Genomic DNA, 45,263 nt, shown 5'->3' with positions numbered 1-45,263 from the left:
ATACAATTTTCAGTAAATACAGAAACACGCTTTTGTCAAAATACGTTTTCCCTACACGGGCGTATTGTCAGGGTTGTGGGGTTTGGCCGTTCACAAAGAACTAATTTCAGCGGCCTGGATCTGTTCATATTCCTCAAGTTGAGAAATGGCCTGGTGCACAGCTTCCGGGCTGCACCGGTCCCGAAAGATCAGGTCCCGGAGCGCTTTGACACACAGCTTGGCCGCACGGTCCTCCAATGGCAGCCGGCATAAAGGAGGGTTGCAGCAGCCCCACGACTTATCCAGGCCAAGCGTCCCCGCCACATCCATGTGATCCTTTGCGGGCAGGACCTCAACCCGGCCCCTCGGCTTCCAGGCCAGGAAGGCATTGGTCAGATTGTATTTCACTGCCGCCCCTCATAATACGTTTTTACGGAAATACAATTTTCAAGAAAAACAGAAATGCGCTTTTCTGTGCCTGCGGGCGATCGGTCCGTTTTGTCCAGTTTCTGTAAGCACGACCAGGCCGTTTTCTCCGGGGAGCCTGGGGGTATATGGGCCTTACAGGGGTTTCTATGGGGCATGGTGGCCCTGAGGCCATGCCGTGAGTTCGGCCAATGCCTGTGCCCGTTTTTGCGCCTGGTGGTGCAGCAACCCCACCTGTGCATCCACATAGTCAAATACCCGTGGCCGCTTCCCATCTCCAGGTCTGAGAATCCGACCCACGACCTGGAGCAGCCGTCCTTTGAAGCGAACCGGCGTAGTCAAAAACTAACTGGCAGACCGGAGCAATCAAACCCCTCACCCAAAAGCTGGATGGTCGAACACAACACCGGCACTTTCCCAACCTGGATAGCATTCACAATACGTTCTCGCCCCTCCCTCGGGGTTTTCCCGGTAACAACACTCGGCCTCTTGTTCTGCGTCCCGCACAAGCCCCGCCCGGGCCTCACAATGGACCACCCTGTCATTGATCACCAGGGCGGTCCCGGCCTAAAAAAACTGAAAGCTAAAAAATAGGATAAACTTGTAAAATTGAATTCAAGATATGATATAATATGACACAGGCTGATATAAACAAACCGTGGATAGTATATATCCAGTAAAAAAAGAACCAAAACGCAAAAACAAGTGCCCCATAAATAACTGTTGGAAACTCTAAAAACCAACCAAGATAATAACTTAAAAATTCTACGGCAGGTGGGCCTATGGCGTTTATAAAGTTTGCATGCTCTTCGTAATCAACCTTTAAAAAAAGCGCGAGAAACAAAATGCCATACAATAAACCAAAAAAACGCATTGGAAACCAAATGATATCAACAAAAGCTCGTATGGTTGTTTTTTCATAGTATTGGTTATTCATATATGCCTCCATTTATATGTAATTTTAAAGATTGACTATTTTTTCAGAAATTTCATTCGCTGCTCTGTAATAGTTTCGGGTGAGGCGTACAGAGTTTGTTCTATCAAATAGCAAGGTGTGGTCTCTAAAAGAAGAAATGGCACTGATATTTTCTTGAATTATGCTATCCCAAAAAGGGTATGTCGCAATCCCGTCAAAAAAATCACAAACTTTTTTTCTATACATTTTACAAAATTCTTCTGGTTGCAAAACTCGACTGAAAAGTATACCGGCAAATTGAGACTTGTCGAAAAACATATACCCATCAATTTGAAAATCCTCAATAGTCTCTAGAATAAAAAAATCCATTTCAGGTCTAGCAATTGCAATGTAATAGTCTGTATCTCGCAGAAAAACCTCATTTTGAGGATGTGTTTTTTCAGATGTGTCAAAAAGAATTATATCATAGTTATCTTCGAAATTTGAAACATTAAAATTGTAGCGGCCGCTTTCTCGAATTGTTGAGACCATGTAGCTTCCGGGTAAAACATCCAGGTTCTTATAGTTAGTTTTTGCTATGCACTCATTATGAGAAAAATCACTCATTAAATATCCAAAGATGTTATTCCTAGCGTTGCTATCGTATGTCTTGTCCAAAAATAAAGTGGCATCGCATTTTGGATCACAATCAACAACCAGCGTCTTGTATCCCATTTTGACAGATAAGACATATGCTGTGTGACAAATATTTGTCGTTGTACCGGGGGCATCTCCAAAACCAACTAGCGCAATTTTTTTTGCCATGTCCTTTCCTTTTTTTGATCTAGATTTTCATCGGGTAGTGTTTATATTTATTAGGCTGTATCATATGCAAATATAGTAAAATAGAACAGTCGGCACATAAATTAATAAAAGTTAAAAGTAGAAATTATTAGTAAGCATATCAGCTGTGAAGTACAGCACTTGTTGCCTTCCAAGGCCGATGATTCGTGTACCAAATGGCAATGAAGATTCATAATCTTCATGATGATGTCCATGAATAATGATAGACGATTGACTAAGTCGTGCCGCTTCGTCAATTTTATAACAACCCTCTGGATGGTTACTTGGGGCTTCATGGGTAATTAGTATATCTAAAGACATATTAGAAAACCCAGATAAACATTCACAGCAAAGTGGCTCTTTAGATTTTAAAGTATCAATAGTATATTTTGTTTTGTTGTTATTTGAAAAAAAAATTGATTTTTCTGAATATGTACTTGAAAAGCCACCTATACAGATACCATCTATGTCGATTGTTCGTTTATTTAGGTAGTTTTGCCAAATGCAAAAATGATTCTCGATATATTTTTTTGATTCTAAATCATGATTTCCAAGTATGAAATATGTTTTGGCTATAATACCTGACCCTAGGGCTTTCAATTCTTGATCTAAAGGTTGACCTGGCGATTGGTCTCCTAATAAAAAAATACCCTTTATTTCGGAATGATATTTTCGAGCAACGCTAATCAATTCCTCAAAGTTGCCATGAGCATCTGCATAGAATAGTAACATATGTTGCCCTTAGTTATTTATTATTCATTTACATATTGAAATAAAGTTTTTTATCTTTACTACTTTTATAAACGTGGGAAAAAAGAATATTAGTATACATATAATTTTTTAAATAGAATGTAGTCGAGTGCCATAGCTTTTTTTATTTTGCTTAAGTAACTTCTGTCTATTTGCTGAGCGATTTTAGTAAATTCTTTAACGAATTGTTCTTTTGCAGACTGGGTTGCATGTAAATTAACCTCTGTAAGGTTCATAAGGTCAATGGATTTATTAAGGATTATGTTGTAATTTCTTATCTTAATTCGCATATCTGGTTTTATTTTAAAAACTTCTCTATAGATATTAAATAATTCAAGCGCCAGATCTACTCTGGCGTTAATAACCTTTTCTAATTTCATGTTTTTAAATTTTTGGAAGGTTTCTAATTTCTCAACATTATTTCTAGTCCATTCGATATTATCTTGAGGTGCTTGTTTAGAATAAGTAGGTTGTGGCAATAGAAGTAATAATACAATAGTGATTGATAAATAAAAATTAAATGAGTTCATATAGTAATCCTATTTTCATTTTTGCAAAATTCACTGCTATTCCTTAGTATGTCCTGCAGCTTATCATGGCTTTTTTGAGCAGAATCTATACCAATTTGAATTTTTCGTTCAGGCATCTTTTTCTTAATCAGCAAGGCCTCTGCAGGGCCTAATTCAGTTAAATTATAATTTTTTCTATAACATTGTTCAATCCATGCTATTGTATTTGGGTCGTCATTCTGCATGAAGATTTTTATGCCAAAGTTATTTAGCATTCCATAAACTCTTTCTTTATAATCAAGCTTGTAAAGACTAGACATGCTTTGCGTCGCTGCTATGTTTATGACTTTGAACTCTCTTGACTTGGACACCCACGTGAAGTCATCAAAAAGTGAATTTTCGTCCAGGTTAACTATATCTTGGAATTCATCCATGATATTAAAAACATATTGTATTTTTGTTTCTTTTTGTAGTTCAAATCTGCGGTATATTGTTTTATAAAACTCTTCTTTTGCCATTTTGGAGAATCTTACCCCTGGAGTTCCGCTAATTGCAGAGAATCTTATAATCACTATTTTATTTTGTTTTAGGACTAATTCTTCAAAATTTAATGTTTTGTTTAATTTTGAAGATAGTTTTTTCTTTAAAATTCCATTGCTGAATTCACCAAGGACCTTTCGCGGCACTGAAAGTCGCCAGGTAGTTTGTTTGTACCAATCGGTTGAATTTCTCGAACCTGTATTCTCAGGAGGCATCATAAAATTAAATATGTCGTTTTCAATTTCATCTTTTAATCTTACTTGGTCACGATCTGAGGTGTTTATATTTTCTTTCCAGTGTGTAAAAATTTGAGTTGCCAGTAACTCATTGTTTAGCATATTAACTATTAAATCTAAGTTTGGTAAAATTGATCGTTCATCTGGTTTGTTTTTTTTGAAATAGTATAAAACTTTTGCAATTTGTTTAACATTGTTAATGCCCATTTGTATAAATTCCCAGTTACCGCTAGCTGGTATGCTGCCTGCGATTATGTCTTCTAAGCTTTGCAGCATAGATTCAAGGTCTAAACCTAATAAAAAATTTATTGGAGTTGCTGTGTTATGGCTACCTACTTCTATTATATCAGCTTCTCGACCGCACATATTAGCCATCGATTGAATGTCTTTCGTGAAATTATTCTTAACGTCAAAAATTAGACCACCGTAACCTTTTTTTATTAAGTTATATAATTTTGGAGATACAAAAGAGGACGTTTTGCCAGTTCCAGTAGCTCCTAGAACTAGGCAATTGTGATTTGCCTCTTCAAGGGTTATTTTTTGTCCAGAGTCGAAACTAAATATATCTTTTTGATTATTTCTTGTATTGATCTTTTGTTCAGAACTTTTCTTCACATTTCTTAAGAATCCTATTTCTGACATAGATAATCTCCTAAACAATAAGTTTATTAAATATAGATCCAAAAATTTTCTTCAACTCTTGTCATTAACATTACTGGATATTTTTTTTCATATCTAAATTCTTTTTTATGCGTGCTTTCTATGCTCTGGGTTTCATCTACAACCCAAGCCCCTTTTTGGTTATCAAAAACCATGTCAATAACATCGTTATCATCAGCCCGGAAAAAAGAACCTTCGGTATGTCTGTACATAAATGCCCCCTTTTTACAATTAAATTAATTTCTTACCTTATTAGCTGATTGAATGAACAGTCAACATTTCTTAGCTAAACCATTGTTCCACCAAAGATTGCTTTAGGCTTTTTATGTTTAGCTAATTATGTTTATTGATCCCACTGTTAAAATATAAAAAAGCCTATCTGAAAAAGTAATTCTTCTATTTTTTTGGAATACTGAATCTTATATTCATATCTTGTTTGATCTTTGGAGGATTTTTATGTTTGGTATATTTTCTTTGCATTTTTTGATTTCAACTCAGTTGGTAAAAAATTTTCAAAAAACTCTTGACCCCTTTTTTTAATATGCTATAAATCGGTCTAAGCTTCCGTTTATAAGAGCTTTCACAAGAAAATAATTGGCCATTGGCAAGAAACATATCATACTATCTTTAAAAAGTCAATGATTTTTTTATTTTTAAGATTTTATGTGAAAAAAACACGTTTTTTCAGGGTGTTATGTGCTTGAAGTTTCCGTTTGCCCATAGCGTTTATTCAGGCCTAAGTTTTCATCTTTGACTGCTGGACAATCCAAATTAAGTAACTGGAAAATAAATATTAATAGGGGGCCAGGGCAATTTTGCCCTGGCCCCCTATTTTACGCTTGGCCAGAATTAACTTGGCCTCGTTGAGGTGCTCTTCCGGTGCGTGGAATAAAAAGCAAGTGGGACAGGGGAAAGGAGCTGGGGCAATCCATCCCGGCGGTATGTTGTGGCACTCAATCCCAAAAGATAGTGAGAATCAAACGCACTCATGGGCTCCGTAAACTTTGAGGAGGGGGGGCTTGGTGGCACTTTTTGACCGAAGCTCTTACGGAGGCTGCTGAGGCGTTTTCTAGCGCTCCCACGTTTAATAGGTCGAACTTCTGCCTTCCCGGATTTGATCTGCCCCCTCTCACCCATGGAATGGGAAGCGATGCCTTGATTCGGCGCCGTTTTTTTTTTTCAGTTTGTAGTCTTTAAAGACTGCAAACTGAATCCCCAAAACAATGAAACTCCAGCCGACTTACACCACAGCTGCCAAGGACGACTGTTGATCTCTGAAAACCTCTATCGGTGGCTTTTGTTGCCGGTGTCGGATTTCTGAGGTGAATCCCAACAGTACGGACTTGGCCCTCCGCGCTTCAAAAAGGCCCTGCCCGGGCAGCACCCGCCTTTTGAGTTTCCCTACGGGGATCTCGAAAAAATGCTCCTGGCCGGACCAGAGGGATTCATCAAAAACGACCACACCCAGAGCGTGGTAAAACCGCCGTGCAGCGCTGACAGTCCCCACTCCACGGCTCGGTCTTCCTGCCCCAGTACTTTGCCGCTCAGTCAGAGACGGAAAGCCAAGCTCAAGCTCGAGGGCTGACACCAGGTCATTCCAAGCGTGAGTGTCCTTCAGCTTGATCGGGTCCAAAAGTCCATTTTTATTTGTGTGGTTTCCTATAAGAAATATATTTATAGGAAAGAACACAAATTCAGATGGACTTTCTTCGAGCTTTTCCCGGAAGCGCTTCTGGAGTTCCATCCACTTAGCTATGCTCTGGGTATCCACCCGGCAGAACACCCCGTGTAAACAGGCAAGCTCCCGGGTCACAAAGCCGTAGGTCTGCGCTACGAGCTTGAGCCGTTCCAAGGCCAGGTCAAAGGCGCCATTCTTTTGATAAGCCCGAATCCGGAATTGTGGTGTCCCTAACTGCTCCGGCCAAAAATCGCCCATCACGATCACGGACTTTCTGGAGTAAATTGGCCGGATCCGGTGAATGGACTGCACCACGTCCCGGTGCCCCTGTTGTTCGGTCCAGGCCTTCTGCTGCTCCGTATCGTCGAACAGACTGGAGGCCATGTCTTTGACGCTGTGCGGTGCCACCCGAGGGGAGCCGAAGCAGATAACGGCGTCGCATTCCTGGAAGCAGTTCAGCCCCCGGTTGCCCCAAAAATGTGTCACCTCAAAGGTGCGACCTGGATCGAGGTTCTGCGCTGCCCGCAACACTGTTTCCTTGGCGTCCTTGAACGTCACCAACAGCACACGCTTTTCCTCGGTACGAAGGCATTTGAGCCCCTCTTTGAGCTTGGCTTTGACGTGCTGCGGCGCCATCGGGGTTTTTTTGTACTTCTCTGCCCCACAGACTGTGGTTTTGCTCAGGTTGTATTCAAGGTGGACCCTGCGGCCCGGAAGATCCACATCAGCCGACACCTCGGCAAAGGAACGATTTGGGAAGAGCGCTTCCAGTTCTTGTTTGTTGCCGGTCCCGTCCAGAGCCACGATTCGGGTTTTGGTTTCGCTGCCATCCTGGTTTGCCCGCCTCATGCCTGGGGCTTTGGTTTGGTGCAGGACATAGGAAATGGGGTGCTTCCGGTCTGCCCGGGCCTTGATATAGGCCACCCCTGCCTGTTGTCCTGTGGCGGTCCAGAGCCATTCCAAAGCGGTAAAATTTACCTTTTCGCTGTAGTACAGCCGCTTCTGCCACTGCTTGAGGTTTTCTTCTTCGAGTTGGTCGAAGCAGCTCAAATCTTCGGCAAACGGTGTTTTATGGCTTTCGATTCCTCCGAGCTCCCAGACACTTTCCGTGTTCTTCCATTCGGCTGGCGGCGTAGTGGCATAGATCCGGCCTTCGTGTTGGTTTCCTGCGAGATACTTCAAGAGGCCTTCGCCCTGAGCCTTGATTGTATCCAAAGGCAATTCAGACCTCCGGGGTAGTTTGGCCCTGATTTGTGAAAGAGCCCCGGGCGAAACGGTCTTGGTTTGAAGAAGAGACGCCACAGGGTTTTCATCGATTACCCAGAGATCAAAATGGCGTTTTTTAGGCAGGGAAACAGCGCTTTCATGCGCTGCAATGACAAGTCCGGTTTTCGGGAGGGACTTGAATTGTTCCTGGTAGGGGCAATTTTTTTGGTGCTCGCACCCGGTGCAGCAAATCAACCCTGGAGAGTAGCCCCAATTGGCCACTTCTTCTACATAGTCCATGTTGTAGCAGATCCCCTCCGGTGGAGGGTTGAAATCCAAAGTTCCTGAACCGTTTTCTTCTCGCCTGCGTCCCCTGATCTTGCGGATTTCAACGCCTTCCGGCGCCAGGCTCAATGCCTTTTCGTATATCTCGGCGACGTTCTCCCCTTTGGGAACTGTGAACAAAACGAGTCGATCCCGGCATTGAGGCAGGATCTCTTCCAAGGTGGTGTGTGTCTTGCCCACCCCTGGGGCAGCCCGAATCAATACGTCTTCGTCAGAGCGCAGAGCGTCCCGGATGCGTTCTCTGGCGGTTTTGACGTCCGTCTTCTCCCGTTGGTCTTCTTGCACGGGAGGGCTTACTTCTATCTCCTGGTATCCTTCGACCCACTTTTCCGGCGGCAAGCCTTTTTTGAAGGTCTGCCCCTGCAGGTCGGTGTGTTCTTCTCCAGCCGGGCAGGTGTTTGCGTGGAAGCATTTGAGCCGGCCGGCTTGCGTCATCCAGGGATTACCATCCCTCCGGCCACACATGGGGCATTCGGTTAAGCGATAGAAGATTTCCCCGTTGTCCTGCATGTCCCAGGTACGGATCCCCTTTTGGGTAAGGAAGGTTTCTATTTGCGCCCAGTCCACTCCTCTAGGTTTCGGCTTCTTGGGGAAATTCAGCTTCACGATATGCGATCGTAGCCGCAGAATGTCGTTGTATTTTTTCAGTAACTCCACCCATTCCGGTGGCGGCTCTGTGGTGTGGGGCAAAAGCCTCCGCATCCAAGGGCGAAATGTGGCCGGATCCGGTTTTCCTTGCACTAACTCCAGATACGTTGTCTCTGTGAGATCCAGGAGGTGGGCAGGGTGCTCCAAAAGGTGGATATGGCGATCTTTGGGGTTGGTGTCTTGCTTGCGGTGCCCCCGGTACCCAAGAAAGCGGAACCACCGGTTTGGAGCCATGTGCGGCGAGGGATCGAGTCCTACCCATTGGCCCTTGTCGGTAATCATGGCCCGGTAGGCCTTGGTGTAGTCAGATGGGATTACAAACGGCCAGAGGAAACGGAACCCCTTTCCGGATAAAACGACAGACAGTCCATGCGCCAGGCCGAGTCCATCCAGTTGGATGAAAAGGTCCTGGGCGGTACGGGTATTGGCCTCGATACTGGTGTGGTGTTCGTCGGGGTGTTCCACGTCCCACCACGCCATGTGCCAGGTGTCTCCGGCGCTGTCGTGTGCTCGGGGTGTGAGCCATACTCCGGCTTCCCCCGAGGCCAGCTTATCAATCCCCACGGAACCGAAGATAGATTGTTCGGCTTTATCGAGGGACAACGTCTGCCAACTCTTTTTTTTGGAAGAATAGGCGGTCTTGAATTGGACGACAAGGCCTGAAACCCGCATCACTGAAGCCCCTTCCTCTGATGCTCATTGAAGAGGCGTAAAATATACATGACCTCGTGTTCGACGGATTGCGGCATAATCCGCTTGTCGTTCAGCCAACGGGCGAACAGGCTTCCGTCAGCATAGACAACGGTAGCAATGTCGATTTGTTTGAGGCTACGCTTTGTTACATCCAATGATGATGCTAATGAAAAGTAGTGAAGTTTAGAAAATTTAAATATAAGAAAGAATGTCATAAGCGCAATTTTTTATTTAGATTTTTATTTCGATTACATAACTTATAATAGCATTTAAAATTTATTTGTTTTAATTTAATATTAAAAAAAATAAAAATAAAAAAAATAATAGACCGTAAAATAATTTACTATTGAGATAAACAAAATCTTAACGTGCAAACAGACTAGATTTTTTTAAGATGAAAAAACCAATAATTTTTGCGCTGATCTGAACCCATCAGTCATTTGTGCTGACCCAATTTTTTCTTCTCTTTTTTAATTTTTTTTTGGTAATGTGTAAAATATACAATATTTCCAATTATCCTGTTAACCCCCCTCCGTAGATTTTTTTGGGACCCTAGGCCACGCCTAAATGACTTTGCTTTTAGCAAGAGCAGATTCTGAGAAAATATTACGCGACACTAATGCTCAACTGCAACATACGACCCAGAGATTGAACCAGGTCGAAGCCCAAATCGACAAGCTGACCTATACGCTCGACCAGAAAATCAACGCGAAGATCGACCATGCCATGAGGCAAGCTCAGGAGAAGTTGAAAGGCTCAAAATAGGGTGTGGGCCACTTTTACACACATTTTGTGTGTAAGGGTGGCACAAAACGGGCAGTAACGTAGGCGTTCGAGGGGTCAGAAACTAAAAAATCAATCAACTAGCCCCTCCAAAACCTGTTTTTGAACGTCCAGGTAAGGTTATATGGTATATCTTAAAAAAAGATATGCGATATAAAAATGAGGGGTGGACAAGGGGTGTCCATCAAGAAAAATGAGGCTTAGAAAATCTTTTAATTTTTGGTCAGACAAGGTGGGATAAGGGGTAAGCTAAGACGGTTTCAGGTGATCCGAAACCCTGGGCAAACTGATAAATGAAATGGGAAAACCGAGGGGCAAATTGTCTATCAAGGTATCGTGACCATCCACACAGAAAAAGTTACAGGAATTTGGGACACTATATAAACGCTAGACGTTCCGAGACTTAATGCAAAACACAACAGACCCGATTGCCAAGATAACGTATATTGACAAATAAAAATTTAACCGATAATCTAAAATTGCCTATGAGCCAAACCTTTATCATAAAAGTTTGTCCAATCAGCGTCTTTGCAATCACGCTAAACCAAACACCTGATTGGCTAAAACTTGAAATGAACATCAAAAAAGGTTTGAGGAAAAACGATGGAAATTTTTGCATGGATATATCATAGTATTTTGTCACCACTTTGGTTGTCACTTCCAGGGCATGAACTGGTGAATATTTTTTTGTTAAACATAGTTTATGATTTATCAAATTTTAGCATGTCAGAAACGCTTTGGACATTTGCGATTTGTCAGATAATCGGCAGTTATTTGTTAGGTTGGGTCGTATCACATTTGAAACCCCTATACCAAGGGCCGACCGATATAATCCCTGACACGCATAGGGGCGGCAAACTGACCACTGTGGCCTTTTTCACGCCCCATGCCCTGGTTGCCCTGCCCTTGATCTGGCACATAATCAGGCTGTCGCTGATGGGGCCGAAGGCATGGCGAGGTAAGCTCGGCAAGTGCATAGTGGCCGCTTTGTTCATCTACGGTCACTTCGGCGCAAGCTATATATACTTCAATATTGGGGATACCAACGAGATTTTGCTAGCTTGGCTCCAAGCTGGCCTGTAACCCAAAAAAATGCAATAATTTAAGGGGCATCTGAATTTTTCAGGTGTCCCATTTTTTTTGTTTTTCCATAATTCTGGAACATCAACCACGTCCAGGGACACCGCTGATCTTGCTTGGCTCACCCTTTCGATTGCCCACCTCTCATCAATAGGCCATCAACTAAGCGTCAATAGGCCATCAACACCCTCTCAATTCCCCATCAATGGGTTATCTACTATCTGTCCACAGATCATCAATAACCTATAATGAATTTTCAACGACCTCTCAATTTTTCGTCAATGCTTTGTCAATGATTTGTCAATACCTCATCAACGGGTTGTCAATGCTCTATAACCTTTCATTCTTACCGGCCTCCAACTGGCTGTTGCTTTCAGGCCCAAGCCCCAGGGCGTACCGACATCATCAACTTTTTGTCCCTAAATATCTATTTTTTATCGACAAAACATATCAAAGTATTGAAAAACCATAATTTTTTATTCACACATTTTTAATATTTCGTTGATAGGCCATCAATAAACCATTGACAGGCTATTGATGAGGTATTGACAAACCGTTGATTTCCTATCGCCAAGCCATTCACATTGCGTTGATTAACCTTTCCCAGTTTGCCGCCAATCCCCCTTATTGGCCCTACCCTTCTAGCGAATCAGCCACGCCTTAAATTGCCATTCATACTTATTTTCTGGTCGCCCCTAGCGCAAAAAACACATTAATTCTAGGGGTTTGTTGGCAAAGTATTGACAAAGTATTGACAGACTATTGACAAGCCATTGATGAGGCACTGACAGACCATTGATGCCATATTGACAAACCATCCACATGGCGTTGATTACCCCTTTCCTTGTCTTCTTTGGTTTGGTTTTGTCCTAAAAAAACACAGCAATTCCATAATGTTATTGGCAAGTATTGACAAGCCATTGACGGAGTATTGACAAACCGTTGATGCCCTATCGCCAGACCATTCACATTGCGTTGATTAACCTTTCCTGTTTTGCCATCAGGAGCTTTATGCTGGTTCTACCCACCGGCGAATCGTCATACTTCAAGTCGTCACTCACTTTTTTTTCTGAAACCCCTGATCGAAAAAATACAGTAATCCTAATATATTATTGGCGAGTATTAACAAGCCATCAACAACCCTTAGCGAATCATAGCAAATCGTCAACAAACCATAGCGGATCATCAACGACCTCTTGATTTTCCGTCAACAATCCCTCAATAGGCCATCGATAAACCATAGCAAGCCATTGACGGTGTATTGACAAACCGTTAATACTCTATCGACATACCATTCACATTACGCTGCCTAACCCTTCCACAACAGATTGACCACCACACCCTTTCTGCGCTAGCGACATTCGCAGCCCTTCCCTTTCCTAGCTAGTCCTCCCGTCAAATTTATTTGCTCTCCTGGCAAGGTAAATTGGCGGTAACGATAAGCTACTGCTGTAGTTAATATGGTGCCGCTATTTTTTAGACAAACGACATATCTGAACATGGGCTATCCGCTAACCAGCCTTCAAATGCCGAAAATCACCGCCTGACCTCTTAATGACTCCGTTAAGTATATTCACAGAGAAACCAGGATAGTGCATTGACAAGTAGTGTATGGCCAGTTAGCGAGGTGTTTCTTTTCTGATCCTTAAGAATAATGAGAATTATTGATAGCTGTTTATATAAAATGCTATAAGATAAATAGTTACGTTATTTAATGACTAAAAAATTTTTACCAGGAATATAAATATAACATTAAATTTTAAGGTTTTGTAGGTCTACATTTTTAATTTTAAAAAAAGGTGGTTCTGTTATGTCTGAAACAAATGTGCCAATAATTTCAAACCAGACAACTGCTCAAAATGAGGCTGTTGAAACAATCTTGCGTCGATTTGAGGAAGAAGAGCTTTTTGTACCTCGATACCAAAGAGACTCTGACGAATGGGATGAAAGCAGAAAGAGCTTATTTATTGAGTCTGTGCTTAACAGGTTGACAGTTCCGGCTTTTTACTTGGCTCCCAGTGAAGATGACCCCGAGAGGCTGGAAATAGTGGATGGTCAGCAAAGAATAATGGCTTTATATAACTTTTTTAAGCATGCGTTTGAATTATGCAATGACGATCTATGCCCCTATTTTGGGCCAAGCGTTGAGTATGCAGGACGAAAATATGAAAATATGGATGACGCTTGGAAAAGAGTTTTTAGAAGATACAATTTAACAGTAGTTACTCTTCCACAGGGGATGCCACTAGAACTAAGGTTAGAAATATTCAGGCGAATAAATGAAGGTGGCACTCCACTTAGCCCTCAAGATATACGACTTGGCTACTACAGTGATTCTGAAGAAGTAAATTTCTGTCAATTAGCTGGCATATTTGATATAGAAAAAAATGGTAGCCAGAGAAAGCTTAATAGCTGTGAAAAATTATCGTGGCCTTGGGCTGATTACGATAAAGAAGCAGAAGAATGGAAAAAGTGGTGGGAAAACACGAAAACATCCACCGGCCAGACGGCTTCCGAAATGTTTTTGTGGTTTATTGTGAGTTCATGCAAAAACAGTATAAAAAGCATAATAAACAACAAGAACCATTTAACTAAATCTCTAAATCTGAATTTTAGAAATAGCACAGCAGAAGTTTTAGATATTATATGTGCGCAATGGAGGTTTCAATCTAAAAATAAAAACGTAACAAATATTCTTCCTAAAAGTGATACATTAAAGGAGTCGTACTTTCCAGTTTTCGTTAAATGGTGGTATCGTTTTAGATGCATGTGTCCTGGACAAGCAAACATTAACAGGTATAGGACCATCGCAATGTTTATACCTGCACTTGAAAATGCTTTTGGAGAAAGTGAAATAACTGAAGTCCAATGGAGTTGGATTTGCAACTTTATTGGCAGCTCACGATCGACTGCTAAGAATTTAGGTGTTGATTTTCCTGAATCAAAAGGAAGGTGGTTAGGAAATCGAGGGCAAGAAGTGCAGTTAGATAGCTATTACAAAATAGCAAAAGCAATAAAGGCTAAATAATGTCTACACATAATTTCAGTAAATGTGCGCCAGAGCATCCAATTTTTCCTGTAGACTGGAAGGAGGCTTTATTTAGGCAACTCGGAGGACCCAAAGAAGGATATATATGCCCTATATGTAAACGGAGATTTTCAGGTCCGGAGGGATTCAAGCAACTCGAAGGTGACCACATAATACCTAGGGCCAAAGGAGGTAAAACAACCTGGGATAATTTTCAGTTGCTTTGTATTTCCTGTAATCGCAGAAAAAGCAAAAATTTAATTCAAACAGAGTGATTTGGCACAAGAATATCGCCAGATGAAGCCCACAGGTTCTACCAAGATGCTTTATGCCCCTCTGGTAGAACCTGTGGCTATATTATGATTTTTTTTTCTCTCTTCTTTTCCAGAGCTGCATTTCCTGCATTTTTTTCTTCCGCTCGCGGGCCAGGGATTTTGCAATCAAAGATTGTGTTTTTTTGAATCCCCATTTGGCCTTGTATTCAGCCGGAGTCAAACCGTGAGTAGCCAAGTGCCTTTTGGTTAGCACCTTGAATGTCTTGCCGCACTCCAGGCAAACCACGCTCTTTTCCCGGATCGCCTTTTTGGGATCAACTGCCGGCTCTTGCTTTTGCTCTTCTTGAGGCTCTTGTTCGCCGCCTTCGATTCTCTTGAGCTTACTGGCAATATTGGCGACCATTGAGGTCATTTCTTCCTCGGTCATGGTTCGAACGCCCGCTTGAGCCTTTACGATCTCCAGAGCTTGCTTCATGTGATCTTCCATTTTGTTCCTCCTTCTTTCATGGAAAAATGCCCGCTTGGGCCGTCCTCCTTGCAGCGATAGCGACTTTCAAAGTCTGTTATGGTTTCTCCTTTCGGGATATAACTGTCCAAAACCTTGTTATAGCTGATCGCCGCTTAAAAAGTATCATATACCATACTCCTATGGCTTCCAATAATCTACAATTTTTTTATTTGCAACCCATGACTGTGTACTGCAGAATATATCTTCATGCTCATACCGGTTGTATCTAACTCATTCCAGATTAGTCCGTTTGGCGGAACAAGGAAAATGTTATGCCCTGATTCATCGTCAAAAAGGAACGCCGGGAGGTTATAGTCACTGATGTGAATCGTTTTATGAGAAAGGAATCGTCCAGGACCAGGAGCGGTCACTAACATACAACGAGAAGATACTTTGGCGAGTAAATTACATTGATTTCAAGCATTTAAATGGTACCATTCACCCAATTCTCCTCTTTTTGGTGAATCCTTTGCTAAGACAGAGGCTTAACGGATGTATTCACCCAATTTCCCACTGCTATTCCCCCATTGTTATACTTCAGGGCTAATATTCAATCAATACAGGGCATTAAAAAATCTACCCCCAAATTTGTGCCTTTCCGAAGGATTCAGGAGAGCTGGTAGATGATATTTCATTCCCCATCTGTTATAGTTCAACGACTTTCTATTTAAAGATTTACATTAAATCTAGTATTTTACGTTAAATATAACCGGTACATGATTAAGCGATGTTATATTTCACTCCCCCTGGCACCCTTTGAAGGATTCAAGAAAACCGAATTAAACCACTTTTATGCCAAAAGTTATTCGCGAAAATAAGAATTTATTTCAGCTTCTTAAAGTGCACTGTTCCCCGGTAAATTTCAAGGAAGTTGTCGCTTCTAGGCTGCAGACTTTTCCGCTTTAGAGGTTCTGTGTTTATTTAGGGTGACCGCTGCCGTCGTAGCCCATTGCCTGGTCTGTCCAGACCACCTCTCAGGCTGTTTTTGCCTTGCTCTTTGATATACGGCCCGACGATTGGCCAGAATGTCTTTGTCCTGCCCTGTATGCCGCTCGTTTGGAGTGACATATTCCAGCTTACTGTGCCGGTGTTCAAAGTTATACCACTGCACAAAGCCTTCCACCCATTCTCTGGCCTCGCTCACGCATTGAAACGGCCTGTGGGGATACCAAGGGCGGTATTTCAGGGTCTTGAACAAAGATTCCGAATAGGGGTTGTCATTGCTAACGTGGGGCCTGGAAAACGAGGGCATGACGCCCAGTTGCTGCAAGGTGGCCAACATCGTGGCTCCTTTCATGGGCGAGCCGTTGTCCGAGTGCAGAACAAGCTGTTCCCGGGCCACGCCTTCCTGGTAGCAAGCTTCGCGGATCACTTCGCTAGCAAGTGTCGCATCCTCTCTGTCATGCACCTGCCAAGCTACGACTTTTCTGCTGTAAAGGTCCATGACCATGTAGAGATAGAAAAAGCTGCCCTTGGTTGCACTTGGTAAATACGTGATGTCCCAAGTCCAGATCTGATTAGCATCTGTAGCAACAAGCTCTGTTGGCTTTTGATGCTTCTTGGGGCTTGAGTCTTGCCTATGTGTATTTTGGCCGACTTCTTTTAATATGCGGTACATGGAGGCCTCAGAAGCAAGGTATTTTCCTTGATCCGCCAACTCGGCAACAATCTGGTGAGGTGTTTTATCCCTGAATTCTGCACTGCTCAGAACTTTTAAGATCCTTTGCCGCTCTATTTCGCTGATCTTATTGCTTGGGAATATACTGGAGCCTTTACGCTTGTCCTCGATTGTTTCAGGCTGCCGCCAGCGCTGGAGAGATCTGACTGAAATGCCTAATATTTCACAGGCTTTTTTCATTCTGGCTCCAGCCCTACAAGCCTCGTCTATCAAGGTAATCGCATACTTCTTCATTTCAGGGGGTATCAATCGTCCTCTTTGTCCCCCCAGATTGCATCGGCTTTTTTTTTCAGCACCAACAAGGCGCTGGTTTCAGCAAGGGCCTTATCTTTTCGATTTAATTCGCTTTTGAGTTCTTTGATCTCTTTTTTCAGTTGTTTGGATGTTGTCTTTTCGGCGCTAGGTTGTTCTTGGGCAAGTTCTTTGCGCCATTTTTCCAGATGGTGGGTGTGTAGTCCTTTTTGCCTACACCACGCCCCAAGTTCTTCATCAGAGAGCTTAGCCGCTTCGAGAAGGGCATTGAGTCGCTCTTCCCTGGTCCAATCTTTGGGGCGTTTTTCTTTCTGGGCCATGCCAGGGGCTCCTGAGTTTTTTGCATTTTTGATCCAGCGATTTAGAGAGGAAAGCCCGACTCCGTACTCCTTTGCAATTTGCTTTGTGGTGCTGTGTCCCGTCAACGCTTGATGCACCGCTGCTTCTTTCATTTGCTTGGGAAGATGAGGAGGCATATCAAAAACTCCAAGCCCCTTGTATTTTTTGCAAAATTAAGCACAAAAAGGTGAGGCGCTCCCTCCGGGAGGCCCTAGGGCCTCCCGGAGGGCCGGAAATCCCGATAGCGCCCCGAAGCGACAACTAGCCTGACACATGGGGTCCCCCATTTGTCCACTGCCATTCCCCAATTGTTATATTTCAGCATATCTTGAATTAATACAATGCGTTACTGTAGCTATTAACCCATTTTCCCACTTTTTGAATTAACCCAATTTACCACTTTCTAGCATATTCTCAATTAAGACAGTGTCTTAACGAAGCTATTAACCCATTTTCCCACTGGCGAGGATCCTGTTTCAGGTTTTTTCCGCAGCTTTAGATGTCATTTGCTTTTTATTGGCTATCTTATTTCAACTAATAATTACAGAAACATAAAGATAAAGCTGACTATTGCCCCATTTGTCCACTGCCATTCCCCAATTGTTATATTTCAGCATATCTTGAATTAATATAAGGTGTTAATATAGCTATCCACCCAGGACATCTTCTTGGGTTTGGGGCGGTGGGGCCATTGTCCCAAATCAGTGTCCAACAAAACTGTAACCCGGACCAGATCTAACCAATACCTATTTTGAAGGTGACGTGCCCAACTGCGCCAAAGCTAAGCGGGGCAAATCCAAACAAAAACGAAATGATCGCCCCCAAGTCACTTTGGGATGTGTCCTGGACGAAAACGGATTTCTCAAGCTGAGCCAGACTCTTGACGGTAATGTCAGTGAGCCATCCACCCTCAAGGAGATGGTGCAGAGCATTCATGGGCAGGTACAAGGTTGTAGCCCTGCCTTACCTCTGAGTAAGCCGACTGTGGTCATGGATGCCGGCATCGCCTCCCAGGAAAATCTGGATATGCTCAGTGAGCAGGGATTTTCCTATATTGTTGTTTCCAAGTCGCGCCCCCAAAATGTACCTGAGTGTGAATTTACCCAGATCAAACAAGGGGTTAATGTCCAAACGTTCCAGCAGGGTGACGAAGTGTTTCTCCATTGCTGGAGTGAGGCTAAAACAAAAAAAGAGCGGGCCATGGTCCGCCAGGCGCAGACAAAAATGGAAAAGGAGCTGACTGCCCTTCGTGACGGTCTGGAACTCAAGGGACGGCTCAAAAAGTACGACAAAGTCCTGGAGCGCGTCGGCAGATTACGCAAGCAGTACAGTCGCGTCTCCAAGGGATTTGATATTCAGGTCAAAAACGAAGGTGAATACGCCGTCGATATTACCTGGGCGTTCGATGAGAACCGGCTCGGAAAACCTTATGATGGCTCCTATTTCCTGCGCACAGACCGCAAAGATCTCTCCGCAGAGCAAATCTGGCAGACGTATGTCATGCTGACCACGGTGGAGGACTCCTTTCGCAATTTAAAAAGCGAGCTTGGGCTGCGTCCCAACTTCCACCAGCGTTCAGACAGGATTGAAGGCCACATATTTATCACAATGCTGGCGTACCACCTTTTGCAATGGATTCAACACCATTTGCACAAAGCGGGCATACAGCGCCGGTGGAACACAATCCATACCCAGTTGGATACCCACCGGATTTTGACCTCAAGCTTTCCGCTGGAAGGCAGTGGCGTAGTTCATATCCAGCACTGCACCACAGCCACTCAGCAGCAAAGCCAAATTTATGCCGCAATGGGCATCAGGAGTATCCCCACTGCCCCAAAGAAAACAAAGACCCAATAAATGTAGTGACCATAACTGGTTGTCGATTTAAACTAACATACTGTGATCGCTAGATATTTTCTAAAATAGACCGTAAATCCGGGCTAAGCAAACTACGGCCTTTTCCCTGATGGCTATTTTGGGATCCACTGCCGGTTCCTGGAGCTTTTGCTCTTACGCTCAAGCAACATTAAGTTGATACTGACATCTATATAGGCTTACTACAAGACATACATATATAATCATCATCTTTGTTTTTCCTGCCACAGTGGGGACATACCTTAACCCTTCTACCTCTACTATCAACTATTTTTGGTTTTTGACCATCATTAATAACCCATTCTTGGCAATACGGACATTTTGAAGCATCCTTATTGATCTTTTGCTTACAAAAAGGGCATTCAGCATAAACACCATTATTTGATGAATAATCAAACGCAGAGTTTTTTGCTTTAGTGAATTTATTTGTTGAGGAATAGATAAGGTGCAACGGTATTGTAATTATCAAAAATACAAAACCAAAAAGGACAGCAATGAGGTGTAGCATGATAAAAATAAAATGACCCATAACAATTCCTAATATATTAGAAGATTATTTAGCTTAAACCGGCTGATAATAGCTGTTTTTTTTTGATTGGCTCGTGGATTGAAAACGAATATTTTGGCGATTTCCTGATAGGCCATAGGCCATATTTATGGCTTCTAAAAATCTTTCTTGTATGGGGCGTTCTTCGTCCACCAGCACAGCAAGCGCTTCGCGCAGTGTATCCATGTCATTCGTAGCGCTCAGGTGGTCCGGGTTACAGTTTTGTTGGACACTGATTTGGGACAATGGCATCACCGCCTCAAACTCAAGGAAATGTCCTTATGTCGCAACGGTCTGATCAGGAAACCGATAGCTGTCCGGGGGCCGCGGCCCCCGGCCCCCGGACAGCAGCAAAAAAACCAAAAGCCTCAGCGTATCTCCGCCAAAATGAAGGCCAGGGTCGTACAACGGGTGATGTGCAGTGAAAGCCTGGGAGTGCATTCGCTACTTGCGCCCACACCTTGACAAAGCGATAGATGGGGGCGAGTGGGCCCCAATCCCTGCCGTTAATTTTTTTATAGACGGCAAAAAAGCGATTAAAGGAGTTGTTGTATCTCGAAAGAAACAAAGCAGGATATATTGTTGGCCAGTTTGACTTTCCACCACGCTCCTGAGCGCTTGAGCTGTATGTGGCCTATAAACTTGCTAGCGCTTTCTATGGCCACTCTGGCTAGAGGATAGCCACCACACTAGATCTTGCTGTAATCCATGCGGGTCTGGTTCTTAGACAAATACAAGCAAAGAACATCTGGCTTTTCTCCTACCTCGCCGGCGAACTTCATTCACATGAAGTCACCGATGATACTGCTGATTTTATTTTAAAAGTGTCGATTTTGTGTTTTATCAATACACATATTAGCGTGATAATATGTATTTTCATGTACATAGGGTAGTGCTAGACTCGTATAATTCTTTCTCTTCATGGATATCTACTAACTTGATGTTCGAAAAAAATATCTAACTTAATGCTAACAATGTCGTGTACCAATGTGTCACTAAAATAAATACTTGGACAATTTTCCATGGCTAAATTGTAAATATTCATTATACTTTCAATGTCGCTTAATTTATATTTTTGACCATTAGGAAATGATATGTGTACAAAGTTTCTGTAAGAGCTTTTTATATTTTGTTTTATTTTTGGTTTTAATTTATTTAATAATCGGCCAAGAGAATATATGTCAGAAATGCTTACCGTTGTTTTTTTAAAATATTTTCCCCCAAAAATATTAATTAAATCATGTAAATCTATAGAAATCATATGTTCAAAATATATTGTGTAGATTAAAGTTAACATTGTTTCTATTTCATTTTTTTCTTCTGTTATTATAATTGACTCGTTGTATCGTAGATTTTTTGCCATTTTTTGATTTTCGTTAACTATATAAAAGCAAAAAAGCACTTCTTTTTCTTTTTTTTTATTTTTGCCTGGTATTTTAGTGAATTCTTGCTGATCGGTTTTGGGGTTCATGAAGAATGCTACATCATATCTATTTATGTTTTCTATATTTAATTCGCAAAATCGTATGATATCGACTTTTAAACCATTGATGTTTTCGATCTTTGAATCGTTTAATTTTGAGCTTGGAATATCGGTTCCCAATATCACTAGAGAGCTAATGTTATTATTAGAAAAATCCATATTAATTAGCCTGTTTTATGCATCGATAAAAATATGAACGAAAAATTGAAAATTGGATATTGATTTTTGTTCGATATTGATGCTTATAGGTATATAAGTATTTATACATATATCTCTGAAACATTTTTTCCAGAAATTAAATAAGTTTCAATATGAACGGCTGTGGCTAGTTTGTGCAAGTTATCTCTCCACTCTTCTAATGCAGCAGGGTCCCAGTTGTCAGTTATTAGAATTGCAATATTCGTTTTATTTATGCATGTACCTTGCATGTGTTGCACCATCTTTTCTATAGCTTGCCTAAATGAGAGATGGCCACGCATTCCTTTTACATAAGCAGGAGAGGATAAAGATATGAAAATGGACAAGGTATGACATTTCGCCCCCTTAATACCTGGGTAAATATTTATTCCGTTTTTTCCTGAAACTTCTGTAGCTAATTCACCTAACTCTTCAATGCTTATTTTTTGATTATCTGCTATGTGATTGATATGTCCAGCAATATTTTCAGCGATATGAATAAATTCACCCATGTGTTTTCTCCTTAATTTTTTGTTACGGGCTCTGTTTACAATTTTAATTTAGAAACTTCGGAGATCAGTTTAATATTAGCAATATTAAATCTTTTAAAAGTGTCGCCATATTCAAAAGACCAATTAGTAGGCATTGTTGATTTGTAACCTAAGTAATAATCCAGCTTTCTGGATTCTTTTTTTGTAATTGTAACTATTTTCCAGTGTTTTTTAAGTAGATGAGAAATTTGATCATATGTAAGTTTATTCTCTTTTATCAATCTGAAGCATTCATTTATCAATACAGAGCATGGGACAGCATGCTCTGTATGATTTTTTGTGTGGCTTGTCACAGAAGAAGATTGGCCATAGTGCACATAGTTTATTTCAGGATGGAGGAAGTAGCTAAAGATTCTGGTGTGGACTACTTCCCTACGCTCTTCAACTTGGTTTGCAAAATTTTGAACGAGAATCTTGCATGCCCTTAGCAAGATTTCATCCTTAGTAAATTCTGACATGTTCGGAGCCTTTTTGAAATTGTAGTTAGTGAATGCATATGTTCTGATAAAATTTATTTTTTATTTATAAAATCTTAAATTTATAACTACCATAGCTTATTAGTTTTTTGTATAATACCAACAACATCTTGAGATTAACCAGCCGATATCACGAGTATATTAAGCCTTGATGCAGTAAATATAGATTTTTTGGCACCACTCCGCTGAAGTCTCTTCTCATCCAAATCCTAGTGGTTTCGTCTCAGAGAGGCATTTCTTCCTATCTCATACTGCAGGGGCAAACCTATAAAAATTGTTGTAACATTGTTCTGTTGTATTTTGGAAAAATTGTGTGCAGGATCGTATTTCGCCATATTTTTATGCTGTCGGAAAGGATTGGAAAAACGGTCCCAGAAATTTAAAAACGATGAAGGCGTCAAGCAACCAAAAAACCTTTATCCAGTCTGTATTGAAGTTATCAATAATAGCGATATAAACTTTTTAGAGAAATCCGGTTAACTCATAAAATGATAATCAACGATTTAGGATCGCTAAATAGAGTTTAAACAGGTTTGAAGCCTTATTAAGACTGCCCAACAAAAATATACTAAACAGGCATCTACACAGATTATAGATGGCGCGTAATTTTGCTAGCAAAATTGATTGCTGGGGGCAAGGGTGGTGGATGTCGAAATGTACCCCATTTGCCGGGCACCGGTTATGGTGCGTTAAAATCGGTCAGTATGGACTTACCCATTTTTGAAGGGTAAGGAAGAGCGATCCGGAAGGGGGCATTCGCTATTTGCGACACCCCCCTGACAAAGCGAGAGGTGGGGCTGAGCGGGTGTATTCGCTACTTGCGCCCCACACCTTGACATAGCAAGAGGTGTGGTCGAGCCGGCCCTACGTCCTGCCGTTGGCTTGTTTCATAGGCGGCAACGAAGCGATCAAAGGGTTTGTTGTACTTCGAACAACGCAAAGCCAGCATATTTGTTAGCCAGGTTGACTTTCTGCCCCTTAACGCTTTAGCCGTATGTGGCTTATAAATTTGCTGGCGCTTTCTATAGCTCTGCCACCCACAGGAAAGCCGCCCCGCTTGGATTTCCTCGCAGCTAAATTTTGCACGAAAATAAGCATTTTCGTGCAAAAATAATCAAAAAACTAGCCCATAAGGGCCAATTGGCCTTGGCGAACAGGCCATTTTCGGATAAAAATGCACGAAAACATATAGGTAAACAGGCAAATTTTAAATGGAGCGTTCATGAGCATTGCCCCAGCCGTTCCCCAGTCCTCGCCGGCCATCTTTCAGACCGGGAAACTCAAAATCAAATACCTCATGCCCGACGAGCTGCAACGGCTCACGGACACCTGGCGCAAATGGTTCGATGCCTCCCCGACACCGACCAAACGACGAATCCGGGGCCGGCACTGGCTCATATTTTTGACCTTGCGCCATACCGGGGCCAGGCTCGGTGAAGTGCTACAGATCCGCGACGATTTCGACATCAACACCCGGGAATCCGAGATCAGGGTCACAACCCTTAAACGCGGAACCGGCGAGAAACGCCTGGTACCAGTTGTCCCGGAACTCATCAGCGAGATCGCCAGCTATCTCATGGACTACCCCGAGATCCGGGGGAAACTATTCAGCCTGGATGCGTCGAATTTTCGAAAACGGTTTTATGATTTGGCTGATCAGGCAGGGATGTTGGAGGAGGAGTATATGGATGGGCGACGTGAGCTTTTTCCACACCCACACACCTTGCGCCACACTAGGGCCATGGAGTTATTGAGTGCCGGAGTGCCGGTCACGGCGGTACAGGATTTGTTGGGACATTCCAGTCTGCTTACGACTGCGCAATATCTTCGACTGTCCGGGCAGGACGTGAAGAATACATTGCGCAGCAGGGGGCTATAGCTCAAGCATACGATTCCACGTCCACTTCGATGAGCCAATATCTAACGCTTGAATTCAGCGGACGCGGTGCGCGATCCGCTGGAATGAATGGTTAGAAGTCTTTCAATGTGTTTTGAAAGTATTCCATTGTGCCGTATCCAACTTAATGGCGCAATAAGCTTCAAACATATATATTTCTAAATAATTATGTATTTGAATGAATGCAACTTTTAATGATTTAATATAGTTTTTTGCCTTTTCAAATTCATTTTTAAAATCCGGGTCCGTCATTGCCACATTTCGTTGGTTGCCATGCTGTACTATTTGAGATGCAATTCGATAAGCAAGGCTTGCGTCGTAATGATATGTTCCCTTTACATGTTGCAATAACCTCTGAACTATTGACCTTGAAATACCAACGTAGATTGGCTTGCTCTCTTCGAGAAGCACATAGCATCCGGGGAAATCTGAACTTCTATTCAGACGTTTCAAGATTGTTGTTTTCCCCATACCTTTTTGGCCGAACGTAGCCATTTCGTGAGGAGCAGATATGCTCTTTTGTAGCTCTTCGAAATAGGCAGGAAGGATCTCTTCTGCCAACTCCTCAAATGCATATGGACAATTGTCTATTGCCATTATGTCCCTTCTGATTTCTAACGCGGAGCTAAGCCGCCGTTTGGAGCGGTTTGTTAAGGCACTTGAGTTCTCAGCCAGCACTTTTGACCTGTTCCATAACCCAGTGGCTGTCTTTTTCAACCTCTAACTCAGTGACAAAGTCTCGCTCGAGCATTGCCTTCTGCGCAGTGTGCCATACCCTCAGCATGTCTTTTCCCGTCCCATTGAGAACGCCGCGATAGGTATGGTGCTGTCCGCTACTAAGATGCCTACCGATTACATTGGTTACCAGCAATAGAGCGAGTTCGTCAGGTTTTATTCTGTCGATTCTAACTGAATAAATGGTCTTTTCTGCGTCCTTGGCAATAGAGACAACTTCCGGCTCTAAAATGCTCTTACTCGGCCCAGCTGATTCATCGAGAAAAGCATTTACCGCTTCGATCGTGAGCCTTACCTCATATGGAGGAAAAAGCTTCCAAAATAGTTTGCGCATCAACCCTCCTTTACCTTAACGAGCTGCTCAGGGGCGGCGCGCTTTATCGGCGTTCCCTGGAGCAGGGAAGTTAGAGCGATTACGCACCGATTTACGTATGGCTACCGGCAAATCCGAGCTTTCACCACCAGCTCGAGCGATACACATTCAGATTATCCCCTAAAAAGTTCCACGATCTACTCTGCCACATATTCTCCCAATTAGGCCCGTACTTTGATTTGTCGTTAAGCTTGTTGTAGACACGCGCGGTTATGAATGTTTGATATGGCGTCTCGCGGAGAGAACTGAGCTTTGCGGCCAAATTGGGCGCTCGCTCGATCCATATCAGGTCGTTCTCGCCTCGGATGCCTCCGCGGACTGATAGTACGGTGCCAGTATTTATTCCAATGCCATGATCGATCGAGAAGGATGCGTTCTTGACCGAATCGTATTTCCTTTCGAACTTCTGTGTATTCCACGGAAAATGACCGCCCAGTCCACGGCATGGTGACCAGTCAGTCCACGTGATGCTGGCCACCCATTCCACGGGAAGGTGACCACTCAGTCCACATGATGGTGGCCAAGTGCCAATTAAAGAACGAGGCCTCTTAGTCGGAGCGAAGCGACGCGGGCTGCCTTAGGTTAGTTGGAGAGTTCAGTGCACGTCAATGCCTCCTTGTTTTTGCGCATGGAGTCCCCCCGCAGGGGGATCCGGTGTGCGTTGTGGATCAGGCGGTCCAAAATGGCATCTGCCAGGGTAGGATCACCCAGGTAGTCAAACCACTTGTCCACAGGCAGCTGACTGGTGACCAAGGTAGAGTGCAGGCCGTTTCTGTCCTCCAGGACCTCTAGGAGATCTCTGAGGTGGTCACCCTTGATGGGGCTGAGCCCCCAGTCATCCAGGATGAGCAAGTTGGTCTTGGCCAGTTCCTTCATGAGTCTGGGATAGCGGCCGTCTCCCCTAGCGATGGCCAGGTCCTGCAATAGGCGGGGTAGCCGGGTATACAAGGCGCTAAAACCTTCCCGGCATGCCTTGTGGGCAAACGCGCAGGCCAGCCAGGTTTTTCCTATCCCAGTTGGTCCGGTAATGATCAGATTTTGATGCTCCTTGATCCACTGGCAGTCGCTGAGCCTTAGGGCCAGAGACCTATCCAGGCCTCTGGGGTGACGATAATCAATGTCCTCCACAGCCGCGTGATGTCTGAGCTTTGCCTTTTTGAGCCGTGTCTGCAGCGGCTTAGACTGGCGTTCAGTCATCTCCCGGTAAAGCCAAGGGACTCGATATCCCGAGTGTATTGCTGTTCCTGCAGGGCCTTGAGCATTCCGGTAAGCGGGTGCATTCGGTAGCTGCGACCTTTTTTAAAAAGCCAAATTTTTAATACAAACATAGAACTCCCGGCCCTGCGGGCCGGGAGTTCTATGTTTGTATTAAAACGTCGCAATCCCAAAGCATTACAATGATTTGTGGGAAAAAAGCGGATTTTTGAAAATAAGGCTGGGGGATTATGTACTTCTGCGGGAGGGCACCAACAAAGGCGTTGGTCGCATGACGGTCAGAGTGAAACTTGGATCCGGATACAAAAGCCAGGGAACAATCGAGATGTATCAGGTTGCAGAGCTACAGGAATTGTTCGAAGCCAGACAGAAGTTCGTTGAGGAGCAGCATCAGAGGGTTCCCCCGGGGACACGCTTCGCGCGTCCGAACCGACAGATGAGCGCCGCGATTAGGTATAATCTTAGAATCATGTATGTGACGTATTGTCCGTAGACGTAATGTCTTCAAGGACTTCAAATTACGACCCAATGATGAAGCCTTTAGAAGAGTTGGGTCAAGAAATAAAATCTCGCAGAAAGCAACTTGGCCTATCCCAAGAAAAGCTTGCTGATAAGTGCGGATTTGACCGTACCTATATCAGTATGGTGGAGCGTGGCAAGCGAAATCCCTCGCTTCTCAACTTGTTAAAAATAGCTAAAGGGCTAGAGGCTTCGGTTTCAGAACTAACCGAGGTGATCAATGGCGCTAACTCCGAGTGACAACATCCATGCGCTACAGATTCAAGCAGGCGCACTAGGAAGAAAAACTGGGCACGCTTTCGAAGATAAAATCACTGAAGAGCTGAATGGACTTTGTTGCCCTATAAAGGTTCAGGAGCTTAACACGCATGTGTTGGTTGGAGATCCTGCTTTATTGTTACTTCGCTATATTGCTAAAAAAGAAGGGCTGGGCGAAATTCAAACCATTTCTTCACTATCGACAGGTGCATTAGCCACATCAGAGGATGGGAAGAGATTCTTAAGTATAGAAAATAAAAGCATATCTAGATGTAAAAGTGATCTGATAATTACGATTGAGGATCCCAATACTAGAATTACGGTTGGGGTATCAACAAAGCAATGTAATAAAAAAACTCCAACCAATGCACAGCTCTATTTTACAACCGCCGTAGGTTTCTCTCGCCTTCTAATGAATAATGGCATTTCTGTGTCTGATACGGCCATTAACGCGCTAAGACAGTTTTGTGGCGACCCGGGATTTCGGCCACTTGACGATCCCACCAAACTGGAAAATAGGCTATTCGACACCCGGCGTTTTTTTTGGGAAGAAATAGATAAAAACGGGAGGGAAGAATGGGAGGCCATTTTTTCCCAAAACCAAAACGATGTATCGCGATTGCTTTTTCAAAAAGCATATTTGGACGACCCTTTTTCACCCGAATATCTTTTACACAAAACGAAAGCATCTGATGGTTGGCATAATACAGAGGTCGCAATATATAGTATTAATGAGATTATTTCTTTGAGTAAAAGATACCAAGGGTTCTATACGAAAAAATACTCCGTCAAGAAAGGAAGATACAAAGATCCGGTTGGTGTGCAGCACCTTGCGCCTAGATTTGGAATTATCCAAATGCAGCGGGGTGGGCAAAAACAACATCCAACACAGTTACAGTTTAATCTAGAGGCTGGGTACTTCTACAAAATTTAGGAATTCCTTAAAGTGTTCGCCAAGCTCGTATGCTAGAAGTGGAGGCACAGCATTACCAATTCCAGTTCGTATAATTCCCAATCTCCCAACTAGTTTAAAAGAGTCTGGAAATGACTGAATACGTGCAGCCTCTCTAATTGTCAAAGAGCGTGTGGCAATGGGGTGTACATTACGGCAGCCAGATATCATCCCAAAAGTGGTTTGAACCGTAGACGCTGGCTCATCCCATATTTGGCGCTTGTAGGTTGTATTGTAGCCGGAGGGTGGACGAAGTTTTGGGTCTTCATTATCATGGGCGCTTTTTCCTTCCGGCACATCCCATAACCATTCAATTACATGTGAAGGATGTCTGACTGCCGCATGAAATACGTCGCTACCCTTTTCTCCTGACTCTAAAAACTCTAAATCAGAGCAGGCATCACCAAATGTTCTGTATGGGATTTTATTGCTAAGTAAATCTTCAACGTATCCAAATTTTGGATCAGGAATTGAAGATTTTATTGATAAGTCATTTCGTACTGCGACAAATATAATTCTCTCTCTATGCTGAGGGACACCATAATCTTTGGCGTTTATTTCGAAGCTTTGTACATTATAGCCATGATTGTGGAAGTCACTTTCAATATCGCATTTAACCAAATTTCCTTCGGAGTTTTTCATAGAGGATAAGAGGCGAACATTTTCCATTATTGCAATTTTTGGCCTAAATGCGTCTACAAACCGTAAATAATGCTTGAAAAGTGTATTTCTAGGGTCATTAACATCCCGTTTACCAGATAAGCTAAATCCTTGGCACGGTGGGCCGCCAATAATTACGTCAATATCTCCAATCAATGACTTGTAGTTTTTAATTTTGGCGTCTTGGATTTGCGTAATATCGCCACCCATTTCAAAGCTATTTGGAAAATTTAAACGATATATTTTTCGTAGGCCTGGATCTAATTCGAGAAACCCGCGCACATTAAATCCCGCAGCAGAAAAGCCAAGGCTAAATCCACCACATCCTGAAAATAGGCTGATAGCATTTAAAGCTTCTCCTTTCGGATTAGCATGTTTCTTTTCTATAATGGAGAGCGCGTTAATAAACGACTCATTTCCATTCGTCCGGCTGGCCCTTGATGATCTGCCTGACTGTTTTGGCGTGAACTTGTATTCGTGGTTTCTATAGCGCTTTTTACGGCCAGTAATATTTCGGATCTGCTCTTTATCCTGAAGGGTAGAAGCCAACTTTTGAATGAGATCGGGTGCCAGGGTAGACTTCTCAAGCTCGTAAGCAGACAGTAAGTGCTGCGAAATACCCGTTAACTCAGCCAGCCTTGCTTGGGAAAGGCCTAGCTCTAGTCTTGTTTCGCGAAGTTGGTTGCCGGCAATATTCATAGTGATTTATTGTCTACAGCTTGCGGTTTTCTGTCAAGCCTAAAGACACCTGACAAATGGCTGCATTCGCTACTTGCGACGGCCCCCTTGACAAAGCGATAAGTGGGACTGAGCCGACCCTAAGTCCTGCCGCTGGCTTTTTTCATAGGCGGCAAAGAAGCGATCGAAGGATTTGTTGTACCTCGAACAGCGCAAGGCCAGGATATTGTTAGCCAGGTCGACTTTCCACCAGGCTCCTGAGCGTTTGAGCCGTATGTGGCTTATAAATTTGTTAGCGCTTTCTATGGCCCCGCTGCCCAGAGGATAGCCGCCCCGCTTGGCTTTCCCGTAATCCATGCGGTCCTTGTTCTTTGACAAATACGAGCACAGAGCGTCTCGCTTCTCTGCTGCCTCGCCGGTGAGCTTCATTCGCCTCAATCCAGCGAGAACACTGCTCAGTTTATTTTGAAAGAGCCGATTTGTCGTTTCACGCAGCCACTTGTCCCGGGCTGCCTTGTCAGCAAAGCGGGCGTTGGCAAATTCGTGGATATGTTCTTGGCAATGGTAATAATCCAAAATTTGCCGTGCGTCTGGAAAAGCCTCTTCCATCGCCTCCCATATCCACCCGGCTCCGTCGCCTATACAGCAGATCCGAACTTTGTCTTCCGGGAAAAGGTTTTGCTGTTTAATCTGCTGCAAAAAGGATTTGAAGCGGTGTTTGTCGCATATCTGATGCCAACTCAGCACTTGGGCTAAATGCTGCCCATCAAGCAAGTAGACCCGTATACCTTTGGCCTCTTTCCACGCATTGGGCTTGCCTTTTTCTGTTCGAGTTGGGGACATGGCTCCATCTGCGGCAAAAACGAGCACCGGCTTGGCTTTATTGGGGCGGGTAGCCTGTTCGATAATCTCATGGATGGTTGCTGCTTCTGGGCTAATCTCTTCAAGTCGAGCATGGGCGGCTAGTTCATTGGTCAACTCATGTACTGTGGCCTGGGAGAGGGAAAGGCCATGCGTATCGTACAAGATTTCCGCTGTTTCATCGAAAGGCACCGACGAGGCCACTTTGGCGACAATTTTTTGGACGTCGTATTGGTACTTCCCCTTTCGAAGGTTCAACGCAGAGACGTACGGTTCATAAAATTTATCGCAATTTTTGCATTTATAATAAGGTGAATTGTACCGGTCAACAGATTTTGGACACACATAAACACAAAAATCAGGCTGCTAAACCTTGTTGAGGCCTGTGGCTTGCTAATACCTGGTAGGGCGTCTGGTAGCCGTGCCTGCCAATAAGCCATTGCGTGTTGTACTGCTCTTTGAACTCCTGAAGCGCTTGGCTGAGTTCCTCTATATCCTGAAAGGACCGCACCCAAAGCAGATTTTCCTTGAGGGTCCGGAAAAAGCGTTCAATGCAACCATTGCATTGCGGTGAACGTACGAACGCCGGGGATATGGTGAACCCAAGAAATCGCAACTCATCCTGGAAGACCTTGGAGAGGTATTGCGACCCACAATCATGCCGCATCGTAATTCCCTGCGCCATGTGTTGTTCGATAGCGCCAAAGGCCTCACGAACGCCCTGACGCACTGGCTCAACCGCTTCGAAACGAGTCCCTGGCTTTGCTGCATGCAGGCCCATGCAAGCTGCTGAGAAATGGTCTACAGCACCGAAAACAGACACCCACCCATCACGGATGGTGTACGCCTTGGTCATGTCTGTTCCCCACATAACATGACTGCTTTCTTGGGTAATCGTTCCATCGTGCGCCTTGGGTCCAGGATGTATGCTGGTATTTTGGAAAACCAGCAGGTTATTTTCTCGCATCACCCTCAACACACGGCGCGGGGAGGTGCGTATATCCTGCAACCGGAGGCGGGCCCAGATTTTTCGATACCCCTCCCCGTGAAAAGGGGATTGTTCGAGAAGATCCTTAATATGGGCAACTAGCTCAGCATCGGAATAAAAAGCCTTGGGGCCGCGGGGACGTGATGAGCACTGCTTGCTTTGCTGCAACCTATGATAGACAGTAGAGCGGGGTATTCTCCATACCCTGCAGACTCGGCGCATGGTGTAGGCCTTTCCCGTGGAAGCCGAAACGGCCTGGCTCATTTCTTCGACTTCCTCCGGGCCAAAGGGCGCTTTTGCTCCAGGCGCCTGACCTTGTCCTGCAGAAGCTCGTAGTCCATGGTGGTTTCACCCAGCTTCTGCTCCAAGTTTGCGATTTTGCGGTCTTTTTCATCCGAACCGCGATCTTTTTTCATAGCCTCTTCGCCAGCCTGGATAAATTCATCTCGCCACTGCGAGACCTTGGCGACAGAGGTGCCGAATTCTCGGGCCAAAAGCTCCAGGCTTTCACCTCGCATTACCCGTTGTACGACCCTGGTCTTCATTTTGGCGGAGATACGCTGAGGCTTTTGGTTTTTTTGCTGCTGCCCGGGGGCCGCGGCCCCCGGGCAGCTACCGGTTTCCTGATCAGACCGTTGCGACATAAGGACATCTCCTTGGGTTTGAGGCGGTGGTGCCATTGTCCCAAATCAGTGTCCAACAAAACTGTAACCCGGACCAGAATCAAATAATATGGTTCCGTAAGTAGTTTCGATGTGTCTCTTTGATTTTCTATTATGCGAACATTTACTACCACATATAGGGCATTCAAAGCTAGAAAAATATTGCTCTAGCTTGGTCTCAATGATCGCAGACAGCATTTTTGGATCGAGATTGTATAGCTTATGCTCGCGGAGTTTTTCAATATTTTCAAACAGTGACATCCCGGGTACGTCAATTATATCGTATACGTTGTCAAATAATTCTTTCATATCGCTAAAGTACTTCCGATGAGCCCGGTCTTTATAAATATCACTCTGATTTAGAGCAGTCTGCATGGTAATACCTCCGGTAGATTTGCGGAGATATTACAGTATTTACTGAAACTTTTCAATAAATAACAGTTACTTATTTAGCAATTTGGCTTTTTAAAAACGGTCGCAGCTACCGAATGCACCCCAAGTAACTAAGACCGGCCGCTTCCCCACCCCGGGGGTTGGGAAGGCTACCCTGAAACAACCCCAGGGGGTGGTCAGATTTGCGTTATCACGCCTGGTCAATTTTGGGTTGTCACTACTTAAGGTGTTGGTTTGTCTGATATTTTATCTGCATTTATGGCATAGCGGATGTAGGTATTCGAGTAGGTATGTAAAGCATAGGTAAGATATTGAATATATGTCATCTTCAATTTTTTTTGAATATTTTGGGTATAATTCTTTAGTTATTGTGGTTGCGCATTTAAACATTGGTGTTTTTCTTTCTTCTTTTTTTGCATATTTTATGTGATAACCTTTGTATTTATATAAACTATCCCCGATCTCTTTTTCTGTTTTTTGAATTACTTCTTCAGGGATACCTATTTTTTTAATGGTTTTATCATCTTTAAGTGCTTGTAATTCTTGTTCCTCTCTTTCAAGCTTTTTTTCTATCAATATTTGAGAAGCTTTTTCTAGTTTTTCACTGTCAAATATTCCAAAAACCTGAATACTTATTATATAGTACAATTCTAAGAAGTAGCTATAAAATAGAGCTAAGTTATCTTTGCTGTTTTTTTCGTAAAATTTAGAAGTTGGATGTTTTTTTGTAGAGTGCAGAGCTGATGTAAAAGATACACTGTTTATTATATTTTCGCAAATGTAAGCAATGTCTTTTGCTGACAAGTTTTCATCGTTAATATCGATTCCAGTATCTTCAATATTAGAATCGATAAAACTCTTGATTTCATTTTTATAAATAGTGTTTTCATTTTTAAAAAATCTAAAAAAAGAATTCAATATACCCATTTTTGTGACCTTTTTTGAATTTTATAATTAAAAAAATGAATCGCAAAATTTTATACTACTTTTTTGGCTTTTTTCAATTTACATAAATTGGAATGTTTATATATTTTGAAATAATAAATGTAAGACAGAGCATGGAAATCTCCCGCACTGTACAGATTCAAAAATTGTATATAAAAGTCTCTTCGATGCATCGTGTGGAAATTCTCAAATCCACTACAAAAGATGTGAGGTTCATTATGGCAGCCCTTCGCACACCTGCCCATCCCCATCTCCGTCCAAGCGATGGGGGTCGCCGGGTTGATGGGCCTCAAAGAACCGCTGCGCCTGGCCTTGGGTCGAAAAATCGCTACAATCCTTGTCGCCACCAGCCTCGCTTCTACTCTGGCTGCCAGAGCGGCCACCATGCCGCCATTCCCAAGGGGGGATCGGATTTGGTTGCCCCCACATCCCCCGTTTGGCGAGCTTCGCCTTTCGTTCCAAGGTGATCCAGCGGCCACAAAAATCTTGTCCGCAATACTTGTGATAAACCCAGGCTAGGCCATTATAGAGCAATGCCGCATTTAGACTTTCCCCTGAACCGGCCAAGGCGACAAGGCCGACCACGCGACCGTAGCGGTCAACATCCATTTCTTGGACTTCCACGCGCTGCATACCGACCATCTTAGCAGTAAACCGCTTGGCTCTGGTTCCAAAATCCTGACGCTTTTCCGGACAATCGATACCATACAGGCGCACGTCGACCTCAGAATGGTCTCGTAAGACCACGATCGTATCGCCGTCTTTGATATGGACCGCCTTACCTGTCCAGGAAAAAACCAGGCCCGGGGAGAGAAGAACAATAATCCAGACAAGGACATATCTTGCCAAGGCAATCCGGGCATTAGCCGTAAAGCGCCTCATACTTGAACTCCTCGAGCATCTCCTGGGCCTCTTTGAGAGTGCTGTCCAGCACCCCAGAGAGATCGTAAAGATCCAAATCTTCTTTAGACATGGTCTGAAGCATCTTCCGGGTCCGCCGGACTTTCTGGATCGTTGACCTGCTTCAAGATACCGCTTGGTGGATCTCAAAAGGCCGGTTTAGGGATCGATGTACTTATATGGAGACAAGGGCGCCTCGCTTGGCCGGCTTTGAAGATGGAGCAACGCACAGATATACGCCAAGAAAAGATTTGAGATGTCAGGCCTCGCTTTGCCCTGAGTGGGGTTGCTGGGCCATGAATGTGGCGTGGATCTCTTCGACCTTGCGACTGAACTCCTCCTTGGTCAAAATACCTTTTCCGACCAGAAGTTGAGCCAGATTCTCGGTCTGGATTATATTCGAATAGGCAATGTCATCCAACGAGGCATGGGCGATCTACCTGAGTCCCAAATTATACACAGATTTGTATGAGGAGTCTGAAAAGACATTGCGCGTTTAAAAATTCTAAATAACAACTACCATAACCAGTAGAAAAGAAGCTGTATTAAGGAATAAGGGCGTTTTTCCTACTGGTTATGGCTTTATTGGGCAATTAAAATTTTTGAATAACCTTTGACATTTGATCATCACTGTAAATGGTTACATGCTCTAATTTAGCCTCTAATTCATTGCGTCCATTTTTAAGATCTGTGACACTAAACTTTATCTTCGCATTGACATTTCTGTCAACATTGCCGTAACTACTTTTTCTTTTTTTCAAAAAATTCTTAGCTTTGTCCTTTTCCATGTTAATATCACCAATCTTCTCTGGATTAATGAAGAATACTTTATATGCCTTAGGAAAAGACCAATTGTTGTATCTTCTTTCTACGAGATAGGAATTAGCTGAAAATGAATTAAGTGGGAACACCTGTTTATCAAAATCATAACTACCAAATTTTAATGATGTGTAAATAGTGAATTCTTCATCTAAAGAAAAAGAAGAAAACCTATCCTTCATCATTTTAATTGTTTCATTTCGTTTGTCTTGTATCTCAAACTCATCATTTTTATATCTATCCCATACATCTGACCTATAAATCTTCATGTATGAATCTACATTTGCCTCATAATCAAAATGAGGCTGCATTTTTACTGCCGCCATCATAAGATTGTCCCAGTTTAAATCATGAGCCATAGCACTGGTAGAACAAACTAGTGCACAAAGCAAAGCAAGAGAAAAAATCTTTTTCATCTCTTAATCTCCTTTAATTATATAGTTACAGGATATATATTCACCCTAAGCCATTATATGAAAGTACTTTACAATAAGATGAAGCTCTTTTTTTAAAAAAAAATCTTCATCTTAGTCTACTTACACGACTATTTGACTGACGTGATCGTCCATCCGCTGTCTTTTTTGGTCAACATTGCTGTCCCCTCTTTATCTTTAACTAGACTTTGCCTATTTCCATCTTTTTCCATTGAAGCTGAAATTATAAACTCTACCCTTTCTTTATTTTTCTCTTCACCAATTTTTTTGCGATTTGTAATTGTAAAAGAGTCAAATTGAATTGTATCCATTGCTTTCATACTCTTTTTAATAAACTCTTCTTTAGTCATATCTTGCGATTCTGGTGAAATTCTATATAAATAAGGCAATTGAGCTTTCATTTGTTTTTTTGAACTTTCAATAAATTGTGAATAAATCTGATCCTCTATTTCATCCTTACCCATCTCTCCTGATGAGCAGCCAAGAAAAACAAAAAATGCAGAAAAAATGCAAAAAAAAGCAACAAAGTTCCTAAAATGCATAAAACCTCCAAAATATAAGTTATATCGGACAACGCAGACCAGTTCCACGTTTTCCTCCATCGGATTGCCTTATTAATCGCTTCTTTAAAATTTTTACATGCCTATATTTCACAATAAAAATTCTAGGCATCACTTTTTATATTCAAGACATAAAACGTAGGTGCCCAGAAATAATTTATAAAATTAAAACACTCTCAATGTTTAAATTTAAAGTAAATCGCAAATACCGATAAATCATATATAGATAATTTTAAAAATCCCTACCAATACTTTTAATACCACACTCATAGTAGGAGAATTTTATACCCACCCACTTTTCAACTAATGCCGTTTAAATAAAAAAAACTTTTATTTTATATATTTATTTTCTTCGAAAACTGTATGTTTTTAACTAAACATATTATTTAAAACACACTTTGCTTTTTTCGAGATTTTTTTTATAGCATTTAATTTTAAATAATATTTATTTATTTTTTTTAAAAAAAACTTGACATTCATTCAGTGCATACTAAGTTCGAAAAATAAATTTCCCGTTTCGATTTTTACAGAAAACTGTGTGCCAACAGGCTAGTACAATAGCATAGTACAATCTAAAAGTCAAATTCTTTTTTTCCTTTCTAAACCTTTTTTCCAAAAAAATATTTTTTCCCAATAGGTTAAATCACATACAATTCAAATGTAAAAGATTCCCAACTCTTCTCGATTCGGCTCTTTTTTCAAATAAACCCTAAGAATACTAAATAAAATAGGGCCCATGGCACAATTTTACCATAGGCCCTTTGCTTAATCAGGCCAAGCGGATTTGGCCACTTCTGGTCCGGGTTACAGTTTTGTTGGACACTGATTTGGGACAATGGCACCACCGCCTCAAACCCAAGGAGATGTCCTTATGTCGCAACGGTCAGATCAGGAACCCATGACTAACGTGGCCTACCACGCTTTTTAAATGACAGCTTTTCCGATAGAACCAACAAAAGCCAATAGCGCTCTTCCTTTGCTCAAAATAAAAATCAGGCGGCACATGCAACAAAACCAGGGGGATATATAACAAAAATGGACTTTTGTTGCATCGAATTCTGCCCCTCTACAGGCCAGAATTTAGCTGCCTCACCCCTCACCACCGTTTCAGGTGTCATACCTCTCAGCCAAAAGAACCCTGATCTCATCAGCTATCTTCGCTCCCCGTATAGCGCAATCAGCTTTGATTTTCCGGTGAAGCGATTCAGGGATGTCGATGGTTAGGCGCTTCTTTTTCTCGGCACTTTTGTCCTCCCCGGACACCCAGGCATCTTGTCTTTTATCCCCATCAGATTTTTTCGAGGGTTTTGGTCCCAATCCTACCTTTTTGGCCATCCTATGCTCCTAGAATTTCAATAACTCGTTTGCAAATGCCTTAACCTCTGTGGCGGCATTGCTTTTTGGAGCCACCTCAGAAACGACCAGCCCAGAGGCCACGGCTTCAGCAAACACCACTCGCTGGCCCACGGTGACGTCCAATATGGACAGATCATAATTTGCCAAGGCCTCCTTCACATCTCGTCCAATCGCCGTATTTACGATTTTACGATTTATTACAAAACATGATTTTAGTTTTTCCTTATAAATAGCTCCCTCGTTGACCAGGCCCACCACCTCTTCGGCGCTCCAAATGTCATAGGGCGAGGGCTGCACTGGTATGACCACCACATCGGAGGCCATGATGACCGACCGGGCCAGGTCCGTGACCCGTGGCGCCCCATCGATCACAATATGGTCGTAATCCCCGACGAAGCCCTGAATTTCTTTGTGCACTGTGGGCCTGGGCAGTCCCACCACAGGAAACAGCGGCTCTCCTTCTCTGGCTGCGGCCCAATCCAAGGCGGATCCCTGGGGGTCTGCGTCGATCAAAAGCACCCGGCTCCCCAGTTGAGTAAGCTGGCCGGCCAACGAGACAGCCAGGGTGGTTTTCCCAACACCGCCCTTTTGATTGAGCAGTGAAATAATCATAAAGACCCCTTTCCTGGTTTTGCTGAAATACAGCTTTCAGTAAATACAGAAATGCGGTTTTGTTAAAATACGTTTTTTTTCCACGCGCGGGCGATCTGTCCAGTTTGTTCGTTAATGCGCCAAAATTTTTTAGGGTCTATATAGGGTTTGTATCGGGGTGAACTATAGGTAGAACAAGTAATGTCCCCTCCCTGAATTACCTAATTGATCGCACTAGGCGAAGGTTGGCTCTCAAGCGTAAACTCCACGACTTCGTACCCGTACTCCTGGAACATTTCGGCCCAAACATAATCCGGGTCCCCATCGCTAGGGCCGGTTTTCTTCTGTGCCTTGACCAATTGCAAAACGCCTTGTGCGTGGATTCGGACAATTTCGTCAGAACACGACACCTCGCCTTTGTTCAGTACGATATATCGGCCGTTAAATAGAAGCCGCACCATATACCACCCCTTCTAGAGCCTGTGCCCGTTTTTGCGCCTGGTGCTGCAACAGCCCCACGTGGACATCTACATAATCAAAGACCCTGGGGCGCTTGCCCGTACCAGGGCGGAGAATCCGGCCCACGATCTGGAGCAACCGCCCCCTGAAGCGCACCGGCGTAGTCAAAAACAGACTGGACAGGCCAGAGCAATCGAACCCCTCACCCAAAAGCTGGATGGTCGAACACAACACCGGCACTTTCCCGGCCTGGATAGCATTCACAATACGCTCTCGCCCCTCCTTCGGGGTTTTTCCGGTCAACACTTCGGCCCCTTGTCCTGCGTCCCGCACAAGCTCCGCCAGGGCCTCGCAGTGGGTCACCCTGTCACTGACCACCAGGGCGGTACCAGCCTGATCTTGAACTTGGGCAATCACGTCATTAACAATCTGCCGGTTTCGGTCCTCGTTCTCGGCTAGGGTGCTGACCATTGCCGGGTAGTCGTCGGCGTAGTCATATTGGAATACAGTCTCCCGGCGTATGATCTTCGGCGTCAGGACCGCCCCGATCTCTCGAAGCCGCTGCGGGTCTACCCAGTGAGTCCGATCTCCCAAGGTGAGGTAGATCAGCCGGGTCAAACCGTCCCGGCGGTAGGCCGTGGCACTCAAGCCAAGCATAAAGCGACAGTCAAACGCCTTCACGGCCTCTGTGAACATCGTGGACGGGGTGCGGTGGCACTCATCCCACGACCAGGTGCCCGAAGCTCTCAGGGAGGCTGTCCAGGCGTTTTCTGACACTGTTGACGATGCCCACGGTCACTGGTCGGACCTCTGCCTTCCCGTCCCCGATCTGCCCCACCTTATCCAGGGCAAGGAAGGCTTTGATCCGTTCCCGCCATTGGTGCAGCAGTTCCTTGTTGTGTACGAGGATCAAGGTAGGTTGCTGGCGCTCGGCAATAACGGCAAGAGCCATGACGGTCTTGCCGGATCCGGTCCCGCTCTCCAATACTCCGAAATCCCGACTTAAAACACCCTGTACAGCCTGAGCCTGGGAGTCCCGTAACTTTCCGACAAAAGAAAAGGATACCGGGTCGAGGGCGCGTCGCTGGTCGTCGATTTTCCACTGGATCCCAGCTCGTTGTAATAAAACGATGGCATGGCGGGTCCAGCCACGGGGGAATGCCACCCCACCTGGTATGTCCTCCCAAAGCTCAATCACCGGATCCAGAGCCCCGGTGTAACGCCCAAATCGTTCTGCCTGAGAATACTTGGGATTCTCCAGGGTCATTGCCTCCCGAATCCGACGAAGAATCGACTCCGGTGCCCCCCGGAGCTCAGAGTGTCTGCCAACCGTGACTGTTGCTACGGTCATATTTATTAATGATCTTTTTAAATATTTCGGGTTATACAATTAGAAAAATAAAGATATAGACAAACATAAAAAAATTACTTTGTTGTATAATAAATAGTCTTTTCCCAATATTGCCTAAGCCACGGATCCGTTGGTCCTTTGTGAGTTTTACAAGCCAAAATTTGATTTAACTCCTCTTCCGACAAATTTGCCTTCCATGCTTTAAACTGAGATTCCTTTTTCTCTTTCCCCAGTTGTTGCAGCCTATCAGCTTCTTCCTTGGCATCCAGCTCAGCTTGTTCTTCCGGGGAAATATATCCAGATGGACGACGATAATAGCCTTCTCTGGCTAGAGAACTGAACACGTAAGAACATGGATTCCCTACGGGATTACCTTCTTTGTCAGTCATCTTTCCCTGATCTAGTTCCCATTCAGCGTGATCAAGCCCCTGGATAACTTTGTCGGCTTTTTTATCCACCTTGGAAAGTCTTTGAACGATTTGCTGGACCTGGTGAGCTCCAAAACCAGATTGGTGAAGCTTTGGCCAAAAGAAAGCAATATCTTCGTCGGTGAGCTGGTTGAGACGAGCCTCACTAGAAGAGGATGAGTTGTCAGGTTGATCTTGCCCATCTCCCCCCACACCCCCCTCTTTTAGATAGATAGATTCTCTATCTATCTTAGAGGCGTTTGATACAGCCCATTCATACCGCCCATTTATGCCGCTCATTTGTACCGCTCGGTTGGGTGTCTCGCCTTCTGAATTTATTATCCAGATTTTTGCGCACCAGCCTACGTCCTTAACGAACAGCGTTCTGTAATAAATAAGCCCTTCAGCTTTAAATTTGCTTATTATTCGTCTCGTTGTGCTGTACGGAACACCAGTAATATTAGATATATATGTAAGGGTGGTCGTTTGGGAGCCAATCCGCTGAAGGTAGTCAAAAATCTTTTTTTGGTTTCTAGATCTGATGGAAGATTTGGGTTTTAGGAGGATATTTTGAGGGTCTTCAGTGGGCTCATGTGACTCCTCTGAACCGCTCATTTGTACCGCTTGGGCATACCGCTCATTAGTACCGCTCAATGATTGCGCTCGAAGCGCTCGAGTAAACGGTTCATTTGAGCTGTTTAAATGAGCGGTATGGTTGTTTTCGAGCGGTTTGTTTGGGCGGTCTACCTGAGCGGTATTAGCGAGCGCTTTGCTTGAGCGGTTGTTTTGAGCGGTATTTGTGGGCGCTTTAGGTGAGCGGTTTGTGTCACCAAGGCTATCTTTGTTAAATTCTTGTTTTGATTTGTTATTTTCTTTATTATTACTTTGTTGATCTGAATGAGTAATCGGTATGTTTGAGCGGTTTGTTTGGGCGGTATGAATGAGCGGTCCAGATGGGCTCTTGTCTTGGGCTTGGACTTTTTTATTGGAGTTCTCAGATGGAGGGGTGGTTTCAGTGGACTGTTTTGTATTGATTTCACGTACACGTTTAAATGTCTCTCGAAGCTCATCGTCCTGTCCGCTATCCCGTGCGGATAATGTGTCGTAGAGGGAGCGTCTTTTTTTCTTGGCCATGAGCTATTCCCCTTCATCACTATCGCCAAGAACCCCGCAAAGTTCTTTGGCTAGATCCCTGTAAGCTCGGGCTCCGACTGATCTCGGTGCGTGGCGGATAACTGTTTTGTTTAAGTCTTCTGCTTGGTGGAATACTGTACTCATACCAATATTTGTTTCAAATATCTGATCTTCACCAAAATTCTTTTTAAGACGCTCCAGGATGACCTTGGACATTGTGGTCCGTTTGTCAATGCTGTTTATAGCGAGCCTAAGAAAACGTAGATCTGGATTAGATACCCTGGTTGGATCATTATCGTCTTCTTGTTGTATATAGTGAACTAATTTAATAGCTTTAGTCAGACCTTCAATTGAAAATCTAGATCCGCACATGACAGGTACAATAACAAAATCTGAGGCAACTAAAGCATTTATAACAAAGAAACCTAAATTTGGTGGGCAGTCTATTAATGTATAATCAAATTTATCATTAACATATTCTTTTATATTAGCCCTTAAAATATTATAATTGTCTGGAAGGTTTGCAGACAAGTCAAATTCAAGGGCGCTCGTTTCTTCTTCATTTGCTAAGCATTTGAGGCGATCATAAGGAGTAGAGTAGATAGCTTTACCAATGTCATCATTTTCTCCGTTAAGGATATCGTAGAGTGATTCTTCGACAAATTTATTATCTACAAGTAGCGAAGATGAATTGCATTGGCTGTCTAAGTCAATAACCAGCACATTTTTCTGGCGATTGGCCAAAGCGTGTGCCAGGTTAACAGTCATAGTCGTTTTCCCGACACCGCCTTTATTGTTAACCAGCGAAATGATAGCCATCATAAACCCCTTAATATTATGTTGCAAACCTTAGGGGGGTATATGGCTTAAAATCCCTGCCTGTCAACAACTTTAAGGTGCTTTGTATGGTTCGTGGGAGTTGTCTGCTTGGGTATGTGGACACGAGTGACTCTGTTCCCTGGCGTGAACTCTTTCCCGAGTTTGAGGACAAGCCCGAATACAGCGTCATTTTGCAGGCAGCCCGGGAATCGCTCGGGTCTGACCCAGGTCGAGTTTTCCGAGAAGACAGGGATCGCTCAGAGCCATCTTTTGAGCATGGAGAATGGGAAGCTGGAGATCGGAAAGGACCAGGCCAAGCGTTTGGCTTAAATTCTGAGCCTGGATCATTGGGTCTTTCTTTAGTCCTGTTTGACCTCTCAAATATCACAACCCGGAGGTTCAGGGCTGTTTTGTCCATGGTGTTCGTCAGGAGGGAATTGGCCTCGTTTATTATGTAGTCAATATAAACTACATGGCAAAAAGGGGGTTCGCATGGTCATAGAGTTCGTCCTGGATTTTGAGTACGAGTGACGTAGCCCGTCGCCAAAGGAAAAGATAGCTGAAGCCTTTAACAGCAAGGCCTCGGTTCCCCGTGACAATGGCAGGGCTTCGGCAAAAAGCGCTTCAGAATTTTTGAGATAAAATGCACTCGACACCTATTCACCCCGATTCCTTGAGGGTGCAAAAAGGCCGATCCCACATTGACAATATACTAAAAAAAGGAATATCCAAGAATCATGGCCTGGACGGTGAAAGTAAAAAACAAAGTCAAGAAAAATCTGTTGAAACTCCCTGCCGTGGCGAGAGACAATTTTCTGGTCCTGCTGCGGGAAATGGAGGACGCCGGTCCGGTCAGAGGAAATTGGCCCAACTATTCCAAGCTGGGCCCCAACAAGCACCATTGCCACATCAAGGGCGGCCAGCCCACGTATGTGGTTGTTTGGGAAGAGGTTGGCGAAGAAATCAACCTTATCGAGGTGACTTATGCAGGTACGCACGAAAAAGCACCATACTGACACCGTGGACATCCGGATCACCGGTCCCAAGGAAAAAAAGGCTGAAGTGCTCCGGGACCTCAAAAAACATGGCTATGTAGACACGAGCGATTGTGTCCCTTGGCGTGAACTCTTCCCTGAGCTTGAGGTTGAGCCCGAATACAGCGTCATTTTGCGGGCAGCCCGGAACCGGTCGGGCCTGACTCAGGTCGAGCTTTCCGAAAAGACAGGGATCGCTCAGAGCCATCTTTCGAGCATGGAGAATGGGAAACTGGAGATCGGAAAGGACCGGGCTAAGCGTTTGGCTGAAGTGCTGAACCTGGATTACCGGATCTTTCTCTAGTTCCGCTTTGATTTTCAAAGCCCACAGCCCGGTACCTTTGGGCTCCGGGTTTTTTTGTTCCCGACATTTCGCCAAAGGTGGCTTGCCTTCGTTTGCTATGTAGTCTATATTGACTACAAGCCAAAAAGGGTGTTCCGTATGGTCATGGAGTTTGATCTTGATTTCGGCCACGAGCGGCGCAGCTTCCGGCAGGGCAGTCGGGTCTATTCAATCAATCTTGAACGCTTCTGGTGGCAAGAGCTAGAGCGGGTCACGGCAGGAGCAGAGGAAAGGCGGCGCTGGGTACTCGCCTGGATCGAGGACGCTGACATTCTCAAGGTAAACCGGGCGGCCCTGGTCCGTGCCCGTATCCATCAGCTTGTAGTCGAATATGGATACACAGCCGAACCGGAGCCCGATCCTGTGCTTGTGCGTGTCGAGCGGATTCGCCAGCTACGCAGGAAGGGCACGTCCTGGTGGGACGTAGCCGACACCCTAAACAACGAGGGTTTGCCGCCATTGTCCGGCAGCGGGCAATGGTCTGCAGAGGGAGCCCGAGCCTTTTATCGCTCAAACATTCCTAAGGAATAGTCAATGAGCAATGACCGCACCGGTCAGACCAGTAACTTTTTTTAGCCTTCAAATTTTTCAGCCAACAACGCCCGGACTTCATCGGCAATCTTCGTTCCCCGGCTGGCACAGTCGGCCTTGATTCTGCGGTGTAATGATTCGGAAATATCGATTGTCAGGCGCTTTTTCGCCTCTGCGCCCTGGTCCGCCCCGGATACCCATGCGTTTTGGCTCTGATCCGATTTCGCCTTCCTTGTGGGTCTCGGCCCCAAGCCTACCTTTTTCGCCATGATCTCCCCCTAGAGTTCCAAGACTTCGGCGGCGACCCCCTGTACCTCTGCCGCTGCGCTGCTCTTCGGATCCACCTCGGAGACGGTCAGCCCGGAGGCCACCGCCTCGGCAAAGAGCACTCGTTGACCGACCGTGCCCGCCAGAATCGGCAAATCATAGTTGGCCAGCGCTTCTTTCACGTCCCGGCCTATCGCCGTATTTACGATTTTACGATTTATTACAAAACATGATTTCAGGCGATCTTTGTAGATAGCGCCCTCGTTGACCAGGCCCACCACCTCTTCGGCGCTCCAAATGTCATAGGGCGAGGGCTGCACTGGTATGACCACCACATCGGAGGCCATGATGACCGACCGGGCCAGGTCCGTGACCCGTGGTGCCCCATCGATCACAATATGGTCGTAATCCCCGACGAAGCCCTGAATTTCTTTGTGGACCGTGGGCCTGGGCAATCCGACCACAGGAAACAATGGCTCCCCTTCTCTGGCTGCGGCCCAATCCAAGGCGGATCCCTGGGGGTCTGCGTCGATCAAAAGCACCCGGCTCCCCATCTGAGCAAGTTAGCCGGCCAGCGAGACAGCCAGGGTGGTTTTTCCGACACCGCCCTTTTGATTGAGCAGTGAAATAATCATAAAGACCCCTTTTCAGTTTTTGCTGAA

42 protein-coding genes and 7 pseudogenes are annotated in these 45,263 nt (G+C 44.1%); 12 read left to right on the top strand and 37 right to left on the bottom strand.

The features are described from left to right. Positions 1-90 precede the first annotated feature (90 nt). From DRET_RS12755 to DRET_RS12720, 8 genes are all read right to left on the bottom strand, one after another. On the bottom strand, positions 91-387 hold the full coding sequence (locus DRET_RS12755; RefSeq protein WP_015750483.1) for a hypothetical protein: 297 nt from the start codon (positions 385-387) through the stop codon (positions 91-93). Positions 388-988: 601 nt separating this feature from the next. Then, positions 989-1,342 carry a hypothetical protein gene (locus DRET_RS12745; protein ID WP_015750481.1) on the bottom strand — a complete coding sequence of 118 codons (354 nt, stop codon included), beginning with the start codon at positions 1,340-1,342 and terminating at the stop codon, positions 989-991. Positions 1,343-1,366: 24 nt separating this feature from the next. Further along, positions 1,367-2,125: a ParA family protein gene (locus tag DRET_RS12740; RefSeq protein ID WP_015750480.1), complete on the bottom strand. Its 759-nt coding sequence runs from the start codon at positions 2,123-2,125 to the stop codon at positions 1,367-1,369. Positions 2,126-2,236: 111 nt separating this feature from the next. Then, positions 2,237-2,875, bottom strand: coding sequence for a metallophosphoesterase family protein (locus tag DRET_RS13585; protein ID WP_015750479.1), 639 nt, complete (start codon positions 2,873-2,875; stop codon positions 2,237-2,239). A gap of 89 nt (positions 2,876-2,964) precedes the next feature. After that, positions 2,965-3,423, bottom strand: coding sequence for a hypothetical protein (locus tag DRET_RS12735; RefSeq protein ID WP_015750478.1), 459 nt, complete (start codon positions 3,421-3,423; stop codon positions 2,965-2,967). Then, entirely contained in the window at positions 3,420-4,820 is a 1,401-nt protein-coding gene (locus DRET_RS12730) for a type IV secretory system conjugative DNA transfer family protein (protein ID WP_012813913.1), read from the bottom strand. The genes DRET_RS12735 and DRET_RS12730 overlap by 4 nt, the downstream gene beginning before the upstream one ends. 26 nt (positions 4,821-4,846) lie before the next feature. Then, entirely contained in the window at positions 4,847-5,050 is a 204-nt protein-coding gene (locus DRET_RS12725) for a hypothetical protein (protein ID WP_012813912.1), read from the bottom strand. A gap of 1,028 nt (positions 5,051-6,078) precedes the next feature. Then, complete coding sequence (locus DRET_RS12720) at positions 6,079-9,387, bottom strand: hypothetical protein (RefSeq protein ID WP_012813911.1); 3,309 nt, start codon at positions 9,385-9,387, stop codon at positions 6,079-6,081. Between the two features lie 588 nt (positions 9,388-9,975). Between DRET_RS12720 and DRET_RS13850 the strand changes: the two genes are divergently transcribed. From DRET_RS13850 to DRET_RS13575, 4 genes are all read left to right on the top strand, one after another. Further along, entirely contained in the window at positions 9,976-10,173 is a 198-nt protein-coding gene (locus DRET_RS13850) for a hypothetical protein (protein WP_012813909.1), read from the top strand. Positions 10,174-10,794: 621 nt separating this feature from the next. Beyond that, complete coding sequence (locus DRET_RS12705) at positions 10,795-11,274, top strand: hypothetical protein (protein ID WP_012813908.1); 480 nt, start codon at positions 10,795-10,797, stop codon at positions 11,272-11,274. Between the two features lie 1,807 nt (positions 11,275-13,081). After that, positions 13,082-14,299, top strand: a complete 1,218-nt coding sequence (locus tag DRET_RS13580) for a DUF262 domain-containing protein (protein ID WP_012813906.1) — start codon at positions 13,082-13,084, stop codon at positions 14,297-14,299. After that, complete coding sequence (locus tag DRET_RS13575) at positions 14,299-14,574, top strand: HNH endonuclease (RefSeq protein ID WP_041282688.1); 276 nt, start codon at positions 14,299-14,301, stop codon at positions 14,572-14,574. Before DRET_RS13580 ends, DRET_RS13575 begins: the two co-directional genes overlap by 1 nt. Before the next feature lie 82 nt (positions 14,575-14,656). Here the strand turns inward: DRET_RS13575 and DRET_RS12695 are convergent, their stop codons facing one another. Then, positions 14,657-15,061, bottom strand: coding sequence for a Ros/MucR family transcriptional regulator (locus DRET_RS12695; RefSeq protein ID WP_012813905.1), 405 nt, complete (start codon positions 15,059-15,061; stop codon positions 14,657-14,659). 901 nt (positions 15,062-15,962) lie between these two features. Further along, positions 15,963-17,488, bottom strand: a protein-coding gene (locus DRET_RS12690) for an IS3 family transposase (RefSeq protein WP_425248170.1) whose coding sequence is annotated in 2 segments (ribosomal slippage) — positions 15,963-17,050 and positions 17,050-17,488 — 1,527 coding nt in all. Because the reading frame shifts where the segments join, the coding sequence is not laid out codon by codon here. A 607-nt stretch (positions 17,489-18,095) separates the two neighbouring features. Between DRET_RS12690 and DRET_RS12680 the strand changes: the two are divergent. After that, positions 18,096-19,208: pseudogene (locus DRET_RS12680) on the top strand (IS1634 family transposase); the annotation flags it as partial. Between the two features lie 187 nt (positions 19,209-19,395). Here DRET_RS12680 and DRET_RS13570 read toward each other — a convergent pair. The 7 genes and pseudogenes from DRET_RS13570 to DRET_RS13715 all read right to left on the bottom strand — a co-directional run. Continuing rightward, entirely contained in the window at positions 19,396-19,755 is a 360-nt protein-coding gene (locus DRET_RS13570) for a double zinc ribbon domain-containing protein (RefSeq protein WP_083777260.1), read from the bottom strand. Between the two features lie 33 nt (positions 19,756-19,788). Continuing rightward, on the bottom strand, positions 19,789-19,959 hold the full coding sequence (locus tag DRET_RS13775; protein WP_153304102.1) for a hypothetical protein: 171 nt from the start codon (positions 19,957-19,959) through the stop codon (positions 19,789-19,791). 272 nt (positions 19,960-20,231) lie between these two features. Continuing rightward, positions 20,232-20,591: pseudogene (locus DRET_RS14000) on the bottom strand (ISKra4 family transposase); the annotation flags it as partial. A gap of 101 nt (positions 20,592-20,692) precedes the next feature. Beyond that, a complete protein-coding gene (locus DRET_RS12670) occupies positions 20,693-21,415 on the bottom strand; it encodes a hypothetical protein (RefSeq protein WP_012813901.1) in 723 nt (240 codons plus the stop codon). A 101-nt stretch (positions 21,416-21,516) separates the two neighbouring features. Then, positions 21,517-21,945, bottom strand: coding sequence for a hypothetical protein (locus DRET_RS12665; RefSeq protein WP_012813900.1), 429 nt, complete (start codon positions 21,943-21,945; stop codon positions 21,517-21,519). 35 nt (positions 21,946-21,980) lie between these two features. Continuing rightward, positions 21,981-22,442: a hypothetical protein gene (locus DRET_RS13565; protein WP_012813899.1), complete on the bottom strand. Its 462-nt coding sequence runs from the start codon at positions 22,440-22,442 to the stop codon at positions 21,981-21,983. A gap of 832 nt (positions 22,443-23,274) precedes the next feature. Continuing rightward, a pseudogene (locus tag DRET_RS13715) lies at positions 23,275-23,525 on the bottom strand (ISKra4 family transposase); the annotation flags it as partial. A gap of 157 nt (positions 23,526-23,682) precedes the next feature. Here DRET_RS13715 and DRET_RS12660 point away from each other — a divergent pair. Continuing rightward, positions 23,683-24,339 carry a tyrosine-type recombinase/integrase gene (locus DRET_RS12660; protein WP_012813898.1) on the top strand — a complete coding sequence of 219 codons (657 nt, stop codon included), beginning with the start codon at positions 23,683-23,685 and terminating at the stop codon, positions 24,337-24,339. A 102-nt stretch (positions 24,340-24,441) separates the two neighbouring features. Here DRET_RS12660 and DRET_RS12655 read toward each other — a convergent pair whose 3' ends face one another. From DRET_RS12655 to istB, 3 genes and pseudogenes are all read right to left on the bottom strand, one after another. Then, entirely contained in the window at positions 24,442-24,954 is a 513-nt protein-coding gene (locus DRET_RS12655) for a hypothetical protein (RefSeq protein ID WP_052293342.1), read from the bottom strand. A gap of 70 nt (positions 24,955-25,024) precedes the next feature. Then, complete coding sequence (locus DRET_RS12650) at positions 25,025-25,426, bottom strand: hypothetical protein (RefSeq protein WP_012813896.1); 402 nt, start codon at positions 25,424-25,426, stop codon at positions 25,025-25,027. A gap of 621 nt (positions 25,427-26,047) precedes the next feature. Further along, a pseudogene (gene istB, locus DRET_RS12645) lies at positions 26,048-26,793 on the bottom strand (IS21-like element helper ATPase IstB). Between the two features lie 385 nt (positions 26,794-27,178). Between istB and DRET_RS12635 the strand changes: the two are divergent. Beyond that, positions 27,179-27,439 carry a helix-turn-helix domain-containing protein gene (locus DRET_RS12635; RefSeq protein ID WP_244147952.1) on the top strand — a complete coding sequence of 87 codons (261 nt, stop codon included), beginning with the start codon at positions 27,179-27,181 and terminating at the stop codon, positions 27,437-27,439. Continuing rightward, positions 27,420-28,391, top strand: coding sequence for a hypothetical protein (locus tag DRET_RS12630; RefSeq protein ID WP_012813894.1), 972 nt, complete (start codon positions 27,420-27,422; stop codon positions 28,389-28,391). The genes DRET_RS12635 and DRET_RS12630 overlap by 20 nt, the downstream gene beginning before the upstream one ends. Here the strand turns inward: DRET_RS12630 and DRET_RS13555 are convergent. The 15 genes and pseudogenes from DRET_RS13555 to DRET_RS12555 all read right to left on the bottom strand — a co-directional run bounded on the left by DRET_RS13555 (position 28,362) and on the right by DRET_RS12555 (position 42,429). Further along, complete coding sequence (locus tag DRET_RS13555) at positions 28,362-29,768, bottom strand: DNA cytosine methyltransferase (protein ID WP_012813893.1); 1,407 nt, start codon at positions 29,766-29,768, stop codon at positions 28,362-28,364. The genes DRET_RS12630 and DRET_RS13555 overlap by 30 nt on opposite strands. A gap of 69 nt (positions 29,769-29,837) precedes the next feature. After that, positions 29,838-30,929: pseudogene (locus DRET_RS13550) on the bottom strand (ISKra4-like element ISDere1 family transposase); the annotation flags it as partial. 37 nt (positions 30,930-30,966) lie between these two features. Further along, entirely contained in the window at positions 30,967-31,818 is an 852-nt protein-coding gene (locus tag DRET_RS12615; RefSeq protein ID WP_279614526.1) for an integrase core domain-containing protein, read from the bottom strand. 38 nt (positions 31,819-31,856) lie between these two features. Further along, a complete protein-coding gene (locus tag DRET_RS12610; protein ID WP_012813890.1) occupies positions 31,857-32,240 on the bottom strand; it encodes a helix-turn-helix domain-containing protein in 384 nt (127 codons plus the stop codon). A gap of 75 nt (positions 32,241-32,315) precedes the next feature. After that, positions 32,316-32,633, bottom strand: a pseudogene (locus tag DRET_RS12605) (ISKra4 family transposase); the annotation flags it as partial. Positions 32,634-32,897: 264 nt separating this feature from the next. Beyond that, entirely contained in the window at positions 32,898-33,578 is a 681-nt protein-coding gene (locus DRET_RS12600; RefSeq protein WP_012813888.1) for a hypothetical protein, read from the bottom strand. Between the two features lie 234 nt (positions 33,579-33,812). Then, a complete protein-coding gene (locus tag DRET_RS12595; protein ID WP_012813886.1) occupies positions 33,813-34,478 on the bottom strand; it encodes a thermonuclease family protein in 666 nt (221 codons plus the stop codon). A gap of 611 nt (positions 34,479-35,089) precedes the next feature. Continuing rightward, positions 35,090-35,731 (bottom strand): DUF4852 domain-containing protein, encoded by a 642-nt coding sequence (locus DRET_RS12590; protein WP_012813884.1) that lies wholly within the window; start codon positions 35,729-35,731, stop codon positions 35,090-35,092. A 128-nt stretch (positions 35,732-35,859) separates the two neighbouring features. After that, the gene (locus DRET_RS12585; RefSeq protein ID WP_012813883.1) at positions 35,860-36,339 is read right to left on the bottom strand and encodes a hypothetical protein; all 480 of its coding nucleotides are present in this window, start codon (positions 36,337-36,339) and stop codon (positions 35,860-35,862) included. A 1,077-nt stretch (positions 36,340-37,416) separates the two neighbouring features. Then, the gene (locus tag DRET_RS12580; protein WP_012813882.1) at positions 37,417-37,644 is read right to left on the bottom strand and encodes a plasmid partition protein ParG; all 228 of its coding nucleotides are present in this window, start codon (positions 37,642-37,644) and stop codon (positions 37,417-37,419) included. A 9-nt stretch (positions 37,645-37,653) separates the two neighbouring features. Further along, positions 37,654-38,277: a ParA family partition ATPase gene (gene parA / locus DRET_RS12575; RefSeq protein WP_012813881.1), complete on the bottom strand. Its 624-nt coding sequence runs from the start codon at positions 38,275-38,277 to the stop codon at positions 37,654-37,656. A 420-nt stretch (positions 38,278-38,697) separates the two neighbouring features. Then, complete coding sequence (locus DRET_RS13995) at positions 38,698-39,372, bottom strand: DEAD/DEAH box helicase (RefSeq protein WP_244147951.1); 675 nt, start codon at positions 39,370-39,372, stop codon at positions 38,698-38,700. A gap of 61 nt (positions 39,373-39,433) precedes the next feature. Further along, a complete protein-coding gene (locus DRET_RS13990) occupies positions 39,434-39,982 on the bottom strand; it encodes a DEAD/DEAH box helicase (RefSeq protein WP_244147950.1) in 549 nt (182 codons plus the stop codon). Positions 39,983-40,140: 158 nt separating this feature from the next. Continuing rightward, positions 40,141-41,607, bottom strand: a complete 1,467-nt coding sequence (locus DRET_RS13190; protein ID WP_012813879.1) for a helix-turn-helix domain-containing protein — start codon at positions 41,605-41,607, stop codon at positions 40,141-40,143. 3 nt (positions 41,608-41,610) lie between these two features. After that, positions 41,611-42,429 carry a ParA family protein gene (locus tag DRET_RS12555; protein ID WP_012813878.1) on the bottom strand — a complete coding sequence of 273 codons (819 nt, stop codon included), beginning with the start codon at positions 42,427-42,429 and terminating at the stop codon, positions 41,611-41,613. Positions 42,430-42,540: 111 nt separating this feature from the next. On the opposite strand from DRET_RS12555, the gene DRET_RS13540 reads away from it, so the two are divergent. The 4 genes from DRET_RS13540 (at position 42,541) to DRET_RS12540 (ending at position 44,334) form a co-directional block, all read left to right on the top strand. Further along, positions 42,541-42,756: a helix-turn-helix domain-containing protein gene (locus DRET_RS13540; protein ID WP_244147949.1), complete on the top strand. Its 216-nt coding sequence runs from the start codon at positions 42,541-42,543 to the stop codon at positions 42,754-42,756. A gap of 407 nt (positions 42,757-43,163) precedes the next feature. Further along, positions 43,164-43,442, top strand: a complete 279-nt coding sequence (locus tag DRET_RS12550; protein ID WP_012813876.1) for a hypothetical protein — start codon at positions 43,164-43,166, stop codon at positions 43,440-43,442. Beyond that, complete coding sequence (locus tag DRET_RS12545) at positions 43,411-43,764, top strand: helix-turn-helix domain-containing protein (RefSeq protein ID WP_012813875.1); 354 nt, start codon at positions 43,411-43,413, stop codon at positions 43,762-43,764. The genes DRET_RS12550 and DRET_RS12545 overlap by 32 nt, the downstream gene beginning before the upstream one ends. A gap of 138 nt (positions 43,765-43,902) precedes the next feature. Further along, positions 43,903-44,334 carry a hypothetical protein gene (locus DRET_RS12540; protein ID WP_012813874.1) on the top strand — a complete coding sequence of 144 codons (432 nt, stop codon included), beginning with the start codon at positions 43,903-43,905 and terminating at the stop codon, positions 44,332-44,334. A 41-nt stretch (positions 44,335-44,375) separates the two neighbouring features. Here DRET_RS12540 and DRET_RS12535 read toward each other — a convergent pair whose 3' ends face one another. Together DRET_RS12535 and parA (DRET_RS12530) are read right to left on the bottom strand one after the other, a co-directional pair. Beyond that, on the bottom strand, positions 44,376-44,603 hold the full coding sequence (locus DRET_RS12535) for a plasmid partition protein ParG (protein WP_012813873.1): 228 nt from the start codon (positions 44,601-44,603) through the stop codon (positions 44,376-44,378). 9 nt (positions 44,604-44,612) lie between these two features. Further along, a pseudogene (gene parA, locus DRET_RS12530) lies at positions 44,613-45,236 on the bottom strand (ParA family partition ATPase). Positions 45,237-45,263: the final 27 nt, after the last annotated feature.

Source organism: Desulfohalobium retbaense DSM 5692 (assembly GCF_000024325.1).
Lineage (GTDB): Bacteria > Desulfobacterota > Desulfovibrionia > Desulfovibrionales > Desulfohalobiaceae > Desulfohalobium > Desulfohalobium retbaense.
Note: the sequence above shows the minus strand (reverse complement) of the source record. Positions and strands in the feature narration are given on the sequence as shown.

Bases quoted from the DNA above. Each gene is read 5' to 3' on its own strand.
- DRET_RS12550 (WP_012813876.1), top strand. From the start codon at position 43,164: ATGGCCTGGACGGTGAAAGTAAAAAACAAAGTCAAGAAAAATCTGTTG.
- DRET_RS12705 (WP_012813908.1), top strand. From the start codon at position 10,795: ATGGAAATTTTTGCATGGATATATCATAGTATTTTGTCACCACTTTGG.
- DRET_RS12595 (WP_012813886.1), bottom strand. From the start codon at position 34,478: ATGAGGCGCTTTACGGCTAATGCCCGGATTGCCTTGGCAAGATATGTC.
- DRET_RS13995 (WP_244147951.1), bottom strand. From the start codon at position 39,372: ATGCTTGGCTTGAGTGCCACGGCCTACCGCCGGGACGGTTTGACCCGG.
- DRET_RS12540 (WP_012813874.1), top strand. From the start codon at position 43,903: ATGGTCATGGAGTTTGATCTTGATTTCGGCCACGAGCGGCGCAGCTTC.
- DRET_RS12590 (WP_012813884.1), bottom strand. From the start codon at position 35,731: ATGAAAAAGATTTTTTCTCTTGCTTTGCTTTGTGCACTAGTTTGTTCT.
- DRET_RS13580 (WP_012813906.1), top strand. From the start codon at position 13,082: ATGTCTGAAACAAATGTGCCAATAATTTCAAACCAGACAACTGCTCAA.
- DRET_RS12535 (WP_012813873.1), bottom strand. From the start codon at position 44,603: ATGGCGAAAAAGGTAGGCTTGGGGCCGAGACCCACAAGGAAGGCGAAA.
- DRET_RS12650 (WP_012813896.1), bottom strand. From the start codon at position 25,426: ATGCGCAAACTATTTTGGAAGCTTTTTCCTCCATATGAGGTAAGGCTC.
- DRET_RS13575 (WP_041282688.1), top strand. From the start codon at position 14,299: ATGTCTACACATAATTTCAGTAAATGTGCGCCAGAGCATCCAATTTTT.
- DRET_RS12635 (WP_244147952.1), top strand. From the start codon at position 27,179: ATGTCTTCAAGGACTTCAAATTACGACCCAATGATGAAGCCTTTAGAA.
- DRET_RS12745 (WP_015750481.1), bottom strand. From the start codon at position 1,342: ATGAATAACCAATACTATGAAAAAACAACCATACGAGCTTTTGTTGAT.
- DRET_RS13850 (WP_012813909.1), top strand. From the start codon at position 9,976: ATGACTTTGCTTTTAGCAAGAGCAGATTCTGAGAAAATATTACGCGAC.
- DRET_RS12555 (WP_012813878.1), bottom strand. From the start codon at position 42,429: ATGATGGCTATCATTTCGCTGGTTAACAATAAAGGCGGTGTCGGGAAA.
- DRET_RS13555 (WP_012813893.1), bottom strand. From the start codon at position 29,768: ATGAATATTGCCGGCAACCAACTTCGCGAAACAAGACTAGAGCTAGGC.
- DRET_RS12740 (WP_015750480.1), bottom strand. From the start codon at position 2,125: ATGGCAAAAAAAATTGCGCTAGTTGGTTTTGGAGATGCCCCCGGTACA.
- DRET_RS13190 (WP_012813879.1), bottom strand. From the start codon at position 41,607: ATGGCCAAGAAAAAAAGACGCTCCCTCTACGACACATTATCCGCACGG.
- DRET_RS13540 (WP_244147949.1), top strand. From the start codon at position 42,541: ATGTGGACACGAGTGACTCTGTTCCCTGGCGTGAACTCTTTCCCGAGT.
- DRET_RS13565 (WP_012813899.1), bottom strand. From the start codon at position 22,442: ATGTCAGAATTTACTAAGGATGAAATCTTGCTAAGGGCATGCAAGATT.
- DRET_RS13570 (WP_083777260.1), bottom strand. From the start codon at position 19,755: ATGGGTCATTTTATTTTTATCATGCTACACCTCATTGCTGTCCTTTTT.
- DRET_RS12600 (WP_012813888.1), bottom strand. From the start codon at position 33,578: ATGGGTATATTGAATTCTTTTTTTAGATTTTTTAAAAATGAAAACACT.
- DRET_RS12655 (WP_052293342.1), bottom strand. From the start codon at position 24,954: ATGGCAATAGACAATTGTCCATATGCATTTGAGGAGTTGGCAGAAGAG.
- parA (WP_012813881.1), bottom strand. From the start codon at position 38,277: ATGATTATTTCACTGCTCAATCAAAAGGGCGGTGTTGGGAAAACCACC.
- DRET_RS12720 (WP_012813911.1), bottom strand. From the start codon at position 9,387: ATGCGGGTTTCAGGCCTTGTCGTCCAATTCAAGACCGCCTATTCTTCC.
- DRET_RS12580 (WP_012813882.1), bottom strand. From the start codon at position 37,644: ATGGCCAAAAAGGTAGGATTGGGACCAAAACCCTCGAAAAAATCTGAT.
- DRET_RS12695 (WP_012813905.1), bottom strand. From the start codon at position 15,061: ATGGAAGATCACATGAAGCAAGCTCTGGAGATCGTAAAGGCTCAAGCG.
- DRET_RS12630 (WP_012813894.1), top strand. From the start codon at position 27,420: ATGGCGCTAACTCCGAGTGACAACATCCATGCGCTACAGATTCAAGCA.
- DRET_RS12735 (WP_015750478.1), bottom strand. From the start codon at position 3,423: ATGAACTCATTTAATTTTTATTTATCAATCACTATTGTATTATTACTT.
- DRET_RS12730 (WP_012813913.1), bottom strand. From the start codon at position 4,820: ATGTCAGAAATAGGATTCTTAAGAAATGTGAAGAAAAGTTCTGAACAA.
- DRET_RS12615 (WP_279614526.1), bottom strand. From the start codon at position 31,818: ATGCGCCGAGTCTGCAGGGTATGGAGAATACCCCGCTCTACTGTCTAT.
- DRET_RS12660 (WP_012813898.1), top strand. From the start codon at position 23,683: ATGAGCATTGCCCCAGCCGTTCCCCAGTCCTCGCCGGCCATCTTTCAG.
- DRET_RS12665 (WP_012813900.1), bottom strand. From the start codon at position 21,945: ATGGGTGAATTTATTCATATCGCTGAAAATATTGCTGGACATATCAAT.
- DRET_RS13775 (WP_153304102.1), bottom strand. From the start codon at position 19,959: ATGGATACACTGCGCGAAGCGCTTGCTGTGCTGGTGGACGAAGAACGC.
- DRET_RS13990 (WP_244147950.1), bottom strand. From the start codon at position 39,982: ATGACCCTGGAGAATCCCAAGTATTCTCAGGCAGAACGATTTGGGCGT.
- DRET_RS12670 (WP_012813901.1), bottom strand. From the start codon at position 21,415: ATGGATTTTTCTAATAATAACATTAGCTCTCTAGTGATATTGGGAACC.
- DRET_RS13585 (WP_015750479.1), bottom strand. From the start codon at position 2,875: ATGTTACTATTCTATGCAGATGCTCATGGCAACTTTGAGGAATTGATT.
- DRET_RS12610 (WP_012813890.1), bottom strand. From the start codon at position 32,240: ATGTCGCAACGGTCTGATCAGGAAACCGGTAGCTGCCCGGGGGCCGCG.
- DRET_RS12725 (WP_012813912.1), bottom strand. From the start codon at position 5,050: ATGTACAGACATACCGAAGGTTCTTTTTTCCGGGCTGATGATAACGAT.
- DRET_RS12545 (WP_012813875.1), top strand. From the start codon at position 43,411: ATGCAGGTACGCACGAAAAAGCACCATACTGACACCGTGGACATCCGG.